This window comes from Bilophila sp., from assembly GCF_057864385.1.
Genome location: NZ_DBMAFI010000025.1, coordinates 1 through 51,226 on the forward strand (window position 1 = coordinate 1; position 51,226 = coordinate 51,226).

The window sequence follows — 51,226 nt, forward strand, 5'->3', positions numbered from 1 at the left end:
GCGGCTTTCATCTCCACAGCACGGTGAAAATAGGGCCTTTTTCTCCAGTTTTCCCCTTGGCGAAACCTATGGCTAAGGCATTTTGCTGGTTATTCCTTTGAAACTTCAAGGAAAAAAGCATCAACCATTTCCTATGACACAGCTTTTTTCAAATCATACATAATTTCAATAAATTAAAAACACTCAAAGGCCAATCCCTTCCCAATGATACGCCAGACAAAGATAAGCCTCCAAACCTCCCCCAACCGGACAAGAGGGATTCGATAAAGCCAAAAGTCTTGGGAGGGGAAAGGGGGAGGTTTGGAGGGGGGAAGGGGAAGCCCTTCTCCAGAAGGGTTCCCCTTCCCCCCTCCCATTTCCCCCCCCCAGCACCCTTAACGCGCTTCCCTCCACCACCACTGGGCGCGCTGAACCAGCACGTTGACATCACCGCCCGCGGCGACGTTGAGGAACGAACGATACTGGCGGATGGACTCCTGACTCATGGGGTTGGCTTCAAAAAGCCACTCGAACAAGGGGGCGTCCTCGGTAAGGAGCTTGCGCGAGGCCTCCAGACGCCGCCTGAAGGAAGGCGTTATGAAAGGCAACAACTCCTCGTGCTCGGCAAGCGTCGCAAAATACGCCAGACTGGAAATGAAATTCAGCCCCTGAATCGACGCGGCGGCACTGTCATGGGCCTCGGCGGTCGAACGGAAGGCCGAGCACCCCATGTCTTTAAAAAGCCCCTCCACAAGGCCGATATGCGCCTCCGTCGCCGCAGCGCCCGGCGTAATGCAGACGCGGAGGTCGGACGGCTGCGGCTTTGGGCCGAAAAGCGGATGCGTACCCACTACCGGCCCGGCGTAGGCCCGCTCCATCTGGCCCAAAGGCTGCATCTTGACGGAAGTGATGTCCGCAAGGATCTGCCGACCGTCCAGATGCGGCACGAGATGCGGCAATACTTCAGCCATAACCCCGGCGGGGATGCACAGGAAAACGGCGTCCGCACCGGGCAGGGCCTCGGCGAAAACCTCATCGGTCAGCGGCAGATCCACCCCCGCCACCTTATGCCCCGCCGCGCTCCAGCGCGCGGACAGCAAAGCCCCCATCCGGCCCCGGCAGCCGACGATGACCAGACGCCGGGGCGTAAAACCACTTTCAGCCGTGTTGCCGCTCATGCCCGCACCTGTCCCCAGCATTCCCAAAAATTCGGGAACGATTTGCTCACGCAAGACGGATCGTCCAGCGTCAGACGCCCTCCCCGCAGTTCCAGCAGGGCCAAACTCATGGCGATACGGTGATCGCCGTGTGCCGAAAACGCAATGCCGTCAAGCGAATGCAGGCGCGACGCCAAAGCGGGATCGCCGTGTATGGTCAGGCCGTCGTCGTGCTCCTCGCACCGGATGCCCACCTTGGACAATTCCTGAGCCGGAACCGCGATACGGTCGCACTCCTTGATGCGCAGGTGCGCCGCGTTCCAGAGGCGGGTCGGGCCTGAAGCGTGCGCCGCCACCACAGCCACCGTGGGAACCAGATCCGGGCAGCGGCTCATATCCGCCACCACGCCGCGCAGATCCGAAGGGTGGACGGTCACCGCATCCGGCTCAATGTCGATCCGCGCGCCCATATCGCGGAGGATGTCCAGCATCACGCGATCGCCCTGCAACGAATCCGCCCGCAGCCCTTCAATGCGTACGGGGCGGGGCCCGATGGCTCCGGCGGCAAGCAGGTAGGACGCGCCCGACCAGTCGCCTTCCACGGCATAGCGCCCGGCGCGGTACATGGCCGGAACCATGCGGAAACGGACATTCCCCGGCTCGGCCTGCTCCAGCGTATGCCAGTCGACGGTGCTCCACGCGCCGCCTTCCTTCCGTTCCACGGTAAACGGCACGCCGAAATTTTCCAGCGCCTGAAGAGTCAGGCCGACATAGGGCCAAGAAACGACCTTGCTGCCGCCGATATTGACGGTCAGGGGAGCACGCGCCAGCGGAGCCGCCAGCAGCACACCCGAAAGGTACTGGCTCGACTCGTCCATGCCGATACCTACTTCGCCGCCGTCCAGCCCGCGCGTTTTCAGGACGAAAGGCGGGAACCCCGGCTTCCCCTCGAAGGTGAAGGATACGCCGAACGTCTCCAGAGCGGCGGTCAGTTCCCCAATGGGCCGTTCGTGCATGCGGGGCGCGCCGTGGATGCGGAAACGCCCCATCCCGGCGGCGAGCACGGCGGTCAGCAGCCGGCAGGTCGTGCCGGATTCGTGCACGTCGCAGGACAGCGGATCCACCGAGCCGCCGTGCGGCTGCCCGCCCACGCCGGAAATCGCATATTCGCCCTCCCCTGTGCGGACGATGCCCGCCCCGGCCCCCTTGAGGATCGCCATCGTGCGTTCCAAATCCTTGCTTTCGAGCACGCGGCTCACCACGGAATCCCCCTGAGCGAGGGCCGCGCCCATAACCATGCGATGCGATACCGACTTTGACGCCGGGGCCTGTACTGTGATCATCACTCCAACCCGCTTGCTGCTGATGAAAAAACAAAAAGGGCCGCGAACACTCCGTTCGCGGCCCCCCATCAACGCTTGTCCTGATTCTACACCGTCAGACGCACGCCTCAACGCCGCTTCTGCCCCTAAAGTAATAGTAATAGCAAAGACCCCAGTTCATGGGGGCTCCACTCAGGGAAAGGGCGGCATTCAACGAAAACATCTGTCGGTTCCTTTGTGTAAAAAACGTGGGATTCACCCTAAGACCAACGCGGCGGGAATGTCAAGTTCCGGTTCCGCGACAGTGGGAAGCCCCCAGAGATTTCTTTTTCCTATATCTTCCACTCTGACCAGTGCCCGGCATCGGCGATGCGCCGCATGGCCTTCCGGGTGTTCTCATGGGAGCCGAACGCCGTAAGTCGGAAATAGCCTTCACCGCTTGGGCCGAACCCCACGCCGGGAGTCCCCACTATGCCGAAACGGTTCAAAAGCGCCTCAAAAAAACGCCACGAATCCATGCCGCCCGGCGTCTTCAGCCAGATGTACGGAGCGTTCACGCCGCCATAAACATCCAGCCCCGCCGCCTCCAGCCCGCTGCGGATGGCCGAGGCGTTTTCCATGTAATAGCCCACATTGTCGCGCACATCCCGCCGCCCTTCGGGTGAATAGACGGCTTCGGCGGCGCGCTGCACGATGTAGGGGCAACCGTTGTACTTGGTCGTCTGGCGGCGGTTCCACAGCGGCTTGAGGGGCAGCATCCGGCCATCGGCGGCGCGCGCCTTTACGGTTTCGGGAACCACCACATACCCGCAGCGCAGCCCGGTAAACCCTGCGGGCTTGGAGAAACTGCGGAACTCCACGGCCACCTCTTTGGCTCCCTCTAACTCATAAATGCTGTGGGGGATGCCGTCTTCCCGAATATATGCCTCATACGCCGCATCGAACAGGATAACGCACTGATTGCCGCGTGCGTAGTCAACCCAGCGTTGCAGCTCGGAACGGCTCAAGGCCGTGCCTGTGGGGTTGTTCGGCAGGCACAGGTAGATGACGTCGGGCCGCTTCGGAGGCAGGGCCGGAACAAAACCGTTTTCAGCCGAGCAGGGCAGATAGACGATGCCCGACCAAGCCCCCTTTCCATCAAATGTCCCCGCGCGGCCTCCCATCACATTGGAATCCACATACACCGGGTATACGGGGTCGGTCACGGCGATGACATTCCCGCGCCCGAACAATTCCTGAAAATTGCCGAGATCACACTTCGCCCCGTCGCTGACGAAAATGTCATCGGGATCGATCTCCACGCCGCGGGACGCAAAATCCCCTTGCGCGATGGCCTCGCGCAGAAAACGGTAACCTTGTTCCGGCCCGTAGCCGCGGAACCCCTCCACGGTCGCCTGCTCATCCACGGCCTTATGCAGCGCCTTGATGACGGACGGCGGCAGAGGACGGGTCACGTCACCGATCCCAAGGCGGATAAGCTCCACTTCCGGGTGGTTTTCCTTAAACGCATTCACCTTGTGCGCGATGTCGGCAAAAAGATAGCTGCCCGGCAGCTTGAGATACTCATCGTTGATCTGTGCCATTTGGTATTCTCCTGAATAAGCTAAAGGCTGTGCCATAGGAAATGGTTGATGCTTTTTTCCTTGAAGTCCCGAAGGGATAAGCGGCAAGGCTCTGGCATAGTACATGGTTGCTTCGTTTTAGCAATATACTGAAAATACATACTTTTTATCAAGTTTTCCCGCTGGTGGGCTCTGTGGTTGGGGGATTTTATTGGTTATTTCTTTGGAATGTTAAGGAAATAAAGCATCAACCGTTTTCTATGACACAGCCACCGACAAAAGGCCTTAGCCACGGGGTCCGCCAAGGGGAAAACCGGATGAAAAGGCTTTCACCGCGCTGCGGAGATGAAACAACCGCATGCTGTGACAGAGCCAAACGAAAAAACTTCCGTAAAGAACATCCCCGCCAAAGCCCCCGCCTCCCCAAAAACACGAAAGCCTTTGGAGAAGGGCGGGGGGAGGTTTGGAGGGGGAGAAGCCTTTCTTCAGAAAGGTTCTTCCCCCTCCAATGGCTCTAGCCCAGCCATTCCCCTGTAAACACCGTCACCGCGCCGCCGGTCATGAAGACATGGTTGGTGGCCTCATCCCATTCGATGTCGAGCTCACCGCCAAGGAGCTCCATGCGCACCTTGCGCTCGGTATTGCCGGTCAGTACGGCGGCGACCACGGACGCGCACGCCCCCGTGCCGCAGGCAAGGGTTTCGCCCGCGCCGCGCTCCCAAACCCGCATCTTCAAGTGATGCCTATCGACGACCTCCACGAACTCGGTGTTCGTGCGCCGGGGAAACAAGGGGTGATGCTCAAACTGCGGCCCGATGCCGGGCAAATCCAACTTGTCGATGCCATGCATGAAAACGACGGCGTGGGGATTGCCCATCGAAACCGCCGTGACGTTCCAGACGCGGCCCTGTACCCGCAGAGGCCGGTTAATGAAATCCTCGCCGGGCCCGCCTACCGGAATATCCTTGGGGGCGAGGCGGGGTTCCCCCATATCCACCGTCACCGCTTCCACTTTTCCGCCGGAGACATGAAGCCGGAGCGTCAAAACGCCCGCCAGCGTCTCGATGCGGACCCGTTCCTTATCCGTATGCCCGTTGTCGTAGACGTACTTGCCTACGCAGCGGATGCCGTTGCCGCACATCTCGGCCTCCGAGCCGTCCGCATTGAACATCCGCATCCGAAAATCCGCCTCGCCGGGATCGGAGGGAGGGCAAATGAGAATGAGCCCGTCGCTGCCTACGCCAAAGTGCCGATCGCTGATGCGGCGGGCCAGCGCTTCCGGGCTTGGAATGGGCGCCTTGAGCGCATCCATATACACGTAATCGTTTCCGGCAGCCTGCATCTTGGTAAACCGCATTGTCTTTTCCCCTATCGTTGAAAACCGCCCCCAGCGCCGTTCCACAGAAAAAACGGGCGGGGCCTCCAACAGGCGCATAACGGGCGCCCTCCTCACCTCAACGGAACAACCATATGGAACAGTTTGAAATCGGAGCGCATCCCCCTTCGGCGGATGAACCTTTCCGGAAACCGAAGTCCGATATGTGACTTGCTTTTTTCGTCCAGTACGGGTATTCAAACCCTGTCCTGAAAATGTTTCAGGGTGGGAGTAGAGAGGCAGTCTTTTTCTTCGGAAAGAGGCTGCCTCTCTCGTTTCCGGCGGCTGGGCCGGAAAAAGGGAAGCCCTTCCCGGAAAGGCTTCCCTCTCTCCCGTTCCCTCCGGCAAAGCGACATACTGCACACGGAGCCGCCACCGGAGAACAGGGCGCCATACCCAAACAGGCCCCAGCGGGATATTTTCAGCAAGCGGCGGGACAGCCCCTCCGCCAGCCCCGGAAAGCGGAGAAGCGCCCTTCCCTGAAGCCTAGTGGAGCCACAGCAGTTCGGCGTAGCTCGGCAGCGGCCAGTCATGGCTGGAGCACAGGCATTCCAGCGCATCGGCATGGCTGCGGCACGCATTCATGGCCGGAAGCACGGTGTCACGGGCGTAGGCGGCGCGTGCCAGCGCCGTGCCGCCGAAATCGGCGTTGACGGCGGCTTCAAGGGTGTCCAGAGCGGACATCAGGCCGCACACCTGCTCGCGTACCCGTACAAAATACGCCTTTTCCTCCGCCGCATCGTCCACAAGGGCCGCTGCGGACGAAGCCGCTTTCGCCAAACGGGTCTGATACGCCAAGGCGACGGGCAGGATGCGGGTGCGTCCAAGCTTCAATGCGGTATGCCCTTCGATTGATACGCTGTGCGTGTAGCTCTCCAGCAAAATTTCCTGCCGGGACAACATTTCCCTTGGGCTCAGGACGCCGTGGCGTTCAAAAACAGCCATCACATCCTTGTCGCTGTAGTGGGCAAGGGCCGCCACGGTGTCCTTGAGGTTCGGCAGCCCGCGCTTTTCAGCCTCGGCAAGCCACTCGTCGCTGTACCCGTTGCCGTCGAATACGATGGGCATGTGCTCGGCGAACAGCTTGGCGAGCAGGCCCTGAATGGCGGCGTTGAGCGGCGTCCCTTGGGCAAGCTCGGCTTCCAGCATGGAGGCGATGTCGTCCAGCGCGCAGGCCATAGCCGCATTCAGGGCAATATTTGCCGTGGCGATGTTTTGGGAGGAGCCGAGGGCGCGGAATTCAAACTTGTTGCCGGTGAACGCGAACGGGCTGGTCCGGTTGCGGTCGGACAGATCGCGCGGGATGTTCGGCAACACGGAAACGCCTATCTGGAGCGGTTCCGAGCAGCCTCCGGCGGCCTCTTTCCCGTAGGCGATGGCACGGATGATCGCGGAGAGGCTGTCCCCAAGATACACGGACAACACGGCGGGCGGCGCTTCGTTGGCGCCCAGGCGGTGATCGTTGCTGGCCCCGATGATGCCGAGGCGCAGGTTGATGCCGTGCTTGTGCACGGCGCGCAGGACGGCGGCGAGGAAGATGAGGAACTGGGCGTTCTTCATCGGGGTTTCGCCGGGATTCAGCAGGTTGTGGCCGTCGGAATCGCACAGCGACCAGTTGTTGTGCTTGCCCGATCCGTTGACGCCCGCGAACGGCTTTTCGTGCAGCAGGCAAACGTAGCCATGCCTCCGGGCCGTGCGGCGCATCACTTCCATCGTCAGCATGTTGTGGTCCGTGGCGATGTTCACATCCTCGTACACGGGAGCGATCTCAAACTGGCCGGGAGCCACTTCGTTGTGGCGGGTGTGCGCAGGGATGCCGAGCGCGAAAAGGCGCTGCTCCACATCCTGCATGTAGGCCAGAACCCGGCTGGGGATGCTGCCGAAGTAGTGATCCTCCATTTCCTGCCCCTTGGCGGGCTTTGCGCCGTAAAGGGTGCGCCCGCACATCATGAGGTCGGGCCGCTGGACATAGAGACGCCGATCGACAAGGAAATATTCCTGCTCGGAACCCACCATCGCCTGAACGCCGGTAGCCGTCGTATTGCCGAGCAGACGGAGGATGCGCAGGGCCTGTGCGGAAACGGCCTCCACAGAGCGCATCAGCGGGGTTTTGCGGTCAAGGGCCTCACCCGTGTAGGAATAGAACACCGTGGGGATGTACAGCGTCTTGCGCCCGTACTCGTCGCCAAGCAGGAATACCGGCGAGGTAGGATCCCACGCCGTGTAGCCGCGGGCCTCAAACGTCGAACGGATGCCGCCGGACGGGAAGGAAGAAGCGTCCGGCTCACCCTTGATGAGCATTTTCCCGGAAAACTCGCCGAACACCTGCCCGTCCGCCGTGGGAGACAGAAAGGCGTCGTGCTTTTCAGCGGTCAGCCCGGTCATTGGCTGGAACCAGTGGGTGTAATGCGTAGCGCCATGTTCGAGAGCCCAATCCTTCATGGCCCCGGCGATGATGTCGGCATCGGCAGGATCAAGCGGGGTGCGGTGGGTCATGGTCCGCATGAGGCGGTCATACACCTCGCGCGGGAGCCGTTGGCGCATGACGCGCGTGTTGAAGACATCGCAGCCATACCCGCTGGCAAGAGCCTTGCCCTGTTCCGAAGCCGGAAGGGGTGCGACAGGCTGGGCGGTGGAAATATGATCAAGGGCTGTTTCACGGACGGTGGAACTCATGAACTCACTCCTCGAATAAGGTTGATGCCCGGATAAAAGCAAAATCGGGGCCAACATCCTCAAAGTGCGGGCGGAATCCATGCCACTCAATCAATATACTGAAACTACAAGATTATTTTATACACATCCTGAAACAGGATTCCGTTTGCCCCTCCCCTAGAAAATGAGAAGCAAGGCGCTCATGAAAGATCCTACCTTTATGTAGAATTTATTTATTTCTTTGATTTCATAGATTTTTTATCCTAACCCCTTCCTCCTGTCCGCCAGAGTCCACTCCTTGAACGCCCAATCAAATGAAATTCCGTGGGGTTTTCACAAAAAAGACCTTTTTGTAGGAAATGCCCATCAATCTACATTTTTGTAGATTAATGCCATTGTGCCAGTGCAAAGCATGCCGCCCCTACGGAGAGGCAACGCGCGGGCACAACCCGCCCGGCATACCAACCATAAAAGGAGAGGATGGAACCTTTTCGCCTAAGCCCTGTAAAAAGGTTCCCTTTTACAGGGGTTAGGTGAAGAGGACGCGCCATTTGGAGGCGGCTCCCGCCAATATCCTTGCGGCACAAAAAAAGGAGGGAACCGAAGTTCCCTCCCGTGAAAGGCATGATGGGCAATGGCTATTTCGCGTAGCCGACGGCCCGGCGCTCACGGATGACCGTAACGCGGATCTGTCCGGGATAGGTGAGGTTTTCCTCAATTTTTCCGGTAATGCCCTTACAGAGCATGTACGTCTGATCGTCGTCCACGTTTTCGGAATTGACCATGACGCGGATTTCGCGCCCGGCTTGGATGGCGTACGCTTTGGATACGCCGTCGAATTCGGAAGCGATGTTTTCCAAGTCCTCAAGGCGCTTGACGTAGCTTTCCAAGAGTTCCTTGCGCGCGCCGGGACGGGCCCCGGAAAGGGAGTCTGCGGCCTGCACCAGCACGGCCAGCGCGGTTTCAGGACGCTGATCCTCATGGTGCGCGGCGATGGCGTGCAGGATTTCCTTGCTTTCATTGTATTTTTTAGCAAGATCCGCACCGATGAGCGCGTGCGGGCCTTCGACCTCGTGGTCGACGGCCTTGCCGATGTCGTGCAGCAGACCGGCGCGCTTGGCTTTCTTGATGTCCATGCCGAGCTCGGCGGCCATCATGCCGCACAGGGCGGAAACTTCCAGCGAATGCTGGAGCACGTTCTGCGTGAAGCTGGTACGGTAGCGGAGCTGGCCCAGAAAGCGGACGAGTTCGGGATGGATGCCGTGCACGCCCGCGTCAAACGTGGCCTGTTCGCCCACTTCGCGGATCTGCACTTCAAGCTCCTGCTCGCATTTGTGGACGACATCCTCAATGCGGGCCGGATGGATGCGCCCGTCCTGAATGAGGCGCTCAAGGGCCATCTTGGCGACTTGGCGGCGCAGGGGGCTGTATGCGGACAGGATGACCGTTTCGGGGGTGTCGTCGATGATGAGATCAACGCCGGTAGCCGCTTCCAAAGCGCGGATATTGCGCCCTTCACGGCCGATGATGCGGCCCTTCATGTCTTCGCTGGGCAGGGTCACGGCGGTGACGGTGTGTTCGCCCACATAATCGCCCGCATAGCGCTGAATGGAACAGGCGATGATTTCCTTCGCCTTGCGGTCTGCGGTTTCGCGGGCTTCGGCCTCAATGAGGCGCATCATCTTGGCGGCCTCGTGGCGGGTGCGGGACTCGATTTCCGCAAAAAGCCGCTGCCGGGCCTCCTCAGCGGTCAGGCCGGAGACTTCCTGCAGACGGTGTTCCTGCTCGTCGATGCGTTCGTTGAGCGTTTCCTCAAGCTCGGCAAGCTTCCGCTCCTTTTTGGCGAGATCCTTTTCGACGCTCAGGAGTTCGTGTTCTTTTTCGGTCGCTTTTTCAAGCTTTTCCTCAAGCCGCTCTCCCTGCTCCTGAAGCTTGCGGTCACGGGCCTTCAGCTCGCGCTCGCGTTCCTTGAACTCGTGCTCAAGTTCGCGCTTCTGGTTGAACAGCTCGTCCTGCCCCTGAAGGAGGATTTCCTTCTTCTGCGCCTGGGCTTCCTTGCGGGATTCTTCGACTATGCGGGTCGCCAACTCGGTAGCGTCGCCAATCCGCTTGGCATTGAGGTGCTTATTGAGATAAAAGCCTACGCCCCCGCTGACGCATATCGCCGCAAGGACGCTCAAGGCGGTAAAAAGTTCCATAAATCCCCTCCCTTTATAGTGTCGGGCCGAAGCCCGTTTATGCGATGTCACGAAGCTGCCGGCAAACAGCATCGTCCAGGACATGGGGAGGACATTCTGATGGGAAAAGAGGAAGACAACACGATCCGCACAATGGAAAAGACGGATCTGTATAAGCGGCGTCCCAGAACAGAACACCAGAAATGACCCCAGAGCGCCGTGTCAGAATACCGGTGCGGAACCTGGTCTCCCAGGGGGGTGCCTTGGACAGATCTTCAGACTTCCCGACACGTCGGGCATGCACACCAATCTCTCGCTCGGCTCCCAATTTCTTAAGCTTGTGAGGTCAGCACCAATAGGCGGATCACGAACGCTCCAGGGAACATTTTGCCAACAAATTAATCCGTTTTCTCTATAAGCTCCAGCAAGTTGGCGAGGCGGGTCTCCACTCCGTCAAGCTGCTGCTGTGTTTGCAACAAGTCGTCTGCAACTCCCAAAACCAGAAGCGTCAGCAGTTTTTCCCTGCCGAACTGCCCTCCTTGGTTTTTCAATCTCTCATACTGCTTCTCAACGAAGGCCTGAGCCCGCTCGACACGGGCGGAATCGGCATTCGTGCGGAAGGAAATGTCCATGCCGAGGACATTGAGCTGAAAGCTGTGCATACGGGTATCGGTCGGTTACGCTTCGGCCGTAAACTCGCGAATTGTCGAGAGCAACGTGTCGATGCGGCCGTTAATCTCTTCCTTGGTGTGCTGCTCCTGCTCCAAAGACTCCTTCAGAGTCTTGTTCTCCTCGTCGAGAGCGTTTACTTTTTCCTGCAAGGTCTTGTTTTCCTCGCGAAGGGTATCAATCTGGCCGAGAAGCTCAACCACGCGGGTTTCCAAGAGATCAAAAAGTTCCATGCGAAGACTCTACTCTTTTTGCCGTTTCATGGCAAGATTGAGGGTGAGAAGAAAAGGGTACGATACAGTTTTCGCAAAAGCGGCCGCTGTGCCGACGGCAGCGCCGGAGGCCGCCTTTTCGGGAATACGCGCATCAAATCCGTTTGTCATAATCCGGAGATGTTCTTTTAGTAACGGAATATCCACAGTTCTTCAAGACGCTGGAAGCCTTGTTCCCGCATTACCCGCCGAATGCCGCTCCCCTGAGCGGCATCTCCCGGCGCAATCCTCTGATATAACCCCTGAAACGCACCTATTTGCGGCGCATATTCGTCTGCTTTCCGCGCGCGACGGCCAGATTGCCGTCCGGCACGTCCTTCGTGATGACCGACCCCGCGCCCACGAGCGCCTCAGCGCCCACGGTGACCGGGGCCACCAACGCGGTGTTGCTGCCGATGAACGCGTGCTCGCCGATGACGGTTTTATGTTTATTCACGCCGTCATAGTTGCAGGTAATCGTCCCCGCCCCGATGTTCGCCCGCGCGCCGACCTCAGCATCCCCCAAATAGGTCAGGTGGTTGGCCTTGGCCCCTTCACAGAGGCGCGCCTTCTTCATCTCCACGAAATTGCCCATATGCGCGCCGCGTTCCATCACCGCACCGGGGCGGAGCCGCGCATACGGCCCCACGAGGCAGTCCGGCCCGACTTCGGCGTGATCCATGTGCGAGAAGGAATGCACCACCGCGCCGCTTTCCACGCGGCTGTCTCGGATCACGCAGTGCGATTCGATGACTACGCCTGAGGCGATGTGCGTATGCCCGTACAATTCACAGGGGCCGAACAGTTCCGCGCCCGGCTCCACGGTCACATACGGCCCCATGCGGATCATCTCCGGGCCGTGCATGACCACGCCGGCCGCCAGCCGTTCCCCCACGATGGCGCGCCGCCGCAGTTCCTCGGATGCCGCCAGTTCCGCAGGGTTGTTGATCCCCAGCAAATTCGGGTCGCTGCCGCAGGACAGCCCGCGTACCGACATGCCTTCGGCTACGGCCATGCCCACAAGGTCGGTGATGTAATATTCGCCGCTTTTGTTCTCGTTGCCGAGCTTCGGGACAAGGTTTTCCACGGCTTCAAGGTTCAGCATGTAGATCCCGGCGTTGATCTCGCCGGTCGGCTCCCCGTGGACGGCGACATCAAAATCCTTCGCTTCCACGATGGCACGCAACTCCCCGTTCTGGCGGACGATACGGCCATACGCGCCGGGGTTTTCCAGCGTCAGCGTCGCCACGGAGACATCCGCGCCTTCCGCATAGAACATAAAGTCGCGCAGCGTATCCGTCGTAATCAGCGGGGTATCCCCGTTGACCACAAGCACTTTCCTCATGCCCGCCCGTTTCAGTTCCGGCAGGGCGACCATCAGGGCGTGCCCGGTGCCGAGCTGCTCCTTCTGCTCCACGAAACGCAGCTCGCGGCCCGCGAACGCCGCCCGCACCATATCCGCCTCATGCCCGATGACGGCCCATACCGCCTCTCCGAACAGGGGCCGCAAGGCTTCCGCCACATGCCCAAGCAGGGGTTCGCCCAAAATGGTGTGCAGCACCTTGGGCTTTTTGGAGTGCATACGGGTGCCCTTGCCCGCCGCAAGGATCAGGGCGCAGCAGGAAGAGGAAAACGCGCTGGAATCGGACATCATATCACCTCATGCGTATCTTTCGCTCCGGGACGCCCCCGGCGCGGCATCGTCTCAAATGTTCCCGCCACGCGGACGGAGGGCGTCCATACGGCGGCATGGCCTTACAGTACGCTACAACTCATACGCTTTACAAGCTCCCGCTCCCTGCGTTAGAGCAAGTGGCCTTTGGAACATTCTGGAAGAATTGGGAAAGGAAACTTTTTCAAGAAAAGCGTTTCCCTCCCGCAAGCCTGTCAAACGCGCCCCTCCCTTCCCCAAGCCATCCGCGTTTACCGCCCCCTGCCCGCAGCGTTCCCCTCAAAGCGGGCCCGTTTGGAAGGGCGCGCCGTTCAAAGGCCCTTTTTCCAACACCAGCCAAGGCTCAACGACGCCTTTTCAGGACAGCATATGACCAGCAATACCGATTCTTCGGCCCTTGTCATTTTTTCCGGCGGGCAGGACTCCGCAACCTGCCTCGGATGGGCCCTCAACCGTTTCGAGCACGTCTTTACGGTCGGTTTCGACTACGGGCAGCGGCATCATGTGGAAATGGAATGCCGCCGGAACGTACTGGAGGCCGTCCGCTCGGACGCCTCCCTGCCCGCATCGTGGGCCGGCAGGCTCGGCGGGGATACCCTGCTCAGCCTCGGCCTGTTCAACCAGATCGGCGAGACGGCCATGACCAGCGATATGGAAATCGCATTCAATGAGCAGGGCATCCCCAATACGTTCGTGCCGGGCCGCAACCTCGTATTCCTCACCGCCGCCGCTGCGCTGGCGTGGCGCAAGGGCATCCGGCATCTGGTGATGGGCGTCTGCGAAACCGATTTCTCCGGCTATCCCGACTGCCGCGACGATACGATCAAGGCCATGCAGGTGGCGCTCAACCTCGGCATGGACGCCCGTTTCGTCGTGCATACCCCCCTGATGTGGCTGGACAAGGCCCGCACATGGACACTCGCCGAGCAGGAAGGCGGCGCGCCTTTTGTGGAGTGCGTCCGCACCGTGACGCACACCTGCTACATCGGGGATCGCGGCGAGCTGCACCCGTGGGGCTACGGCTGCGGCGAGTGCCCCGCCTGCAAGCTGCGCGAGCACGGGTGGAAAGGGTATGTGGAAGGGAAGTAAGTGAATCGAGGAAGGGAATCGGGGAGGGGAAGGGCACCCTTTTGAAAAAGGGCTGCCCTTCCCCTCCCCGAACCCCTCCCCTTCCCTCCTAAAACTTTTGTAATGGAGGCCGGGCGGATATGGCGCCCGTGCCTTTAATAAAGGCTGTGTTATAGAAAATGGTTGATGCTTTTTTCCTTGAAGATCCAAAAGGATAACCGGCAAAACGCCTTATCGGCGGATCCAGCCAAGGGGAAAACCGGAGAAAAAGGCTGTATTTTCACCGCACTGTGGAGATGAAACAACCATAAACTATAACAGAGCCTTTAATAAAAGGCTGTGCCATAGGAAACGGTTGATGTTTTATCCTTGAAACTCCAAAGAAATAACTGATGCAATGCCCCAATCATGGGCCCATTAGAGGGAAAATCGAGAAAAAGTCCATACTTTTAGTATAGTAAAAATAAAAACAACCATATTCTGTGACAGATCCTAATAAAATTGGCTTTGTCACAGAATATGGTTGTGATATTTACAATATATTGAATACAGCGTTTTTTCATACCGCTTTCATTGAAAAGATCATAACTGGGGCGGTTCATTCGCTGAATGGGATTTCAAGAAGCAAATATCAACCATTTACTATGATACCGTCATACAGTTAAGGGCCCTGCATAGCAGGCGGCTGTTTTATCTTCACAGCATGTTAAAAATACAGCCTTTTTTCCAGTTTCCCATTGGCGGAATCCACGGCTAAGGCAGTTTATCGGTTATTCCTTTGGAACTTCAAAAAAGCATCAGCCGTTTTCTATGACACAGCCAAATAACATTGGTTCATGATTCATTTGCTTGAAATCGGCAATAAAAATACCATCTTCATATAACAAAGCAGGAAAACATGGCATATCGGGTCAAGGAAATCTTCTATACGTTACAAGGCGAGGGCGTACAGGCCGGGCGACCGGCGGTATTTTGCCGCTTTTCCGGGTGCAACCTCTGGTCGGGCCGCCCCGAAGATCGGGGTACGGCGAAATGCCGGTTCTGCGACACGGATTTCGTCGGTGCGGACGCCGGGGTTTTCGCCACGGCTGAAGAGCTGGCGCAAACCATCGCCGCCACCTTTCCGGCACTTCCACCCCAAGCCTACGGCGGGCGCAAGCCCTACGTCGTGTTCACGGGCGGCGAACCGGCCTTACAGCTCACCAGTGAACTTATCGAACGTCTGCATGTGCTTGGTTTTGAGCTTGGCGTGGAGAGCAACGGCACCCTGCCCCTCCCCGATGGGCTGGACTGGATCACCGTCAGCCCCAAAGGTTCCAACCCGTTGGCTACGACTTCCGGCCATGAGCTGAAGCTTGTCTGGCCGCAGCAGGGGTGCTCGCCTGAAGATTTCGAGGAGTTGGATTTCCGGCATTTCCTACTCCAACCATGCGACGACCCGCGCAACAAGGCCAACACCCGTGAGTGCATCGCCTACTGTCTCCAGCATCCCCGCTGGAGCCTCGGTTTGCAGACCCACAAGTGGGTTGGAGTGAGATAGGGAATTGGAGGGGGAGGGAGGCCCTTTCTGGAGAAAGGGCCTCCCTCCCCCTCCAAGCCTCCCCCTCCCACCCCAAAGACTTTTGTATGCGGGCCTCAGCCTGATGCCCCATGCAGGAACGGGTCGCACTTTTTCGGGTATCCCGCAGGCGCAGATGCGTTGCCGATGCCTCTGTAAGACGGGTTATACGAAAAGGAACCCACCGGCATAGCCGATGGTTCTTCATGTACACCTTAAGGCTCTGTTACCAGCAGCGCCCTAACAGGCCATAGCGAATCTGGCATCGGCATTTCTGTTACTTGCGGCCCGTAAACGGGCTGTCTGGGTAGGGAAGGCAAAACTGCGTACCCAGTTTATCCTTCATTATGGCAAGAAATCGTGGCTGTACCATAGAAAACGGTCACTGCTTTTTCCCTTGAAAGTCCAAAGGAATAACCGGAAGGCTGTGTTTAAGTTTACGGTTGCTGATTTTTTCAATGAAAATCATGAATAGATAAAAGCTCGTTTCACGTCTGGTGATGTGGGCCTCTCTCATTTTTTGTTCATTACATGAAATCCAGTTTTGAAGAATTGTTGCGAGACCTCCAGATAATCTCCAAAGAGCTCCCTTTCCAGTTGGAATCTTGTATCAACCACAAACTTAAACACAGCCAACCGGAAAAATGCCTTGACCATGAATTCAGCCAAGGGGAAAACTGGAGAAAAAGGCTGTATTCTTCACTGTGTTGTGAAATAAAACAACCACATGCTATGACAGAACCCAAATCGTTATGTTATTTTGTGCAGCGGTAGGCAAGGAACCCCTTTTTGCACCGGCCCATCAGCAAATCCCTTCAGAAATTCAATGGAACCAATGCGGTGAGGCGGCATCAACCACATAAGATAACAGGGTATTGCGAAAAAAGGATGCTACCACTTTTTAAAAATAAAAAAGGCCGCGAGAATAATCAGGCTGAACCCGACAAAATGGTTCCAGCGGAGGGATTCGCCGAGATACAGGGTGGAAAAGAAGGCGAAAACGGATAGGGAAATGATTTCCTGAATGGCCTTGAGTTCCGCCGCGCTGAAATAGCCGTAGCCGACGCGGTTGGCGGGAACCTGCAACAGATATTCAAAAAACGCTATGCCCCAACTGATCACAATGGCGGCGAGCAGCGGCAGCGCCTTGTAGCGCAGATGCCCGTACCACGCGAACGTCATGAACACATTGGAAAGAATCAATAAAACGATGGTCGCTACCGGAACCGGGACAGGGAGATTCATGCTGTCATTCCTCTTCACAAAAAGTTCCGGCACTGTACTCGCCCAACCGCCGTCATGCAATACTTCCCAGCCCTATTCCCACGCGTTACACCGAAACACCTTGTTTTCAACCATCAGCGATCCGGCCTTCCCTCTCGCACACATGGGGAAAGGCTTCCACGCTTTGAAAGGCATGGCCAAAAACCTTCAACACTATCCGTCTTCCACACGCACACCTGCGCGGGACCTCACCGTCGAGTGCACTTTTCGTGAAGTCCCATGAATCCACACGCACACCTGCGCGGCATTTCAACCAACACCATACAACGGAACTCCCGACGCGCCGCCTCCCCACCAGTCGAAAGTTTTAGGGGGATGGGGGTGGGGTTTGGGGAGGGGGAAGGGGCCCTTTTCCAAAAGGGGCCCTTCCCCCTCCCCAATCTCCCTCACCTCTCCACTCCTCCCCCTCACTCCTCCTTCAAAAATTCCCGCCAGCGGGCGGAATGCTGATAATAGCTGATGCCCTCGTCAAGCACCTGCTGTAACGAGGCGTCGGGGGCCTTTACCCTGTCCTGCGGCTTTGCGGCCGCGGCGGAACCGATCTGCCGCCCGTCACGGTAAAAATGCACCCCGCGGACGGGCCGCATGATCACCGTCTCGTTGCCTTTGACGTAGGCCAGCTTCTGATAATTGCTCAGGAACAGGCGGGACACATAGCCGGGATCGAGCGCATTCATGCCGTAGAATTGGCCCGTGTACTTGAAATGGAGCAGGGAAAGCAGCGTCGGCACGGCGTCGATCTGGCTGATCGGCTGATCGCGGCGTTCCGGCTTGATGAACTTCGGCGCGTGGATGATAAGCGGAATGTGATGGTTCCCCTGCTTGATCTCCTCGCGCCCGGAACTGCTCGCCCCGTGATCCGCCACAAACACGAACACGGTATCGTCAAACCACGGATGCTTGCGGGCCTCTTCCATGAACCTGCCGATGGAGTAATCCGCATACATGACCCCGCCGCTGCGTCCCGACTTGGATGGAATTGGAATTTTTCCATCGGGATAGGTGTATGGGCGGTGGTTTGAAGTCGTCAGCACGAAGTTGAAGAACGGCTTGCCCGCCGCATGGGAAGCGTCCGCCTCCTTGATCGCGCGGGCAAAAAGGTTCTCGTCGCACACGCCCCAGATATTCGAGAACGTGATCTCTTCCGGCTGCATCACCGTCCGATCCACCACGGTGAACCCGTTCCCGGCGAAATAGGCGTTCATGTTGTCGAAATAGCCGTAGCCGCCGTAAATCCATTTGGTGTCATACCCGCGCTCACGGAACACGCTCCAGATGCCGCGCAGGTTGTCGTTGCCCTGCAGCCGCACGATGGGCATGCCCGGCAGGGGCGGGCGCGCCAGCGTGAGCGCTTCGATGCCCCGGACGGTACGGGTTCCCGTCGAATAGACATGGCTGAAATAGAGCGACTCGGAAGCCAGCTTTTCCAGCTCCGGAGTCAGCTTTTTCCCATCATCGCGGAATTCGCTGAAAAATTCCGAACCCATGCTCTCCATGAGCACAATGATCACATTCGCCCGGATTTCCTTTTCATGCGGCGTCACCTCATAGGCCAGCGACGCGGGATCGCCCACCCGACGGGCATCCGAGGCCATCAAAGGGGCCAGCGTCGCCACGGTATCCGCATCAGGGCGCATCAGGTAAAAGTCGTTGTAGGAAAGCTCGTTGGAAAAAAACGCATGGAACAGGCTGTACAGCCCGTCCTTGGACAGCTCGGTAAGATACCGATCGCCGGTATCTTCAGATATATCCATAAAGTTGACCACATTGAGCGAGCACGCGCACAAGATGAGCAGGGCCGCGGCGGTAAAACGCATGGGGAGCCGCGGCGCGGTACGCGCCGTGGAAAGCCAGCGCCGGGCCAACAGCGTAATGACTCCCGCCGCCACGGTGATCCCGCCCAAAAACAAGGCTACGGGATAGGACTGCCTGATGTTCCCGATCACTTCATTCGTATAGACAAGATAGTCCACCGCCACGAAATTGAAGCGGGAAGTGAATTCGTCCCAGAACAACAGCTCCGCGACTTCCTCAAACAAATTCCCCGCCGTGAACAGGAAGAAAAAGGCGATGGAAAGCCGCCTGTCCCACCGTCCGCCGTGCCGCTTCCGGGGCAGGATCAGCAGATACGCCAGCATGGGCAGGATTGAGAAAAGGCAGGAAACCATCGTCGTCCCCACCCAGACCGGGAAGGAAACCAGAAGGCCTTTCAGCGACAAATGCAGGTTGGAGGATTCCCGCAGGGCCAGTATGGAAAGCTCCATAAGCTCCGCGAAAAAGTATATGCCTATGAAGGGAAGCAGCCGCCGCACAAGGTAGCGGACGGCATCCAGAAACGCATGCATGATGGAGCCTCTCTTAAAGGAAAGTATCCTGTTCGGAGAGTGCGTTGTGGCATATGAACTGTTACGATTCCATGACAACCGTGGGAGAAGGTCAGGACAAATATTTATACTTAAACCTGTTAAGAGAAAAACTACGCAGCGCCCATGTGACAAGCAGGATGATCATCCATGCGCCGATCATTGTGAACAGCGTATGCGAGAGGAAATGCTGCCCCCGCAGCATCTGGTAGAATCCCATGCACCAGCCCGCGGCAAGCCCGGCCCCCAGGCCGGCCCACCGTGCCCGACGCGACCGGAAGCAAAAGAACAGCATCATGAGCGCAAAACCGCCCGAAGCGTGCCCCGCCGGGAAGCACCTGCCGGGGGAACGGCCTTCATTGGCGGGGTTCCGGCATTCCAGCACGCCCTGATGGACATATTCGCCCCCGAACGCCTCGATCTGCTTGGGGCAATAGACATTGGTGAACTGTTTTGCGCCGCCGAGCAGCATCGGGACAAGGGACAGGCTGAGGAGCAGCAACAGACACCCCCTGCGGCATTCCGGCGGCAGGTTCCACCGTGCGCCGCCAAGCACCCCGGCGATGCAGGCTATTCCGAGAGCCACCAGCAGGATTTTAGGGCCATCATAAAAAAACCACGTCAGCCGGGCGTGGAGCGCGTTGGATACCATCCATTCATGCGTGGCGGAATCGAACCACAGGCGTTGGGCCGCCATATCCCAATCGGTATAGGATTCCATCAGCGCCACCAGCACGAGGAGCAGCGCCCCAAGGGAAAGCTGGGCGGCGATCATGCGTTTCGTCATGTGCCGAGAACCTCTTCTGACAGAGCGATACGCTTGATATACGGCGTGATTGTGACGATTTCGTGGCGGTGCGCCAAAGGGGAGGCCGAAAGGCCGGGCAAAGCCGAAAAACAGGATGCACACCGCCCGCTTTCGGCGGAAGGAGCCGCTGGCGGGTGGCCGATGCAAGGGAGCGTAGAGAGAGAGAGAGAGAGAGAGAGAGAGAGAGAGAAGGCTCTGTCATGGCATGCGGTCGTTTCATCTCCACAGTGCGGTGAACATACAGCCTTTTTCTCCAGTTTTCCCATTGGCGGGATATGCGGCTAAGGCATCTTGCTGGTTATTCCTTTGGGGCTTCAAAGAAGGCTGTGTTAAAGTTTCCGGCTGATACGGCAATCAGAGGTCGTTCATCTGCCCCTGTTTCAGCGGAACATTCTCTGCCGTGGAGACGGCCGCACTTCCAGCGCGGTGAAAGGCTCCCTCCGGCAACGGCTGACGGCGCTTCGTCTCGCGCGGCTTTGCCGCTCTCGACGGCGCTTCGCGAGACATTTCGCCGCTCCTCACCCCCTTCATGCCGCATTGCCATGCGGCGGGGGACGTCTTCAAAGTTCGCTGACGCTCGCGCCTCCGGCGGTTAAAGGAGCGTACTTCTCTTTATCAACCGTAAACTTGAACAGAGCCTCAAAGAAAAAGGCTCTGTCAGGGTATCAGGTTGTTTTGTTTCAGCAGGATGCTGAAAATAGAGGCTTTTTCCCCAATTTTTCCGCTGACGGGCTCCATAATCGGAGCATTTTATCGGTTATTCCTTTGGAATTTCAGGAAATAAAGCATCAGCCGCTTCCTATGGCACAGCCAAGAAAAAAGTATCAACCATTTTTATGACACAACCCCGAAAAGGAAGACGGGCTGTACCGGGAGACATTCGCCCTTTCGATGACTTTCTAAAAAATTCATTTTGCATTTCAGACAGTTGAAATGCAGCTTTCATTGCAAAAGCGAATGCCTCCGTATCGGGAGGAGGGCCGTCCGGCGGATGTCCCCCAAAGGCCCTCTCCCCGGCGGGAATACCGTTTCCCGTTTCGTCAACGGAGAACCTGAATCCGTCCTCCGGGGCCGACCTCCACGGGGGCCTTGGCGATATAGTCGCGCAGGCATTCGCTATGGGCGCGGCCCGTGTACTGCCATCGTATTTTCTTGAAGGCGGCGAAACCGTCACCACCCTCAGCCACATAGTCCACCGTGACGACGCGGTATACCGCTTCCGGGCGCAGAGGTTCCCAGCCGCCCGCCTTTGTGCGGACGGACACGGCGGAAACGCGCTGTCCCGCCGGTTTCGCGGGTTCCACCGAATACGTGAGCCCCGCGACCTGAAGAAACCGCCCCGCCCCGCTTTCGTAACCGGACGCCCCATGTTCAAGCGCTTCAGCCAGTTGTTTTCCGGTCAGGTCGCCGACAACAAGGGTGTTGTCGAACGGCATGGCCGTCAGCAGGTCGCCCATCGTGACCACGCCGGTATGCAGGGGGGAACGCACGGATCCGCCCACGGACAAGGCGATGGACGCGCCGCTATCCCGTGCCCCCCAGAGCAGGGAATCCACAAGGACGTCGCCGGACAAACATTCCTGCACGCGGCAGAGACGGGCATCTTCCTCAAGGTCAACCTGCCTCCCGCCCGTGTCCCCGGCAAGCAGAATTTTGCCTACGGGCTGTCCGATGAGCGACCGCAGCCGGGCGGCATAGCCCTCCAGCCGGGCGGAAAGCTCCGCATCGGGCGGAACGGCGACGTTCCGGCCATCCAGAACAATGGGTTCGCCGCTCCAGCGCCGTGCAACGCCCGCGTCGTTGAAATCCACCGTAATATGCCCAAGCAGCTTGCAGGAGGACGCCGCCGTCACGATCAGTACGGGCTCCCCGGACGGGGAGCGCTTCACAATGGGGTACGGCCCGGCGGCCTTGGGGTCCGTATTGGAAAGCAGGGAATGCGTATGCCCGCCGACGAACACATCGACGCCCTCCACCCGTTCCGCAAGGGCGCAGTCGGCGTCCAGCCCCAGATGGGTCAGTGCGATAATGATGTCCACCCCCTGCGCCCGGAGCGACGCGGCCGCTTCGCGCAAGGCCGTTTCCGCCGGGCTGAACCGGGCTTCCTTACAGGGGGAGGCAAGGGAAGGCGTTTCCTCGTTGGCCAGCCCCACAATGCCGATCTTGCGGCCTTGGCGTTCCACGACAATCCACGGGCGCGTGAGCGGCCTGCCCCCGGATACGGGCGGAAGCGTCAGGTTGGCGGCCAGCACGGGAACGCGCGTCCGCTCCGCAAAACGCCTGAACTCGCCGCAGCCGTCATCGAACTCATGGTTCCCCGGCGTGAAGGCCGTATAGCCCAAGGCGTCAAGCATCTCCGCCGCCACGTCACCCTTGAACTGCGTATAGAACAGCGTCCCCTGAAATTCGTCCCCGGCATCAAGGAGCACCACATTCGGCTTTGCCGCGCGTACCGTATCCACGGCCTGCTTCAGGCGCACGCCGCCCCCGGCCCCGCCGGGGCACCGGGCCGCATAGCAGGCCGTCCCGTTTTCCGTCGTCCCGCCGTACATGGCATGGACATCGTTGGTATGCAGGATCGTCAGCTCAAACGCCTGTGATGGCGCCGCAAGGCACAGCAGGAGCAAAGCCGGCAACGGCAAGCGGATCTTCTTCATTCTTTTTTTCCTTGTTGTAGGCGGGCCCCGCCGGCGCGCAGCGCGTTTGACAATCGGCACGGGCAATGGAATCCTTCCGCGGAAAAGGCACGGGCGGGCTTTTCTGGAAGCGCCCGCAAGCCCGGCAACATCCCCGAATACGGGGGCGAAAGCCTGAGGCCGCCGGATCCGTGCCTACCGGTTCCCTTTCCTTTTGCCAAGAGAAAACTATGGATACCATTCGTCTCGTTTCATGGAACGTCAACGGGTTCCGCGCCCTGAGCGGCAAGCCCGACTGGGACTGGTTCGCCACCACCGACGCCGATGTGGTGGCGCTTCAGGAAACCAAGGCCGACCCCGCGCAGATCGCCGAAGAACACCGCAACCCCGAAGGCTGGAATGCCGAATGGCTGGCCTCAAAGGTCAAGAAGGGCTATTCGGGCGTCGCGGTCTTCTCGCGCCCAAAGGCCACCCTCGAACCGCTCGCCGTACACCGCGAGCTCCCCGATCCCCGTTATCAGGGGGAAGGCCGCCTTTTGCACATCGAATACCCTGCGTTCCATTTCTTCAATGTCTACTTTCCCAACGGGACCAAGGACGACGGGCGGCTGGCCTATAAAATGGGCTATTACGACGCGTTCCTTGCCCATGCCGAAGAGCTGCGCCGCACCAAGCCCATCGTGGTCTGCGGCGACTTCAACACGGCCCACCGCCCCATCGACCTCGCCCGGCCCAAGGCCAACGAGGAAAACTCCGGCTTCCTGCCCATCGAGCGCGCTTGGGTGGATTCCTTCATCGCCGCCGGGTATGTGGACACCTTCCGCCGCGTCCACGGCGACGAGCCGCACCAATATTCGTGGTGGTCTTACAAACAGCGCGCCCGCGTCAACAACGTCGGGTGGCGCATCGACTACTTTTTCGTTTCGGAGGAATTGGCCCCGGCCATCCGGGACGCGTGGATAGAAAACAACGTCTATGGTTCGGATCACTGCCCCGTGGGGCTGGAATTGGCCATAGCATAGCGCGCACGACGGAACCTCCGCATCATATGCGGGGATCAAAAACGATGCGCACGATAAAAAACGGAACACGGAGCCGCCGCGCCACCGGATAGGCAACGGGGCGGCGGCTTCCTCCCTTTTCGGGGAAGAACCGGAAGGCGCGGCGGGGGAAAGGAAACCCTGCCAGAGCAAAAGATTGCCATTTTATTCCATGTAGTTAAGATAGATGCTGCAAAAAGCATCTTCACCGTTGGGCCCACCAGCAAACGTCTTCAAAAAACGCAATGCAATCAACAGCGGCTGTTTTTTATTAGGATGCCTCCGGCGGCAATATGAAATGGCATCACCCCAATGCGCTATGACAGGGCCAAAACGGAATGCGGAGCCGCCGCGCCACCGGATAGGCAACGGGGCGGCGCTTCGTCCCTTTTCGGGGAAAAACCGGAAGGCACGGCGGGGGAAAGGAAGCCCTGCCAGAGCAAAAGATTGCCACTTCATTCCATGTAGTTAAGATAGATGCTGTAAAAAGCATCTTCACCGTTGGGCCCACCAGCAAACGCCTTCAAAAAACGCAATGCAATCAAGAGCGACTGCTTTTATAGGATGCCTCCGGCGGCAATATGAAATGGCATCAACCCAGTGCTCTATGACAGGGCCAAAACGGAACACGGAGCCGCCGCGCCACCGGGTAGGCAACGGGGCGGCGCTTCGTCCCTTTTCGGGGAAGAACCGGAAGGCACGGCGGGGGAAAGGATGGCAGAAATGAAAAAACCCTGCCGAAGCAGGGTCTTTCAAGACAAGTGAGTGGGGCGAATGATGGGACTTGAACCCACGGCCCTCTGGGCCACAACCAGATGCTCTGCCAACTGAGCTACATCCGCCACATGCAGCTGTGGTCTTTATATCAGAGCCACATTAACGTCAAGCCTTTCCGCAATATTTTTCCGATTTCCGCATTCCGGGGCATCCGGCGGGCCCGAATATGCTCCTTGACCAGCCAAGGAACCCGATAGTATCTTATATCCTTTCCCCAGCTTCCGCAAACGGATCGCGCCTGCGTCCCGTCCGGTAGCTTCGGCAAGCTGTACGGTTTGCGCCACAAGCGGATCGCGCCGCATCCGCCCCTGCGCGGGGCACCCTCCATCCAACCGGCAACACCCGGCTTTTCCGGGCCCACATACAGGGACAGTTCATGGACAAACTGATCATCGAAGGCGGCGTTCCGCTGACCGGCGTCGTGCATGTGAGCGGCTCCAAAAACGCAGCCCTCCCCATCCTCATGGGCAGCATCCTGCTCGACGAACCCGTAACCTACACCAATGTCCCGGATCTGCGGGATATCCGCACCACCTTCAAGCTCCTTGAGCTGCTCGGCTGTCCGAACGCCTTTGAAAACGGGCAGGTCACCGTGACCCCCGGCGCGCTCAACCCCGAAGCCCCCTATGAACTGGTCAAAACCATGCGCGCTTCGGTGCTCGTGCTCGGCCCGCTGCTGGCCCGGCTCGGCGAAGCCCGCGTAGCCATGCCCGGCGGCTGCGCCATCGGAGCACGGCCCGTAGATTTGCACCTGTCCGCCCTTGAAAAGATGGGGGCGCGGTTCGATCTTGAGGACGGGTACATCCTCGGCCGCTGCCGCAAGCTCAACGGCGCGCACATCCATTTCGACTTCCCCACCGTCGGCGGCACGGAAAACCTGCTCATGGCAGCCGCACTGGCCGATGGCGAAACCATCCTTGAAAACGCGGCCCGCGAGCCTGAAGTCGTCGATCTTGCCCGCTTCCTCATCGCCTGCGGCGCACGCATCGAAGGCCACGGCACCAGCGTCATCCGCATTCAGGGCGTCCCGCGCCTCGGAGGGTGCACCTACCGCATCATGCCCGACCGCATCGAGGCGGGAACCCTCCTCGCCGCCGCCGGGATCACCGACGGCGAACTGCTGCTCACGGACTGCCCCTTTGAGGAGCTTGACGCCGTGATTGCCAAAATGCGCCAGATGGGCATGGAAATCGAACCCACCGCCGACGGCGTGCTGGCCCGCCGCTCCTGCGCCCTGCGCGGGGTGGACGTGACCACGCAGCCATTCCCCGGCTTCCCGACGGACATGCAGGCGCAGATCATGGCCCTCATGTGCCTTTCCGAAGGTTCCGGGGTCATCAGCGAAACCATTTTTGAAAACCGGTTCATGCACGTTCAGGAACTCGTCCGCATGGGCGCGGATATCCGCCTTTCCGGGCACACCGCCGTCATACGCGGCGTCCAGCGCCTTACCGGGGCCCCGGTCATGGCCTCGGATCTCCGCGCCAGCGCCTCCCTCGTGCTCGCCGGGCTCGCCGCCAAGGGAACCACGACCGTACAGCGCATCTACCACCTCGACCGCGGCTATGAACGCATCGAAAACAAACTCAACGCCGTAGGCGCACGCATCCGCAGGGAAGCGGAGTAACGAAGAACATATTGGGGAGGGGAGAGGGAACCCTTCTGGAGAAGGGTTCCCTCTCCCCTCCCCAACCCCCTCCTCTCTCCCTCCCAAGACTTTCGACTGGTGGGAAGGTTGCGCGGCGGGAGTTCCCTTGTATGGCAGGGCGTACAGGCAAAAACTCCGCGCAATGACGGTTCTTACTTTCAAAACGGGCTCTTTCCGTCAGAGTTCATCCGGGAAGTTCTCCCGGACAGGCCTTGACCACAGGAGAAAACGATGGATACCACAAAGATTCTGGCCGACCTCAAGAAGCGTCCCGGCTTTGCCGAAAACGTGGGCATGGTGCTGGTGCACAACGGCGTCGTGCGCGGGTGGGCGCGGGCCGACCATGCGCCCGTGAAATCCATGAAAGTCTCGCATGACCGCGCCAGGATGGACGCCATCTGCCGCGAGCTGGAACAGCAGCCCGGCATCTTCTGCATCCATGCCGAAGCCGTGGAAGGCGAACTGAAGCCCGGCGACGACGTGTTGTTCCTCGTCGTGGCCGGGGACATCCGCGAACACGTCAAGGCGACGTTCTCGGAACTCCTCGACCGCATCAAGGCCGAGGCCGTGATCAAACAGGAATTCACCGAGTAAGCCTGTTCGGGAAAGGCCGCCCCGTTTTGCCGTATTGAAGCCGGGGCAGGCGCTTTCCCGTGCAGCGCGACGGCAAAAGCCGCAATCCTCCACGGGCCTTGACGCGACATACGGCGGCAAGGCCCCCAAAAATGCCCTCAAGGGGCCTTTCCATGAGCAAGAAAAAAGATACGCCGCGTCCGCTTCCCGATACGCTCGGCCTTCCCCCCACAGGGGCCGACTCCCATGCCCACCTCGACTCAGAGGGGATCATCGAACGGCTTCCCGAAGTTATGGAACAGGCCCGGAACGCGGGCCTTGCCTCCATCGGGCAAGTGTTCCTCGGCCCCGCCGCATACCACGCGAACAAGGACACGTTCGCCGGCTATCCCGGCGTGTTCTTCCTGATGGGCATCCACCCCTGCGACGGGCAGGAATGCACCGGGGCCACCCTCAAGGCCATGCGCGAAGCCTTTGCCGAAGATCCCCGGCTGCGGGCCGTCGGTGAAATCGGCCTCGATTTTTACTGGAAAGACTGCCCGCCCTTCATTCAGGAGGAAGCCTTCCGCGTCCAGCTCGCCCTCGCCAAGGAAACGGATCGACCCGTGGTCATCCATTCGCGCGACGCGGCAAAGGACACCCTGCGGATTCTGGAAGCCGAAGGCTTCGCCGGGTGCCCCGTGCTGTGGCACTGCTTCAGCGGCGATGCCGTGGAGTTCCTTGATCGTTTCCTTGCCAACGGCTGGCACCTTTCCATCCCCGGCCCCGTGACCTACCCCGCCAACCACAGCCTGCGCGAAGCCGTAAAGCGCATCCCGCCGGATCGCCTGATGGTCGAAACCGACTGTCCCTATCTTTCGCCCGTTCCGTGGCGGGGCAAGCCCAATGAACCGGCGCTCGCCGCCTTCACCGCCGAAACCGTGGCCCTTGAGCGCGGCATGGCCCCCGCCGAACTCTGGACGCTCTGCGGCGACAACACCCGGCGCTTCTTCAATGCACCCGACAAGGGGCTATAACCGGCTACCCCCTTAACAATCTCCAACAAACGCCCATACTGCCGCCACCGCCGCGAAGCGTTTCAGCCCCAAACGGGCCGGGGCCACACCGGAGCCATGCCATTCCTCCCCGTTTCCCTTCCATCCCCGACAGCCCTCCGCGCCATCCCTCCCTGAAAGCCGGAAAGCCTTCGCTGACGGAAACACCCGACCGCCCGGCGTGCCGCCCACCCCCTTGAACAGGGATTCGATAAACCCAAAAGTCTTTGAGGGATGGGGGGAGGGGAGAAGGGGGCTTTCTTCAGAAAGTCCCCTTCTCCCCTCCCCCGCATTATCAACCCTCCCACACGAAACAAGGAACCGTAGACGCTTCGCCGCAAATACGATAGGTTCAACCTACCTTGTATGCAGGCAACGCCACGGATGGGAAAGCGGCGTTCCGCGGCAGGGCATTCCCGAACTGCCGGACGGCCCGCCGCCCGTGCAGCGGATCCGACAAACCGTCCCCTCCGGCGGCCTGAGGCCGCCTCTCTGAGCTTATGCAAAAACCCGCATCGTCAACGGCCTTTGTGGAAACCCTGTCCTTTGATGACCCGACATTGGCCAATGCCCTGTTCGGGCCGCACAACGCCCACCTCAACGCCATCGCCGAGCGCACCGGGGCGGATCTCTCCACGCGGGGGGCCACGCTGTCCGTGGCGTCCGACGACCCCGCGCTGCGCGAACGCATCCTGAACCTGTTCACCCAGTTTTACGGCCTGCTGCGAAGCGGGCACGCGCTCCAAAGCTCCGATCTGGAACAGGGGCTCCAGATCCTTGAAAGCGATCCGGGCTCGGATCTGCGCCGCTCGTTCCGCGATGAGGCCGTGCTCTCCCTGCCCAAGAAGACCGTCACCGCCCGCAACGCCGCCCAGCGCGCCTACCTGGAAACGCTGCGCAGCAACGAAATGGTCTTCTCCGTGGGCCCGGCCGGAACCGGCAAGACCTACCTTGCCGTGGCGATGGCCGTACATATGCTCAACACGCGGCGGGTGCGCCGCATTATCCTGACCCGCCCCGCCGTCGAAGCGGGCGAGAAGCTCGGCTTCCTTCCCGGCGATCTCGCCGAAAAGGTCAACCCGTACCTGCGCCCCCTCCACGACGCCCTGCTTGATATGCTTGGGCCCCAGAAGATGGCTTCGCTTCAGGAAATGGGCATCATCGAAGTCGCGCCGCTGGCCTTCATGCGCGGCAGGACGCTGAACGACGCGTTCATCATCCTTGATGAAGCGCAGAACACCACGCGCGAACAGATGAAAATGTTCCTGACCCGCCTCGGTTTCGGCTCACGGGCGGCGATCACCGGCGATATCACCCAGATAGACCTGCCCGCTCAGGGCGAGGACAGCACGTCCCGTTCCGGTCTGGTACATGCCCTGCATGTCCTTAAAGGCGTCAAAGGCGTTGCTTTCCGGCATTTCACTTCCGCCGACGTGGTACGCCACCCACTGGTCGGGCGAATAGTACAGGCCTATGATGACTACGAGAAATTCCCCTCTTCGCATCAATGAGCTTTCCCGGATAACACGGACGCTGTTCCGGCAGCACCATCACGGCACGGGGCTTGCCGTCCTGATCGCCACCCTGTTCGTGCTCTCGTTCCTGGCGGGCCTCCAGCCGCCCATGCAGTTCCGGGTGTTCATGGCCGGGGAAGTCGCCGACAGCGATGTCGTCGCGCACCGCAGCCTGACGGTGGAGGACACCGAGGCCTCCAAGCTCAAGCGCAATCAGGTCGCCATGCTCCAGCCTACGGTGTTCGACCTCAGCGTGACCGAAATCGCCGCGCTGCGGCAGAAGATTTTCGGCATACTCAAGCTGATCAACGGGCAGGAGGCCTCCCCGGAGGCACAGGACGCCTTGCGCGCTTCGCTTGCGGAAAAACTCGCGACGCCGGTCAGCACGGATCTGCTCGCCCAATGGATGAGCCCCGCCGTACAGGAATACATCCTCTCCACGGGCCTGCCGTGGTTTGAAGACCGCCTGCGCGAGGGCGTGGTGGGCGACGTGCGCCTTGCCCTGCCCTCCAAGAACGGGATCATCGTCCGCGACGTGGACACAAAGGCGGAAACCCTGCGCCCCAACGTGTCGGATATCCGTGACGTGCCCGCCGTGCTCGCGGCCTTCACGCAGAAGCTGCGCTCCGCCGAAAGGCTCACCCCGCAGGGCCGCCGCGCCGTGCTGGTCCTGTTCTCGCCGCTGATCATGCCCACCCTCACCCTGAACCGCGAGGCCACGCAATCCCTCGGCAATGCCGTGGCCCAGACCGTGGAACCCGTCTACTACCATATCCAGAAGGGCGAAGTCGTGGTTTATCAGGGCGAACGGGTCACCCGCGAGAAGCAGCTCAAGCTCCAGAGCCTCTACCAGAAGCAGGAGGGGCTGATCCATTCGCGCACTGTGGCGGGGACATTCGTCTTTTCGCTTATCCTGACGCTCGGCCTGTTCATGGCCCCAAGCGGAAAACCGGGCACCCCCCTAAGGAAAAAAGACTTTCTGTTCATCTCGCTGCTGGTGTTCACCTTCGGCATCGCGGCGAAAGGCACCTATATGCTCGTGGGCAAGGTCGTCCAGCCGCAGGACATCGCCCTCGTCATCCACTTCTTCCCCGTGGCGGGCGCCGCGGGGCTGTGCGCGCTCATCTTCGCGGCCCGGCGTTATTGCGTGGTGGGCCTGCTGATATCCCTGTTCGCCTGCGTCATGCTCAAGGCCGACCTGCCGCTGTTTTTATTCTTCTTCCTCTCCGCCATGCTGAACACATGGCTCGTCATCCGGGCGCAGAGCAGGCAGGACGTGGTCATCGGCATCATCCCGCTGGCGCTTGGGCAGATCGTCATTGCCCTCGGCAGCGGCTGGCTGGAGGGTTTCCGGGGCGGCAACACGTTCCTGTGGCTCTTCGGCATCGTTTCCCTCAACGCCTTCATTTCCATAGCCATCCTGTTCGCCATCAGCCCGATCATCGAAATGGCCTTCCGGTATACCACCCGGTTCCGGCTCATGGAGCTGATGAACCTCGAACAGCCGCTTCTCCAAGACCTCATGGTGGCCATTCCGGGAACCTACCACCACTCGCTGGTCGTCTCCAACATGGTGGAGGCCGGGGCCAAGGCCGTGGGCGCGAACAGCCTGCTGTGCAAGGTCGCGGCCCTGTACCACGACATCGGAAAACTGGCCTATCCCGACTATTACATCGAAAACCAGTTCAACGGCCCCAACCGGCACGACAAGCTGGCTCCGGCCATGAGCGCCCTCATCCTGCTTTCGCACGTCAAAAAAGGTTCGGAACTCGCCGCGCAGCACCATTTGGGCGATGAAATCGGGGACATCATCCGCCAGCACCACGGCACCGGGCTGATCAAGTTTTTCTACGCCAAGGCCAAAGAATTGGGCGAAAATCCCCGCATTGAGGACTACTGCTACCCCGGCCCGCGCCCGCAGACCCGCGAAGCGGCCATCGTCATGCTTGCGGACGCGGTGGAGGCATCCAGCCGCACCCTCACCGATCCCACGCCCGCGCGCATCAAAACGCATATCGACACGATCATGAAGGGGATCTTCTCCGAGGGCCAGCTTGACGAATCCGAACTGACATTCAAAGACCTTCATAAGCTCTCGGAGAGCTTCGCCCGCATCCTGACGGGGCTTTTCCATCAGCGTATCGCCTACCCCGACTTGAACAAGGACAAAAAAACGGCCTGCGACAAACCCGAACAGGCCAAGATGCAGGCCAAGCCCGAAGAAAAGCCGGAGCAGCGCCCCGACGCCAGGCGCACGGCCCTCTACGCGGCCTCCAGCATGATGCCGGGCCCCTCCGGTACGGCGGCAGCCGCAAACGGGCCGGGGCAGCAGGGCGCGGCGGCTCCGGCGGAGCCCCATACGCCCGTGCCCCCTCCAGCGAATCCGGGCACGCCCATTGACCTTGTCTATCCCGTCGTTCCCGGCCAGCCGAAACCCGCCGACAAAGGGCCGCTGACCATGAAGCCCACGGGGAAACGCCCATGAGCACGCACGCCCCCTTTATGCCGGGCCAAGCCGATGCCCCCGCCGATCCCGGCAACCTCCGGCTCAACCTTTCCGGCGGCGGGCTGTGCTGGCGGCTCCCGTTCTGCAGGACGGAACTGCACCGGGCGCTCTCGGCCATGCTCCGCGCCGCAGGTTCCGGGCCTGCGGAGCTGGATCTCATCCTTGTGCGCGATGCGGGCATGGCGGGCTACAACCTGCGGTACATGGGTTGCCACGGCCCCACCAATGTCTTATCTTTCCCAATAGACGAGCAGATCGCCGGGCCGGGGGGCGAAAGCGCCCCCGTCCAGCTCGGAAGCCTCGTCTTTTCCGTCGACACCCTGCACCGGGAAACGCTCCTGTACGGGCAAGAGCCCAAGGAACATTGCCTCAGGCTTCTGGCCCACGGGCTCGGGCATCTGGCCGGCTACGACCACGGCCCGGAAATGGACGGATTGTGTTCCGAAATGCTCTCAGCGGCACTGGCTTGGCTGAATGCCCAATGAAGAGCAAAAGGGGAACAACTGCTTGCCATTTCCATAACGCTGTGATAGATGCCCTCCAATATGGAAGCGCCTCAGATGTGCCCCCACACATCCGGCTGCTTTCTGCGGGCTCTGCACTGGGGTCCGTCGAGTGGTGAGTGATTCCATCAGATTTTTCGATTTCATTCTGTATGGAAAAGCGTGACAGGGTTTCCTAGTCACATAAACTGTCCAAGGAGGACGCACACATGGCTGAAGTCACCTACAAGGGTAAAACCTTCGAAGTTGATGAAGACGGCTTCCTGCTCAAGTTCGATGAGTGGTGCCCGGAATGGTTGGAATACGTGAAGGAATCCGAAGGGATTACCGAACTGAACGAAGACCATCAGAAGATTCTTGACTTCCTTCAGGACTACTACCGCAAGAACGGGATCGCTCCTATGGTGCGCATCCTGTCCAAGAACACCGGCTACAAGCTGAAAGAAGTGTACGAACTCTTCCCCTCCGGCCCCGGCAAGGGGGCCTGCAAGATGGCTGGTCTGCCCAAGCCCACCGGCTGCGTGTGATCCCATCTTAGGGAAGATGACGCGCCGTAAAGCCTTTCGGCAAGCGGCTGCGTAGGCATTGTTCCCATACAGGGTGAGAGGTTTTCTCTCGCCCTGTTTTTTTATTGCCATCTCTCATTGAAAAGACCCTGTTTCGGGAAAAAAATACAAGTAAGGCTCTTTACCTTTGCACAACCCACAGGTAGAGTCTCAGTCAAGTGAATATGGCAATGCCGAAAGAACGGTTTCGCCGGCCGGATGACGTTATGAGGATGCCCGGCCGGGACGACATTGCAGCACCTCCTGAGCAAGGGAAAGGCCAAAGGGCCTTGCCGCACATATTCGCTGTCAATTTTTGCAGGACGCTTTGCCCTTGCCGCTCCGGCCGGGGTGAAAACGCCTAACTCAAAGAAACGGAGGCTCACATGAAATTTTCCCGTTCTATTGTCCTCGCCGTCGCCCTGATTTTCGCTTGGGCTACGGCCGGTTTTGCGGCCCACTCGGTCGAAATCTGCCAGAAGCGCATTGAAAGCTTCAACTATCTGGTGGACTACTCCGGCTCCATGATGATGAACTTCCCCTCCGTCGGCAAGACCAAGATGGCCGTTGCCAAGGAAGTCATCAAGCGCGTCAACGCCGTGGTGCCCGATCTCGGCTATCAGGGCGGCCTGTACACCTTCGCCCCTTACGGCGCGGTCGTGAATCAGGGCCCGTGGGTTCCCTCCACCCTCGCCGCCGGCGTCGACAGCCTGAAGGACAACCTCGAAACCTTCGCCCGCTTCACGCCCATGGGCGACGGCATCCAGGCCCACAACGGCATCATCAGCCAGATGACCCCGCGCGCTGCCGTCATCCTCGTGAGCGACGGTGAAAGCAACCGCGGCATCAGCGCCATCGACGAAGTCAAGGCCATCTACGCCGCCAATCCGAACGTCTGCTTCCATGTGATCTCCGTTGCCTCCTCCCCCGAAGGCCAGGCCACTCTGGACGCCATCGCGGCCCTCAACGCCTGCTCCGTCTCCGTCAAGGCCATCGACCTTCTCAAGAGCGACGCCGCCGTCGACAAGTTCGTGGGCGATGTGTTCTGCCAGGAACGCGTGGCCGTCGTTGAAGACGTCGTCGTCCTCCGCGGCGTCAATTTCGCCTTCGACAAGTATGACCTGACCTCCGAAGCTCAGGGCATCCTGAACGAAGCCGCCCGCATCATTATGGAACACCCGGACATGAAGGTGCAGCTCCTCGGCTGGACCGACAGCATCGGCACCGACGCTTACAACCTGAAGCTCTCCCAGCGCCGCGCCGACGCCGTGAAGAACTATCTCGTTACGCAGGGCGTGCCCGCCAGCCGTATGATCGCCATCGGCAAGGGCAAGTCTTTCCGCTATGACAACAACACGGAAGAAGGCCGGTACATGAACCGCCGCACCGAACTGGTCTTCATGGACTAGTACGCAGGCAACAATCAACAAAGGCCCGGCGGAGTCCCGTCGGGCCTTTTGTGCTCAAGAGGATCTTTCCCCAATGCAGTTAATCAAGAAATCCGCACTGTTCGCTCTGGTTCTTTCGTCCTCCCTGATCTGCGGCCAACAGGTTCAGGCCGCTAAGCCCAGCGCCGCCCCCGCTCAGGAAACCACCCTTGAAGTGAAGGCCAAACTCGACGCTTTCGCCAAGAACCATGTGGCCCGCGCCAACGACACCCTGAAAAACAACCGCAAAAACATGCTGGTGACCAAGCAGGGCAAGGGCTATGTGGCCCGTTATACGGAAGTGGACGCCTCCACCATGACCACGGAAATCTATCCCGGCAAGGGCCCCGGCTGCGAATATGTGGGCCACATCGTGTATCTTGAAAAGGTATATGAATGCACCGGCAAGACCATCTCCGAGGCCAAGACGGGCACCTTCACGGCCCCGAAAGCCCGCCGCATCCGCGAACTGACCCGCTATGACGGCAAGAAATGGATCTACTAGCTGAATGAGCCGGGGCGCTGCCCCGGCCCCCCGGCCCCCTCAAAAAGCATATGAAAAGGCCGGACGGCAATGCCGTCCGGCCTTTTCATATGCTTTGGCGGCGCAAAACCTTACTTTTTAGCTCTGTTATAGTGTGTGATTGTTTCACACTGCGGTAAAAACACAGCCTTTTTCTCCGGTTTTCCCCTTGGCGGGAGCCACGGATAAGGCATTTTGCCGGTTATCCCTTTGGAACTTCAAAGAAAAAAGCATCAACCATTTTTATAACACAGCCTACTTTTTTATAGGCTCTGTCATAGTATGTGGCTGTTTCATCTCCAAAGCACGGTGAAAATACGGTCTTTTTATCCAGTTTTCCCATTGGCGGAATCTAGAGCTAAGGTATTTTGCTGGTTATTCCTTTGGAACTTCAAGGAAAAGGGCATCAACCATTTTCTAGGATACAGCCTTTTATAAAGGCCATGCCGCAGCAAATCGATATTTTAGAGCAAATGAACTTTAAAAATGCACAATTTTAAAGTTTAAGACACGCCCGATCCGGCATAGAACAACGCAAATACATTGCGCTTACACCTTCGCAACACGCCTGCTTCCCGCAGCCGGAAGAGTATTTTCAACATGAAAACGCTCTAGGTTGTGTCGTCATTTTACATATAATTATTTGAAATTATTGAAAACAATTTTTTTGTAACCTAAAAATAGTTACAATAATTTCAATAAATTATATCTAATTGATGACATGACCTAGGACGTGTTCACACTATGCTGAATTTTTCCAATGGGTGAAGCGGGTTGGAAGGAACATTCAACATGCTAGAAAATTAGATATAACCATTTGTAAAAATATATTTATTCTTTATTTGTATGGGCACACCCCAGCGTACGGCCTCCCCACCACTCGAAAGTCTTAGGAGGAGAGGGGGAGGTGCAGGAGGGGGAGAGGAAGCCCTTCTTCAGAAGGGTTCCTCTCCCCCTCCTGCTGCCTTCACCCCTCAGCTCAAAAGAAGCTGAGGGCCGTCCCTCAAGGGCAAAACGCGCCCGATAAGCCACGCGGGTTCACCGAGGGCGGCAAGACGCTCCTGAGCCTCCTCCACGCGCTCCTGAGGCACAGCCAGCACCAGCCCCCCGGACGTCTGCGCGTCGAATACGAGAGTGGCCCTCAGGCTGTCCACACCGGGGCCCACATGCGTGCGGCAGGAACAATGCCTGCGGTTGGCGTAACTGCCTGCGGGGATCAGGCCGTCAGAGGCGAACTCCTCCACATTGTCGATAAACGGCAGCGAGGCGGTATCCACCTCGACGACGGCTTGGGAACCCCGCGCCATCTCCAGCAGGTGCCCGCCGAGCCCGAACCCCGTGATATCCGTCGCGGCCTTGAGGTTCATGGCCCGCAGCACTTCGGCGGCGTTCGCATTCAGATGGGTCGCCCAACGGTAGAGATCGGCTTCGGCCTTGTCGCTGCCGTCCCACTGCGCCTTGATTGCGGTCGCCAGCACGCCCGTGCCGAGCGGCTTGGTCAGCACGAGCGCATCTCCGGGGCGCAGCCCCGCATTGCTGGCTACGGCGTCAGGAGCCACATAGCCGGTCACGGACAGGCCGTATTTGATTTCCGCGTCTTCCAGCGTATGCCCGCCGGCAAGCACGGCCCCGGCCTCGACGATTTTTTCAAGGCCGCCCGCCAAAATCTCGGCAAAGACCTCCAACGGCACATCCTGAGCCGGGAACGCCGCGATATTCATCGCAGACCACGGAAACCCTCCGACGGCGTACACGTCCGAAAGCGCGTTCGCCGCCGCAACCTGACCGAACAGCCGGGGATTGTTTCCGAGAGGGCTCAGCACATCCACCGTCTGCACCAGCGCCATCCCCGCAGGCGGCGTTCGGAGGATCACGGCGTCTTCATTGTGCTCGAAACCGTGCAACACGCGCCCCTCCGGATCCGGTACCCCCGGCAGGGACGACAATACCTGCTCCAGCAACTCTGGAGCCGTCTTCGCCGCTCAGCCGGCGGCCCTGGCTTTGTCCATCAGTCTGAACGACATGACATGCTCCTTGAATGAAGGTTGATGATGGAAAAACGAAACAATGAGGGGAACGCACGGCCCGTGTCAGCTTCCCCTCAGGCAGCCCATCCCCGCCGTTTGGGGGAGGGCCTAGAGATCTTCCCTGTCCAGCACGCGGCAGCCGATGGCCTCTGCCAGATGGGGAACCCCGATGGATTCCGCCCCGGCGAGATCCGCAATCGTCCGGCTTATCCGCAAGATCCGCGTATAGGCGCGGGCGGAAAGCGCCAGCCGCCGCACGGCTTCCCGCAGGAAAGCCCTTTCCGGCGCTCCCATGCCGCAGTGCGCCTCAAGAAGGCTGCCGAAAAGATCGGCATTCGTCCGGCAATAGGGAACCTCCGCATAGCGCGCTTGCTGCACGGCCCGCGCGGCAAGCACACGTTCGCGCATCCGGGCCGACGTCACAGGCGAGGCCCCTGCCTGCAACTCCTCATACGGCACGGCGGGCACGTTGATGTGCAGGTCGATGCGATCCAGAAGCGGCCCGGAAAGCCGCGACCGATACCGCCGGATCAGCCCCGGCGAACAGACGCACGTATGCCGGGGATCGGTGGCATAGCCGCAAGGGCACGGGTTCATGGCCGCCACCAGCATACAGTCAGCCGGAAAGGTTACCGAATGCGCCGACCGGGATACCGTCACCGTACCGCCCTCAAGCGGCTGCCGGAGCATGTCGAGCGTATTCTTGCCGTATTCCGGCAGCTCGTCGAGAAACAGCACGCCCCGGTGGGCGAGAGAAACTTCGCCGGGCCGGGGATACATCCCGCCGCCGACCAGCGCCGCATCGGATACCGTGTGGTGCGGTTCGCGGAAAGGACGCTCGGATACGAGCCCCTTGCCGCCGAGCATCCCCGCCACGCTGTAGATTTTGGTCACTTCCAGCGCCTCATCCGGCGCAAGGGGCGGGAGTATGGACGGGATGCGCTTGGCGAGCATGGTCTTGCCGCTTCCGGGCGGGCCGATGAGCAACAGGTTGTGCGCGCCCGCCGCCGCAATTTCGATGGCCCGCTTGGCATGCTCCTGCCCTTTGACGTCGGCGAAATCCAGAATCCCCCGCGCAGGGCCGGCGTCAGATACGGGCGGCGCGGCGGGCGTCAGCTCGCATTCGCCCGTGAGGAAGCGTACGGCTTCGTCCAGCGTCGCCGGGCCATAGGCGGGAAGCCCCTTGACCAAGGCCGCTTCAGAGGCGTTTTCCGGGGCGGTGACGATGCCCTTTGCGCCTTCGTTCCGGGCCAATATGCCGAGCGGCAGGACACCGGGCACAGGCTTGATGGCGCCGCCCAGCGAAAGCTCCCCGGCGAGGAACCAGCCCTCCAGCCGTTCCGCGGGCAAGATGCCCGCCGCGCCCAGCAAAGCCACAGCCAGCGGCAAGTCGTAGGCGCTTCCGGCCTTCCGGCGATCCGCAGGCGCCAGATTGACGGTGATGCGCGCCGCAGGCAGCGTGAACCCGCACGAACGCATGGCCGCGAACACCCGTTCCTTGGCTTCGCGTACGGCGCCTTCCGCAAGCCCAACCATCACAAAGGCAGGCATCCCCTTCCGCAGGAAATCCACTTCCAGATCCACCCGGAAGGCGTCCACGCCCTGCAACGCCCCACATGCCAGCCTGACGATCATACTTTATCCTTTACGCAGTGTCTCCGGCGGGCCCGTACACATATTGATCCGGCACCCGTCCCGCCCAGCGTCGGGGCAAACGCCAACGCCCCATACACAATATCCGCCCCAAAACTAGCATACAACCGCCAAGCAAGACAAACGGCCGCCTGCGCGCCGGACGGCCCTCCTTTTCCCCCTTCACCGCAGGCCGCTTTTTTCCACGCCCATCCCCAAAGGCTCCCCATAAAAAAAGCTCTGTTATAGTATATGGTTGTTTCATCTCCACAGTGCGGTGAAAAATAGAGCTTTTTTTCCAGTTTTCCCCTTGGCGGGATCCACGGCTAAGGTATTTTTCCGGTTATCCCTTTGGAGTTTCAAGGAAAAAAGCATCAACCATTTTCTATAACACAGCCTAAAAAAAACGCCCGGACGGCATCGTCCAGACGCGGCCCGCCGGGAAAACCGGCGGCAAAGGCCTGATAAACGGGGAGCCTTTGGAGAGGCACGGGCCAGCCCAACGGTTTCGGGAAGGGGCGGGAAGGCTTTCTCCAGAAAAGCCCTCCCGCTTCTCCCCGATCCCATATGGCGATCTACTTCCGTTTCTCTTCCTCAAGAATCTCTTCGGCGCGCAAAAGCGCCTCGTCGAGCGACGGGTAGATGTTCTCCTCACCAACGGCGCGGAGGATGCCGACCCGCTGGAGCGTCCTGCGGGCGGGTTCCTGCACGGCGGCAAAGAGGACGCGGCAGCCTTCCTGACGGCGCTCAAGGAACGCCTCCAACGCGTGGATGCCGGTCATGTCGATGGCGGGCGTGTTGTGCAGGTACATGATGAACACCTTGGGAGGCGTCTCCATCGCATCCAGCGTGGACTGGAACCGGTCGGCCACCCCGAAGAACAGCGGCCCGTTGATGGCGAAAATCTCCACGCCGTCAGGCACGGCTTCCTCATCGGGAAGCGGGATGTCGTGCGCGGCGGCCTCTTCCTCTTCGCCGGAAACGCAGGTGTGGATGCCCGTCAATTCGCTCATGCGGCGCATGAACAGCAGGGAAGCCAGCATGACCCCGGTATACACGGCTACGGTCAGATCGAAGACCACCGTCAGCGCGAAGGTCAGGATCATCACCGACCAGTCGGACTTCGGCCCCTGGAAAATATGCCGCACCGTCCGCAGATCGCTCATGTCATAGGCGACCATGACCAGCACGGCGGCGAGGGCCGCCAGCGGGATATACTCGGTCAACGGCAGGAGCCACATGACCACCACGACGAGGAACAGGGAATGCACGATGGCGGAAATGGACGAATTCGCACCGGCGCGCACGTTGGTCGCCGTGCGGGCAATGGCGCCCGTGGCGGCGAAGCCGCCGAAGAACACCGAGGCCACGTTGCCGATGCCCTGCGAAATCAGCTCCATGTTTGAATTATGCCTGTCGCCCGTCATGCTGTCCGCCACCACACAGGCCAGCAGCGACTCGATGCCCGCCAGCAGCGCGATGGTCAACGCATCGGGGAACAGCTCGCGGATGCGCTCGAAGGTGATCCCGTACGGCAAAGTGAACTCAGGGAAGCCCGTGGGCAGCGAGCCGAACCGGGAACCGATGGTATCGGTGGGCAGGGAGAACAGCCACACCAGCAGCGTGGACAGGAACACGGCCACCACGGGCGCGGGAACTTTGGGGATCTTGCGCCTGACGATCAGGATGACCAGCAGCGTGAAGGCCGCCACCCCGAACGTCGCGGGGCTGAAATCCATGGCGTTTTGGGCATAAGCCCCCCACTTGTCGAAAAATTCCGGCGGAGTATCGACAAGCGGCAGCCCGAAGAAATCCTTCATCTGAGAGGAGAAGATCAGCAGCGCAATCCCGGCGGTGAACCCCGTCGTCACCGGGTAGGGGATGTATTTGACCAGCGCCCCCAGCCGCAGGAACCCGAAGATGACAAGCAGGATGCCCGCCATCAGCGTGGTCAGGACAAGCCCCTCGTAGCCGTGCCGGGACACGATGCTGTAAATGATGACGACGAACGCGCCCGTCGGCCCGCTGACCGGGAACCGGCTTCCGCTGAAAAACGCCATGAAGAAACCGGCGACGATGGACGTGTACAGCCCCCGTTCCGGCGTCAGGCCTGAAGCGATGGCGAACGCAAGCGCGAGCGGAAGCGCCACAACGCCCACGGTGATCCCCGCCGAAATGTCCTTGGACAGCATCCCAAGGCTGTACCCGCTGCGGATTGTCTTAAAAAGGCTCGGAACAAGCGGGGACTTGTGCTGTGCCGGCTGTGCGCTGGACATGAAACCTTCTCCTCCCAACAAAACGAGGCATGAAAAGATGAAATGAAACGGCCCTACACGAGCGGATCCGACGGAACCGCCGGGACGGAGCGCCTGCCGATCATGAGCTTGCGCTCATAATAGCGGAGCACCGCGGAAATGCTCAGCGTCATGGCCAGATAGAAGATGGCGACGGTAATCCACACTTCAAAGGCCCGGAAGTTCACGGCGATGATTTCCTGCCCCTGCCGGGTCAGCTCTCCCACGCCGATGACGACGAGCAGGGAGGTGTCCTTCAGCGAGATGATGCACTGGTTGGTCAGCGGCGGGATCATGCGCCTAAAAGCCTGAGGCCAAATGATGTAGAGCATGGTCTGGGCCTGCGTGAGCCCGGTGGACCGTCCGGCTTCCATCTGCCCCTTGTCGATGGACTCGATGGCGCCGCGCACGATTTCAGCGATGTACGCGCCGGAGTTCACGCCGATGGCGATGACGCCCGCCACGTCGGGGGGGATGCGCATGCCAAGGGCCAGCGGCAGGCCGAAATAGAGGAACATTACCTGAACGATCAGCGGCGTCCCGCGGATCGTTTCGATGTAAATGATGGCGATGCCGCGGAGGAGGCGGTTCCGAGAGGTATTGGCAAGCCCGGTGATGATGCCGAGCAGCAGACCGACGAGCAGCCCGCCCAGCGTGATGATGAGCGTCAGCTTCATCCCGCCGAGGAGCTGGGGCGCGGTTTCCAGAATGATCGAAGGTTCAAAATCAAAAGCCATGAGGCACCCGATGGATTAAAGGAGAAAAAGGGACGGGGAGGCAGAAACCTCCCCGTTGCTCTATTCCAGCGAATAGAGACACCCTACATATCGGATTCCTTGGGTGCGAAACCGAACCACTTTTCATACAGCTTGGCGTAGGAGCCGTCCTTGCGCATCTGCGCAAGGACGCCGTTGACCTTCTTCACCAGCTCTTCGCTGCCCTGGGTAAAGCCGATGCCGTACTTCTGGCCTTCGTACAGGGGGCCGACGACCTTGGCCTTGCCCTTGCCGGCGGTGGTGGCGAACGCGGTCACCACGGGCATGTCGAACACCACGGCGTCGACGCCCTTGCTGAGCAGTTCAAAGAACATGCCGTCGTTGTTGGGGAACTGCTTCAGTTCCTTCGCCTTGCCGAAGTCCTTCATGAACGGTACGGAAGAGGTGCCGGTCTTCACGGCAACGACCTTGCCGGCGAGATCCTCAACCTTGCTGATGTTCTTTTCGTCTTCACGGACGAGGATCTTGAGGCCGGACGTGTAATAGCCGTCGGAGAACTGCACGACCTTGGCGCGTTCAGGCGTGATGGTCATGCCGGCGATGCCCACATCCACGTTGCCGGTCTGGAGGCCGGGGATGATGCCGTTGAAGTCCATAGGCTGAAACTTGTAGGAGAGGCCCAGCTTCTTGGCGATGGTTTCCCAGAGTTCAATGTCAAAACCGGTGAACTTGCCGTCCGGCCCCTTGAATTCAAAGGGCATGAAGTTGGTGTCGTGAGCGACGACAAGTTCTTTGGCAGAGGCGGGGGCGACCAGCACGGTCATGAGGGCAAGACCCATGATCAGGGCAGCGATACGTTTCATTATCAACCTCTTTAGGTTAGGGGAGAAAGGAAGGGCCGCATCCGGAACCTTCGGAAAAACGGCGTGGCCTTTTCCACTGCGGAGGGACGGACCCGTCCCGGCGACGAAAACCGGGAGGCACCCACGCGATTCCTCCAGCGCGGGCCCCCCTGTTCCGGGGAGGGGCGTTTCCCATGCCGCCGGAATCCCCGACTCCTGCGGCACACACCCTTCCCCAGCATATCAACGCCTAGAATCACGCATCCATCAACAAAAATCAAGAGCAGATGCCGTATTTCCGTAAAGCCGCGCCCCGCGCCGGATCACGGATGCCGCATTCCTCCTGCTGCGCCCATCTCCCTGCGGCCGCTTTTCTTTTCTGTTGACGCGCCCCCTGCTCATGCCTAATACTCCTTCCTTATTTTTAGGAGGAGAAACCATGTTTCGTACCGTATTGACCAGCCTTCTCGCCGTATTGGTGCTTTGCGGCTCCGCATTCGCCGCAGAAAAAACGCTCATCGCCGCCGCCAACCCCACATGGCCGCCCATGGAATTTCTTGACGAAAACAAGAACATCATCGGCTATGACCGCGACATCATTGCCGCCATCGCCGAAGAAATCGGCATGAAGAGCGAGTTCCGCAACATCGCGTGGGACGGCATCTTCGCGTCGCTCGAATCCGGGCAGGCCAACGTCATCGCTTCCTGCGTGACCATCACCGACAAGCGCAAGAAGGCCTATGTGTTCTCCGATCCCTACTACGAAGTCCATCAGGCCGTCGTCGTCGCCAAGGACTCCGCCATCAAGAAGCCCGAAGACCTCAAGGGAAAGAAGGTCGGCGTGCAGATCGGCACCACCGCCATCGAAGCGCTGCGCAAGATGAACGTGGATATCGACCTCCGCACCTATGACGAAGTCGGCCTTGTGTTTGAAGACATGCGCAATGGCCGCCTCGACGTCGTGGTCTGCGACGACCCCGTCGCCCGCTACTACGCCAGCCGCAAGGAAGGTTACAAGGATCTCATGAAGGTCGCCTTCCTCACCGAAGACGCCGAATACATCGGTTTCGTGTTCAGCAAGGACAACGCCGAACTCGCCGCCCAAGTCAACAAGGGCCTCAAGGCCATCCGCGAGAACGGCAAGGAAAAGGCCATCCGCAACAAGTGGCTTGGCGAATAGTTTTTTTGGATTGAAGATTGGGGAGGGGAAAGGAAAACTTTCTGAAGAAAGTTTTCCTTTCCCCTCCCCAAACCCCACCCCTTTCCTTTCAAAGACTTTTGCCCTTATCGAATCCCTGCTGCCGGCTTTCCCTGTCGGCAAGAAGCCCCGCCCAAACGTATCCGTTTGCGCGGGGTGTTGTTTGTTGGAAAGGCGTTGCGGCGTAAAGGGGATGCACCCGGAAGGAAAACGTGAAGGTGGCGGAAAGGCATTACCGCAAAACAGACATCTCCCATAAGGCGTTGTGCCGAAAGAGTATGCCCCGTCCAGTACGGCCCCCTACAAGATGCTTACGCTGAAACGATGGTGAAATACGGGCCGCAATGGGGCATCAAGGGTTCGGAAGCACGACGGCCAGTGGAAAAACAAAAGGCTGTGCCATAGGAGCCGGGTGATGCTTTCCTTCTCGAAAATCCAAGGGAATAACCAATAATGTGCCGCAGCCATAAAACATCAACGGAAAATAAGAAAAGTCTGCATTTTCACCATATTGCGGAAATAAAACAACACATCCCATGACAGAGCCAAAGAAAAAGGCTGTGTTATGGAAAATGGTTGATGCTTTTTTCCTTGAAGTTCCAAAGGATTAACCAATAAAATGCCTTAGCTGTAGAGCCCGCCAAGGGGAAAACCAGAGAAAAAGGCTGTATTTTCACTGCACTGTGGAGATGAAACAACCACATACTATAACAGAGCCAAGAAAAAAGGCATTGGCATATAAAAAGTGCTGTTTCATTTACATGAGAATGCACTTTTTATATATTTGCTCTTTAATGAGCAAAGATTATAAACTAAGATTGTATCATAATAGTTGATGCTTTTTATTGAAGCCCCAAAGGAATAACCAACAAAATACTTTGGTCATGGATTCCGCAAATGGGAAAATTGGATAAAAAGGTTCTATTTTACCGTACTGTGGAGATGAAATAACCATATGCTATGACAGAGTCTATGAAGCATACGAAAACGCTTACCGCATCCCCGGAAATATAGGCTGCCCATTGAGGAAAATATTGAAGAACCGTTCACTAGAAATGATTACAGGAAACAGGCAATATATGGAAACGGTTTTCATAAATCGACACAGTATGATAGGCGAATGGCCCTTAAAACTTTTGGCTGTGTCATGGGAAACGGTTGATGTTTTATTTCTTGAAATTCCAAAGGAATAACCAATAAAGTTCCCCCATCATGGAGTCCGTCAGCAGAAAAACTGGAGAAAAAGTCTCTCTTTTCAGCATACTGCTGAAATAAAGCAACCATATGCTATGACAGAGCCAAACTTTTTGAAAAGGCTCCATCATTAGGCTATGATTGTTCCATCTCCCCAATATGGGGATACGGCCTTTTTATCCAGCCTTTCCGTTGGCAGGCTCCATAGCGGAAGCATTTTGTCAGCCATCTGACTGCAATTAAAAATAAAATATCAATCGATCATTGTAACGGCCCCTTTGGAAAACTGTTCCAAGCCAGTCCCCGTGCTTTCTGAAAGATACCGCGGCGCGGCCCGTCGCACAGCTTTTGCGGGGGAGGGCTCCTTTTCAGGAGTTTTTCCATGCACGTCGAACGTCTTTTCCAGATCGTTTTTTTGCTCATGAGCGGCTCATGCGGTACGGCGAAAGAACTGGCCGAGCATTGCTCCGTCTCCGTCAGAACCATCCAGAGAGATTTGGATGCCTTGAGCCTTGCCGGTATCCCCATCTTTTCCAACCGGGGGCGGGGGGGCGGCACAGGACTGCTCAAGGAATTTACGCTGGACAAAACATTCATGACCGAGCAGGAGCAGGCTGATATTCTGCATGGGCTCCAAGCCCTTGAGGGTGCGGGATACCCCGGCGGCAATGCGGCCCTCCACAAGCTCGCCGCCCTGTTTCGGAGAAAAGCCGAAGACCGCTGGCTGCGGGTGGATTTTTCCTCGTGGTGCGGCTCCGGGTTCGGCAAGGAAAAGTTCCACCAGCTCAAAGAAGCCATCTTGGCGAAAAAAGTTATCCGCTTCACCTATTTCAGCTCAGAAAACCGGGTGTCCGAGCGTTTCGCGGAACCGTTGTGCCTGCTGTTCCGTGAACGGGCTTGGTATGTTTGCGTCTTTGACAGGCAAAAAGGCCGGGAAACGGTGCTGCGGGCCTCACGGATCCGCGATTTGCACGTCATGGAAGAAACGTTCGAGCGCACCATGCAGGATGATCCGATGGCGACGCCGGACTACTCAAAAAGCTATACCCTGCAACGGGTTGTGCTCCGTATAGATGCCAAATGCGCTTTCAGGGCATTCGATGAATTCCCGGAACAAGATATCCGCCCACAGCCCGACGGCTCTTTTTTGATTGATGAGGAAATGCCCATCAACGAATGGCTGACGGGCTACCTCCTTTCCTTTGCGGACGGCCTTGAAGTTATCGAGCCGGCAAGCCTCCGAACGGCCCTGAAAGAAAAAATCCGCTCCATGCAGGAAAAATATGACAAACAGTTGTCCGGTTCCTAGCGTACAGTCCCCCCATACATCTGCGAAATATTCAGAGCATGGAGGTAAAAATGGACGTATATGAAGCAATCAGGGCCCGGAGAACCATCCGTGACTTCAATGGCAGGCAAGTTGGAATGGACGCCCTTGAGCGGATCATCGGCGCAGGCTTGAAAGCCCCGACCAACAACCATCTGCGCCAATGGGAGTTCGTCATCGTAAACGGCAAAGAAGAGAGGGCCAACCTCCTCCGGGTAAAGAACATGACCAGCCGGGACGAGTGCGAAAAAATGCTCGACGGCTTCGGCATGACGGATGAGGTTCAGCGCAATATGTATCATGAGGCCATGCCCAGACAGTTCTCAATGCTCTATAATGCCGGATGCCTGATACTTCCCTTTTTCAGGGTGCGGGAACCGCTGCTCCAACCAAGCTCGTTGAGTTCCCTCAATGACTTTGCCTCAATCTGGTGCTGCATTGAAAACATACTCATCGCCGCCGCTTCCGAAGGGATATTGGGCGTAACCCGTATTCCTATGGCGGAGGAATCCGAACACATCAAAAAGATTGTCGGGCATCCTGAAAACTATGTCATGCCCTGCTACATCGCCTTGGGCTATCCTGCGGAAAACGCATCTGTACCGGCTCAAAAACGTATTTGCGTAAAAGACAAAATACATAACAATATATGGTAATATCACCAACTGGCATCTTGCTTTTTTCCGCCGGGCGACCGCAGGATACCGGCAAGAAGACATAACAGACCCGGCAAGCCTGAATTTCCAAAGGCTATGCCATAAAAAATAGTCGATGCTTTTTTTCTTGAAGTTCCAAAAGAATTAACCAACAAAATGCCTTAGCTATGGATTCCGCAAGGGGAAAACCGGAGAAAAAGTCCGTATTTTCACCATACTATGGAAATGAAACGACATGATCTGACAGAGCCTTCCCAAACGCCAAGCCCTTGTTATCCTGTTCAATGAATACAATGAGGCTGTGTCATAAGGAGAGGGTTGATGCTTTCTTGAATTTCCGAAGGAATAACCAAGCACAATGCCTCAGCCATTGCGTCCGCCAACGAGAAAAAGGCCGTGCTTTCACCATACTGAGGGGTTGAGACAACCATATGCTGTGACGGGGCCTACAGTTACAAGAAAAAACTTAGGCCCTGCCATAGCAAAAGCCTGTTATGGCATTTCACACAATTCTCGATACTGAGGAAAGTGTTTTTCACCGTTTGGCTTACCAGAAAAACGCTTCAAAAAGGCTGTGTTATAGAAAATGGCTGATGCTTTTTTCCTTGAAGCTCCAAAGGATTAACCAGAAAATGCCTTATCCGTGGAGCCCGCCAAGGGGAAAACCGGAGAAAAAGGCTGTATTTTCACTGAACTGTGGAGATGAAACAACAACAAACTATAACAGGGCCTTCAAAAAACAATAAAATCAACTGATTTCAACTTGTATCCGTCTGTCAAATGTTGTGACAGAGCCAAAGCTCATCCGCGTGCTTCAAAAAAATCCCGGCTTCCCGCCGGAACGGACTCCCGCCGCATAACCTCCCCACCAGTCAAAAGTCTTTGGGGGAGTGGGGGAGGCTTGGAGGGGGCGAGGGGGACTTTCTCCAGAAAGGCCCCCTCGCCCCCTCCAAATTTTTTCTACTCAGCCTTGGCGTGCAGCACGTGCACGGCGCAGCCAAGTCACGGGTCGTAGGCGCGGATCACTCGCCCAACGTTGACAGGGCTGCCAACATCGGGAACGGGAACGCCGATAAGCGCCTCCTCAACGGCCCCGCGCTTCCCGGCGTCGTCCCGCGGCGAACAGTTCCACATGGAGGCGGCGACCACCGCGTAGTCGTCGATCACGCCGTTCTTCACGCGCATGTAGTGGCACAGCGCGCCGCGCGGCGCTTCGGTAAAGCCAATGCCCTCCCCGGCCTGCGGGACTTCCGGCAAGGCGAAAGTCTGCGCGCCCGGCTCCAGCTCACGCAGCCAATACTCAATCATGCCGAGGAGCTGATACACCTCCTCGACGCGCGCCACGTTGCGCCCCATGATCGAAAAAGCGGGGTTCTCCCCAATCTCGCGGAACGTCTCCGCACGGATGCCGAACATATCGGCAAAGAACCGCTGGCCAATGGGCGAAAGCGGCTTGTCGTTGATCCACATGCGCGCCAGAGGGCCGACTTCGACCCGATGCCCGGCATACAAGGGGGCCTTGATGAAGCTGTACGCGCCCTCCTTGCCCACCTGCGGATTGGATTCCGATTTCTGGAGCGGCGTGCCGGAAGGTGCGGGCTCAAACCACGAATAACGCACATCCTCAAGGATGCGGTTCCCGTCGAACGGCTCGTCACGCCCGTTGATGTAGGCCCCGGCATTGAAGAACTGCTCGCCCTTCCTCGCCAGCGGGAACACGCCCACGCACAGGGCGTTCTTGTAGCCGTGCGCCATCCCGAACATATCCATGTAGCGTGAGGCGATGGTGTAGACCAGCGGCAGGTAGCGGCTTTCCACGAACTTCCGTACCTGCTTCATGCGCGCCGCGTATTCGAGAATCGTCCCGCGGTCGGGGATCTGCGCCGCGCCGCCGCCGAGGATGCCCTGCAAGTGCGGCATACGCCCGCCGAACAGCGCCACAAGCTGGTGGCAGACCTGCCGGACTTCCAACGCCTCGATGTATTCGTCCATCGCCAGCGTGTTCTGCTCTTCGGAAAGCCGCAAATCGGGATTCCGGTAGCGCGGGATGAACGGCACGGTATCCGGCCCGTGGAAATAGTCCTGCCCGCCGAGATGGTAAAAATGCAGGATGTTGGACTGGAGATAATTGCCCGCCAGCATCAGGTTCCGGGCTATGCGCCCGTTTTCGGGCACCTCGACGCCGCACACGGCCTCAATCGCAAGGGACGACGCCGTAGCGTGCGCCACAGGGCACACGCCGCAGATGCGCTGTACGATCTGGGAGGCGTCGCGGGGGTTCCGCCCGCGCAGGATGGCCTCGAACCCCCGGAACATGCCGCCGGTGATCCACGCGTCGGCGACTTTGCCGTCCTCCACCTGCACCTCGACCTTGAGATGCCCTTCAAGCCGGGTAACGGGATCGATGGCGATAACGGTCTTGCTCATGCTGCCTCCGGGCGATCAGTTTTCATAGAAGGGGGACATGCCGTCGGGAAAATTGGGCGACGTGCAGCCCACGCAGGTGGCGTTGGCGATGCACCAGTTGACCCCGCCGTTCCACTTCCGCGTGGCGGAGTCGCAGCCGCTCCACGGCCCCCGGCAGCCGAGCTCGAACCGGCACCCCTTCTTGTCCGTCATGGACGGGGAGAAAACACCGTCCTCAAAAGAGCCCAAGTACGGGCAGCTCAGATGCGTGTTCGGATAAAACACCTTGGGCCGCCCAACGTCGTCAAGCCCGCGCATGATCTCCAACACGCCGCCTTCCGTGCCCTTGCGCTTCATGGCGTCGAGCAGGAGGGCCAGCGTCCCGACCATCCAGTCGGGGTGCGGAGGGCAGCCCGGAACATTGATTACCGGGGTGGGGATGCCCCGCATCTTCAAAAATCGGCTTACGCTCACCGCTTCCGTCTGCTGCCCGCGCGCCGCCGGAACCCCGCCGTAGGACGAACACGTCCCGGCGGCAACGACGGCCGCCGCGTTCCGGGCCAGAATGTCCGTGGTTTCAGCCACGGTATATTCATGGTGATCCACTTCCCCCACGACGCAGTATTTCCCGTCCGCCTTCAAGGGGATGGAGCCTTCGACGATAAGCACGTACCGGCTGTTGAACTCGTTTGATTTGTCCAGCATGTTCTGGAAGGCGAGCTGTCCTTCGGCGGCCATGATCGTGGGGTGGAAATGCATGGCGATGATTTCCAGCAGTACCTTGGCGATGCCGGGGTGGGCGTTGTTGAGCAGGGACACGGTGCAGCCCGTACACCCCTGCCCTTCGACCCAGAACACCGGAGGGCGCTGTCCGGTCAACGTTTCCGCAAGCACATCCCGCACGAACGGGTGAAACATGCCGGAAACCCCGATTCCCGCCACCGTCCCGGTGCAAATACGCACGAAGTCCCGTCGGGTAAGTTCCATAGGAAACCTCTTGTTTCGGTTACAGACGTATTCGGGGGAGGAGCCCCCCGCAGGAAGGGCGCCTCCCCCATTCCCTCCCCCAAAATATCCGACAGCGGGGAAGGCCAGCGTCGCCCCGGCGGGAGAGTGCGCCGGGGGCTCCGCCTCTCCAACGTATCGTGAGGGAGCCGTGAATCAATGATTATAAGGGGTAAAGAGAGAGAGAGAAGGGAGGGAGAAAATCGGGGGAGGGAGCTTTTTGAAAAAAGCTCCCTCCCCCGAACCCCCTCCCGCAAAAACTTCGGCTGGTGGGGAGGGCAACGCAAAAGGAGTTCGTCCCGATGCAAGAATACGCCTCAGAAGGGATTGAGCTGGTTCTGCATAGGGCGCGATGTTTCACAGTGTATGGTGTAAATGCAGCCTTTTCCAGCTTTTCCGCTGGCAGGCCCCAGACTAGGCCGTGTCGTCAATTAGATATAATATATTGAAATTCTTTAATTATTTTTAAGTTGTAAAAAGATTACTTTTAATAATTTCAAATAGTTGTATGTAAAATGACGACACAATCTAAGACATTTTGTCGGTTCTCTCTAAAACTTCAAGAAAGGAAACAACAAACATTTACTGTGGCGTCACCAAATATTCCCGAAACCCTTCCATAATAAAAAGGCTGCGTCATAGAAAATGGCTGACTCTTTCTTAAAGGCTGTGTTATAAAAATGGTTGATGCTTTTTCCTTGAAGCTCCAAAGGGATTACCGGCAAAATGCCTTATCCGTGGATCCTGCCAAGGGGAAGCTGGAGAAAAAGGCTGTATTTCCACCGCACTGTGGAGATGAAACAACCACAAACTATAACAGAGCCTTCTGTATTCAGAACACGCTAATAATACCGCATTGTTATATCATTATTCCCTTGGGGAGCTCCAAATTAAGGCATTTGTTGATTCGCTCTTTAGAACTCCAAAAAAGGAAATATCACCATCTAGCTAGTATGGAACAGCCGAGTATTCTTAAAACCCTTCCGTAATAAAAAACGCCCGAACGTTTTCTTCCGGGGCGTCTTTTGGGGATGGCCCTGTCATAATATAAGGCTGTTTTATCTCCACAGCATGCTAAAAATACAGAGCTCTTCCCAATTTTTCCGCTGATGGCCTCCACGGTTGAGGCATTTTATTGGCCATTCCTGTGGAACGCCAAGAAATCAAGCATCAACCGTTTCCTATGACACAGCCTTCTGGATTGCACTGGAAAACCTGTCAAAAAGGATTCGATAAAGTCAAAAATCTTTGAAGAGGAAGGGGTGGGGTTTGGGGAGGGGGAGGAGAAACTTTCTCTAGAAAG

At 58.6% G+C, this 51,226-nt stretch carries 38 protein-coding genes, 1 tRNA gene and 1 other RNA gene; 15 read left to right on the plus strand and 25 right to left on the minus strand.

Going from position 1 to position 51,226, the window contains the following annotated elements:
• Positions 1-374: 374 nt before the first annotated feature.
• The 11 genes from ACZM8Y_RS09670 to glmU form a co-directional block, all read right to left on the minus strand.
• Positions 375-1,157 (minus strand): prephenate dehydrogenase/arogenate dehydrogenase family protein, encoded by a 783-nt coding sequence (locus tag ACZM8Y_RS09670; RefSeq protein WP_479860086.1) that lies wholly within the window; start codon positions 1,155-1,157, stop codon positions 375-377.
• Positions 1,154-2,479, minus strand: a complete 1,326-nt coding sequence (gene aroA / locus ACZM8Y_RS09675; protein WP_482333495.1) for a 3-phosphoshikimate 1-carboxyvinyltransferase — start codon at positions 2,477-2,479, stop codon at positions 1,154-1,156. Before aroA ends, ACZM8Y_RS09670 begins: the two co-directional genes overlap by 4 nt.
• 311 nt (positions 2,480-2,790) lie before the next feature.
• A complete protein-coding gene (locus tag ACZM8Y_RS09680) occupies positions 2,791-4,041 on the minus strand; it encodes an LL-diaminopimelate aminotransferase (protein WP_302553635.1) in 1,251 nt (416 codons plus the stop codon).
• A gap of 493 nt (positions 4,042-4,534) precedes the next feature.
• Positions 4,535-5,377 (minus strand): diaminopimelate epimerase, encoded by an 843-nt coding sequence (gene dapF / locus ACZM8Y_RS09685; RefSeq protein WP_482333493.1) that lies wholly within the window; start codon positions 5,375-5,377, stop codon positions 4,535-4,537.
• Positions 5,378-5,881: 504 nt separating this feature from the next.
• Positions 5,882-8,071, minus strand: coding sequence for a glutamine synthetase III family protein (locus ACZM8Y_RS09690; RefSeq protein WP_482333491.1), 2,190 nt, complete (start codon positions 8,069-8,071; stop codon positions 5,882-5,884).
• 617 nt (positions 8,072-8,688) lie between these two features.
• Entirely contained in the window at positions 8,689-10,248 is a 1,560-nt protein-coding gene (gene rny / locus ACZM8Y_RS09695) for a ribonuclease Y (protein WP_302553640.1), read from the minus strand.
• A 181-nt stretch (positions 10,249-10,429) separates the two neighbouring features.
• Positions 10,430-10,612: non-coding RNA, 6S RNA (gene ssrS, locus ACZM8Y_RS09700), on the minus strand.
• Positions 10,613-10,625: 13 nt separating this feature from the next.
• The gene (gene zapA, locus ACZM8Y_RS09705) at positions 10,626-10,889 is read right to left on the minus strand and encodes a cell division protein ZapA (protein ID WP_302553641.1); all 264 of its coding nucleotides are present in this window, start codon (positions 10,887-10,889) and stop codon (positions 10,626-10,628) included.
• Between the two features lie 15 nt (positions 10,890-10,904).
• Positions 10,905-11,129, minus strand: a complete 225-nt coding sequence (locus ACZM8Y_RS09710; RefSeq protein WP_005028353.1) for a cell division protein ZapB — start codon at positions 11,127-11,129, stop codon at positions 10,905-10,907.
• 9 nt (positions 11,130-11,138) lie between these two features.
• A complete protein-coding gene (locus ACZM8Y_RS09715) occupies positions 11,139-11,279 on the minus strand; it encodes a hypothetical protein (protein WP_489501717.1) in 141 nt (46 codons plus the stop codon).
• Between the two features lie 142 nt (positions 11,280-11,421).
• Positions 11,422-12,798, minus strand: a complete 1,377-nt coding sequence (glmU, locus tag ACZM8Y_RS09720) for a bifunctional UDP-N-acetylglucosamine diphosphorylase/glucosamine-1-phosphate N-acetyltransferase GlmU (protein ID WP_482333497.1) — start codon at positions 12,796-12,798, stop codon at positions 11,422-11,424.
• Positions 12,799-13,188: 390 nt separating this feature from the next.
• Between glmU and queC the strand changes: the two genes are divergently transcribed.
• The gene (queC, locus tag ACZM8Y_RS09725) at positions 13,189-13,908 is read left to right on the plus strand and encodes a 7-cyano-7-deazaguanine synthase QueC (protein WP_302553646.1); all 720 of its coding nucleotides are present in this window, start codon (positions 13,189-13,191) and stop codon (positions 13,906-13,908) included.
• A gap of 877 nt (positions 13,909-14,785) precedes the next feature.
• A complete protein-coding gene (gene queE, locus ACZM8Y_RS09730) occupies positions 14,786-15,427 on the plus strand; it encodes a 7-carboxy-7-deazaguanine synthase (RefSeq protein WP_479859726.1) in 642 nt (213 codons plus the stop codon).
• A gap of 909 nt (positions 15,428-16,336) precedes the next feature.
• Here the strand turns inward: queE and ACZM8Y_RS09735 are convergent.
• From ACZM8Y_RS09735 to ACZM8Y_RS09750, 4 genes are all read right to left on the minus strand, one after another.
• Positions 16,337-16,690: a DMT family protein gene (locus ACZM8Y_RS09735; protein WP_302552888.1), complete on the minus strand. Its 354-nt coding sequence runs from the start codon at positions 16,688-16,690 to the stop codon at positions 16,337-16,339.
• Positions 16,691-17,136: 446 nt separating this feature from the next.
• A complete protein-coding gene (locus ACZM8Y_RS09740) occupies positions 17,137-19,074 on the minus strand; it encodes an LTA synthase family protein (protein ID WP_482334313.1) in 1,938 nt (645 codons plus the stop codon).
• 91 nt (positions 19,075-19,165) lie between these two features.
• Positions 19,166-19,879 (minus strand): phosphatase PAP2 family protein, encoded by a 714-nt coding sequence (locus tag ACZM8Y_RS09745; protein ID WP_482334311.1) that lies wholly within the window; start codon positions 19,877-19,879, stop codon positions 19,166-19,168.
• A gap of 1,061 nt (positions 19,880-20,940) precedes the next feature.
• Entirely contained in the window at positions 20,941-22,557 is a 1,617-nt protein-coding gene (locus ACZM8Y_RS09750; RefSeq protein ID WP_482334309.1) for a bifunctional metallophosphatase/5'-nucleotidase, read from the minus strand.
• A gap of 209 nt (positions 22,558-22,766) precedes the next feature.
• On the opposite strand from ACZM8Y_RS09750, the gene ACZM8Y_RS09755 reads away from it, so the two are divergent.
• Positions 22,767-23,558: an exodeoxyribonuclease III gene (locus tag ACZM8Y_RS09755; RefSeq protein ID WP_308771795.1), complete on the plus strand. Its 792-nt coding sequence runs from the start codon at positions 22,767-22,769 to the stop codon at positions 23,556-23,558.
• A gap of 784 nt (positions 23,559-24,342) precedes the next feature.
• On the opposite strand, the gene ACZM8Y_RS09760 is transcribed toward ACZM8Y_RS09755, so the two are convergent.
• A tRNA-His gene (locus tag ACZM8Y_RS09760) sits at positions 24,343-24,418 on the minus strand.
• Between the two features lie 311 nt (positions 24,419-24,729).
• Here ACZM8Y_RS09760 and murA point away from each other — a divergent pair.
• From murA to ACZM8Y_RS09805, 9 genes are all read left to right on the plus strand, one after another.
• Positions 24,730-25,980 carry a UDP-N-acetylglucosamine 1-carboxyvinyltransferase gene (gene murA, locus ACZM8Y_RS09765; protein WP_302552893.1) on the plus strand — a complete coding sequence of 417 codons (1,251 nt, stop codon included), beginning with the start codon at positions 24,730-24,732 and terminating at the stop codon, positions 25,978-25,980.
• A 252-nt stretch (positions 25,981-26,232) separates the two neighbouring features.
• Positions 26,233-26,595, plus strand: coding sequence for a molybdenum cofactor biosynthesis protein MoaE (locus ACZM8Y_RS09770; protein WP_302552894.1), 363 nt, complete (start codon positions 26,233-26,235; stop codon positions 26,593-26,595).
• Positions 26,596-26,747: 152 nt separating this feature from the next.
• Entirely contained in the window at positions 26,748-27,590 is an 843-nt protein-coding gene (locus tag ACZM8Y_RS09775; RefSeq protein WP_482332461.1) for a TatD family hydrolase, read from the plus strand.
• Between the two features lie 518 nt (positions 27,591-28,108).
• Positions 28,109-29,119, plus strand: a complete 1,011-nt coding sequence (locus ACZM8Y_RS09780) for a PhoH family protein (RefSeq protein ID WP_482332456.1) — start codon at positions 28,109-28,111, stop codon at positions 29,117-29,119.
• Positions 29,085-31,607 (plus strand): HD family phosphohydrolase, encoded by a 2,523-nt coding sequence (locus ACZM8Y_RS09785; protein WP_482332468.1) that lies wholly within the window; start codon positions 29,085-29,087, stop codon positions 31,605-31,607. The genes ACZM8Y_RS09780 and ACZM8Y_RS09785 overlap by 35 nt, the downstream gene beginning before the upstream one ends.
• Positions 31,604-32,113, plus strand: a complete 510-nt coding sequence (gene ybeY / locus ACZM8Y_RS09790) for an rRNA maturation RNase YbeY (protein ID WP_482332454.1) — start codon at positions 31,604-31,606, stop codon at positions 32,111-32,113. The genes ACZM8Y_RS09785 and ybeY overlap by 4 nt, the downstream gene beginning before the upstream one ends.
• A 227-nt stretch (positions 32,114-32,340) precedes the next feature.
• The gene (locus ACZM8Y_RS09795) at positions 32,341-32,658 is read left to right on the plus strand and encodes a TusE/DsrC/DsvC family sulfur relay protein (protein ID WP_302552899.1); all 318 of its coding nucleotides are present in this window, start codon (positions 32,341-32,343) and stop codon (positions 32,656-32,658) included.
• 404 nt (positions 32,659-33,062) lie between these two features.
• Entirely contained in the window at positions 33,063-34,085 is a 1,023-nt protein-coding gene (locus ACZM8Y_RS09800; protein ID WP_302552900.1) for an OmpA family protein, read from the plus strand.
• Between the two features lie 73 nt (positions 34,086-34,158).
• A complete protein-coding gene (locus ACZM8Y_RS09805) occupies positions 34,159-34,608 on the plus strand; it encodes a hypothetical protein (protein ID WP_308771504.1) in 450 nt (149 codons plus the stop codon).
• Between the two features lie 992 nt (positions 34,609-35,600).
• On the opposite strand, the gene selD is transcribed toward ACZM8Y_RS09805, so the two are convergent.
• The 5 genes from selD to glnH form a co-directional block, all read right to left on the minus strand.
• Complete coding sequence (selD, locus tag ACZM8Y_RS09810; protein ID WP_482332448.1) at positions 35,601-36,650, minus strand: selenide, water dikinase SelD; 1,050 nt, start codon at positions 36,648-36,650, stop codon at positions 35,601-35,603.
• A 111-nt stretch (positions 36,651-36,761) separates the two neighbouring features.
• Positions 36,762-38,288: a YifB family Mg chelatase-like AAA ATPase gene (locus ACZM8Y_RS09815; protein ID WP_482332445.1), complete on the minus strand. Its 1,527-nt coding sequence runs from the start codon at positions 38,286-38,288 to the stop codon at positions 36,762-36,764.
• Between the two features lie 572 nt (positions 38,289-38,860).
• Positions 38,861-40,561 carry a SulP family inorganic anion transporter gene (locus tag ACZM8Y_RS09820; protein ID WP_308771762.1) on the minus strand — a complete coding sequence of 567 codons (1,701 nt, stop codon included), beginning with the start codon at positions 40,559-40,561 and terminating at the stop codon, positions 38,861-38,863.
• A 53-nt stretch (positions 40,562-40,614) separates the two neighbouring features.
• Positions 40,615-41,316 carry an amino acid ABC transporter permease gene (locus ACZM8Y_RS09825; protein ID WP_302552905.1) on the minus strand — a complete coding sequence of 234 codons (702 nt, stop codon included), beginning with the start codon at positions 41,314-41,316 and terminating at the stop codon, positions 40,615-40,617.
• 83 nt (positions 41,317-41,399) lie between these two features.
• The gene (glnH, locus tag ACZM8Y_RS09830; RefSeq protein WP_302552907.1) at positions 41,400-42,158 is read right to left on the minus strand and encodes a glutamine ABC transporter substrate-binding protein GlnH; all 759 of its coding nucleotides are present in this window, start codon (positions 42,156-42,158) and stop codon (positions 41,400-41,402) included.
• Between the two features lie 418 nt (positions 42,159-42,576).
• Between glnH and ACZM8Y_RS09835 the strand changes: the two genes are divergently transcribed.
• Entirely contained in the window at positions 42,577-43,317 is a 741-nt protein-coding gene (locus ACZM8Y_RS09835) for a basic amino acid ABC transporter substrate-binding protein (protein WP_302552908.1), read from the plus strand.
• A gap of 370 nt (positions 43,318-43,687) precedes the next feature.
• On the opposite strand, the gene ACZM8Y_RS09840 is transcribed toward ACZM8Y_RS09835, so the two are convergent.
• Both ACZM8Y_RS09840 and ACZM8Y_RS09845 read right to left on the minus strand, forming a co-directional pair.
• Positions 43,688-43,873 (minus strand): hypothetical protein, encoded by a 186-nt coding sequence (locus tag ACZM8Y_RS09840; protein WP_489501718.1) that lies wholly within the window; start codon positions 43,871-43,873, stop codon positions 43,688-43,690.
• A gap of 554 nt (positions 43,874-44,427) precedes the next feature.
• Positions 44,428-44,619 carry a hypothetical protein gene (locus tag ACZM8Y_RS09845; protein ID WP_487479965.1) on the minus strand — a complete coding sequence of 64 codons (192 nt, stop codon included), beginning with the start codon at positions 44,617-44,619 and terminating at the stop codon, positions 44,428-44,430.
• 292 nt (positions 44,620-44,911) lie between these two features.
• On the opposite strand from ACZM8Y_RS09845, the gene ACZM8Y_RS09850 reads away from it, so the two are divergent.
• Positions 44,912-45,838 carry a helix-turn-helix transcriptional regulator gene (locus ACZM8Y_RS09850; RefSeq protein ID WP_482332437.1) on the plus strand — a complete coding sequence of 309 codons (927 nt, stop codon included), beginning with the start codon at positions 44,912-44,914 and terminating at the stop codon, positions 45,836-45,838.
• A 50-nt stretch (positions 45,839-45,888) separates the two neighbouring features.
• The gene (locus tag ACZM8Y_RS09855) at positions 45,889-46,512 is read left to right on the plus strand and encodes a nitroreductase family protein (protein WP_482332434.1); all 624 of its coding nucleotides are present in this window, start codon (positions 45,889-45,891) and stop codon (positions 46,510-46,512) included.
• 1,002 nt (positions 46,513-47,514) lie between these two features.
• Here the strand turns inward: ACZM8Y_RS09855 and hysA are convergent.
• Entirely contained in the window at positions 47,515-48,939 is a 1,425-nt protein-coding gene (hysA, locus tag ACZM8Y_RS09860) for a NiFeSe hydrogenase large subunit HysA (protein WP_479859771.1), read from the minus strand.
• Positions 48,940-48,954: 15 nt separating this feature from the next.
• Positions 48,955-49,905: a NiFeSe hydrogenase small subunit gene (hysB, locus tag ACZM8Y_RS09865; protein ID WP_487480272.1), complete on the minus strand. Its 951-nt coding sequence runs from the start codon at positions 49,903-49,905 to the stop codon at positions 48,955-48,957.
• Between the last annotated feature and the right edge of the window lie 1,321 nt (positions 49,906-51,226).

Bases quoted from the DNA above. Each gene is read 5' to 3' on its own strand.
- ACZM8Y_RS09670 (WP_479860086.1), bottom strand. From the start codon at position 1,157: ATGAGCGGCAACACGGCTGAAAGTGGTTTTACGCCCCGGCGTCTGGTC.
- aroA (WP_482333495.1), bottom strand. From the start codon at position 2,479: ATGATCACAGTACAGGCCCCGGCGTCAAAGTCGGTATCGCATCGCATG.
- ACZM8Y_RS09680 (WP_302553635.1), bottom strand. From the start codon at position 4,041: ATGGCACAGATCAACGATGAGTATCTCAAGCTGCCGGGCAGCTATCTT.
- dapF (WP_482333493.1), bottom strand. From the start codon at position 5,377: ATGCGGTTTACCAAGATGCAGGCTGCCGGAAACGATTACGTGTATATG.
- ACZM8Y_RS09690 (WP_482333491.1), bottom strand. From the start codon at position 8,071: ATGAGTTCCACCGTCCGTGAAACAGCCCTTGATCATATTTCCACCGCC.
- rny (WP_302553640.1), bottom strand. From the start codon at position 10,248: ATGGAACTTTTTACCGCCTTGAGCGTCCTTGCGGCGATATGCGTCAGC.
- zapA (WP_302553641.1), bottom strand. From the start codon at position 10,889: ATGCACAGCTTTCAGCTCAATGTCCTCGGCATGGACATTTCCTTCCGC.
- ACZM8Y_RS09710 (WP_005028353.1), bottom strand. From the start codon at position 11,129: ATGGAACTTTTTGATCTCTTGGAAACCCGCGTGGTTGAGCTTCTCGGC.
- ACZM8Y_RS09715 (WP_489501717.1), bottom strand. From the start codon at position 11,279: ATGACAAACGGATTTGATGCGCGTATTCCCGAAAAGGCGGCCTCCGGC.
- glmU (WP_482333497.1), bottom strand. From the start codon at position 12,798: ATGTCCGATTCCAGCGCGTTTTCCTCTTCCTGCTGCGCCCTGATCCTT.
- queC (WP_302553646.1), top strand. From the start codon at position 13,189: ATGACCAGCAATACCGATTCTTCGGCCCTTGTCATTTTTTCCGGCGGG.
- queE (WP_479859726.1), top strand. From the start codon at position 14,786: ATGGCATATCGGGTCAAGGAAATCTTCTATACGTTACAAGGCGAGGGC.
- ACZM8Y_RS09735 (WP_302552888.1), bottom strand. From the start codon at position 16,690: ATGAATCTCCCTGTCCCGGTTCCGGTAGCGACCATCGTTTTATTGATT.
- ACZM8Y_RS09740 (WP_482334313.1), bottom strand. From the start codon at position 19,074: ATGCATGCGTTTCTGGATGCCGTCCGCTACCTTGTGCGGCGGCTGCTT.
- ACZM8Y_RS09745 (WP_482334311.1), bottom strand. From the start codon at position 19,879: ATGACGAAACGCATGATCGCCGCCCAGCTTTCCCTTGGGGCGCTGCTC.
- ACZM8Y_RS09750 (WP_482334309.1), bottom strand. From the start codon at position 22,557: ATGAAGAAGATCCGCTTGCCGTTGCCGGCTTTGCTCCTGCTGTGCCTT.
- ACZM8Y_RS09755 (WP_308771795.1), top strand. From the start codon at position 22,767: ATGGATACCATTCGTCTCGTTTCATGGAACGTCAACGGGTTCCGCGCC.
- murA (WP_302552893.1), top strand. From the start codon at position 24,730: ATGGACAAACTGATCATCGAAGGCGGCGTTCCGCTGACCGGCGTCGTG.
- ACZM8Y_RS09770 (WP_302552894.1), top strand. From the start codon at position 26,233: ATGGATACCACAAAGATTCTGGCCGACCTCAAGAAGCGTCCCGGCTTT.
- ACZM8Y_RS09775 (WP_482332461.1), top strand. From the start codon at position 26,748: ATGAGCAAGAAAAAAGATACGCCGCGTCCGCTTCCCGATACGCTCGGC.
- ACZM8Y_RS09780 (WP_482332456.1), top strand. From the start codon at position 28,109: ATGCAAAAACCCGCATCGTCAACGGCCTTTGTGGAAACCCTGTCCTTT.
- ACZM8Y_RS09785 (WP_482332468.1), top strand. From the start codon at position 29,085: ATGACTACGAGAAATTCCCCTCTTCGCATCAATGAGCTTTCCCGGATA.
- ybeY (WP_482332454.1), top strand. From the start codon at position 31,604: ATGAGCACGCACGCCCCCTTTATGCCGGGCCAAGCCGATGCCCCCGCC.
- ACZM8Y_RS09795 (WP_302552899.1), top strand. From the start codon at position 32,341: ATGGCTGAAGTCACCTACAAGGGTAAAACCTTCGAAGTTGATGAAGAC.
- ACZM8Y_RS09800 (WP_302552900.1), top strand. From the start codon at position 33,063: ATGAAATTTTCCCGTTCTATTGTCCTCGCCGTCGCCCTGATTTTCGCT.
- ACZM8Y_RS09805 (WP_308771504.1), top strand. From the start codon at position 34,159: ATGCAGTTAATCAAGAAATCCGCACTGTTCGCTCTGGTTCTTTCGTCC.
- ACZM8Y_RS09815 (WP_482332445.1), bottom strand. From the start codon at position 38,288: ATGATCGTCAGGCTGGCATGTGGGGCGTTGCAGGGCGTGGACGCCTTC.
- ACZM8Y_RS09820 (WP_308771762.1), bottom strand. From the start codon at position 40,561: ATGTCCAGCGCACAGCCGGCACAGCACAAGTCCCCGCTTGTTCCGAGC.
- ACZM8Y_RS09825 (WP_302552905.1), bottom strand. From the start codon at position 41,316: ATGGCTTTTGATTTTGAACCTTCGATCATTCTGGAAACCGCGCCCCAG.
- glnH (WP_302552907.1), bottom strand. From the start codon at position 42,158: ATGAAACGTATCGCTGCCCTGATCATGGGTCTTGCCCTCATGACCGTG.
- ACZM8Y_RS09835 (WP_302552908.1), top strand. From the start codon at position 42,577: ATGTTTCGTACCGTATTGACCAGCCTTCTCGCCGTATTGGTGCTTTGC.
- ACZM8Y_RS09840 (WP_489501718.1), bottom strand. From the start codon at position 43,873: ATGGGATGTGTTGTTTTATTTCCGCAATATGGTGAAAATGCAGACTTT.
- ACZM8Y_RS09845 (WP_487479965.1), bottom strand. From the start codon at position 44,619: ATGGTTGCTTTATTTCAGCAGTATGCTGAAAAGAGAGACTTTTTCTCC.
- ACZM8Y_RS09850 (WP_482332437.1), top strand. From the start codon at position 44,912: ATGCACGTCGAACGTCTTTTCCAGATCGTTTTTTTGCTCATGAGCGGC.
- ACZM8Y_RS09855 (WP_482332434.1), top strand. From the start codon at position 45,889: ATGGACGTATATGAAGCAATCAGGGCCCGGAGAACCATCCGTGACTTC.
- hysA (WP_479859771.1), bottom strand. From the start codon at position 48,939: ATGAGCAAGACCGTTATCGCCATCGATCCCGTTACCCGGCTTGAAGGG.
- hysB (WP_487480272.1), bottom strand. From the start codon at position 49,905: ATGGAACTTACCCGACGGGACTTCGTGCGTATTTGCACCGGGACGGTG.